The following is a 57,671-nucleotide window of genomic DNA, read 5'->3' on the forward strand; positions in this document are numbered from 1 at the left end:
AACGTCGGCCGAGGCCGCGGCCGCTGTTGTGGAAGTCTGCTGCATCGTCGTTTCGTTCATCGTGTTCGTTCCGGTGTTCATCGGTGCGTCGTCCGCCAGTTCCGTGTCGTCTCTCGGTTGTGTGTCGTCAGTCGGTTGCGTGTGATGGGTCGGTTCCGTTGTTGTTCGCACCGCGGCGTCATCCGTCGATGCGGTGTCGTCCGCGGGATTCAGGCATGCAGAGAGGTCACCTCGAGGTCTCGGTACGTGGCACGCAGGGGCGCCATGTGTCGGAACCCGATCCGCCCGCCGCCGAACACGTCTTCGCTCTCGTCGCGCCAGTCGAACAGGGTCAGATCGTCGATGCCGAATCGCACCGACGACCCGTCCTTCTCCACGCGCACGCGGTAGAACCCGTCAATGTCGGCGATCGCGGGCAGCGGATCAGCCCCCTGCGCAACGAGCTGGAAGCCAGGCGACTTGCGCAGGTTCGCGGTCGTGAAGCGTCGCTCGCTCGACCACTTCCGCCGGTAGTACGACGCGTGCAGCGTACGGATGTCGCCCGAGTGGTACTGCGGGTAGTAGCCGTTCCTTGGCGCGAGGTCTGCCGAGAACAGGTCGGCGCCGATCCCCTCCGCGGCGAAGAAGACCATCGCGAGGCCCTCGTCCGTGAGCGGACGGAACGACCACGAGACGCGGATCCCGTCGGGCAGCTCCTCCGGACACCACACCGTGAAGTGCGCGTGGTCGCCGAGCACCGCCTCATCCCCCGTGCTCTCCAGCTCGAGACCCTCATCCCCCGCGACGGCACGCATCGGACCCTCGCGGATCCAGTCCGCGATGTCGTCCGGTGAGCGCAGCGGGTTGGCATACAGCACCGCTCGCTCCGCCTGTTCCGTCGACCCAGCCGGTCCTGTGGCCTCGGAAGTTCCTGACGCACGACTCACGGCTGCACGCCCCAGCGCCCTGCGGGCTCGACCTGCTCGCCGACCCGGCGCACGGCGTCCAGCGAGTGGGCGACGAACGCGGCGAGCGCACGTGCGCCGTGGGTGTTGAAGTGCGTGTCGTCGTGCACGCCGTCCGGCCAGTACTGCGACTCGCCCGGACCGAAGTGCACGAACAGGCAGCGGGCGTCGTCGCGTCCGAGCCAGGTGTAGAGCCACCGGGTGAACGCGGTGAGGTCGATGACGGGCACGTCCTCGTCCCGGCCGAGGTCGCGCACGATCTGCGGATACGCGCCGTGCGACATCCGCAGTCCGTCGTCCGTGAAGAGCCGGCGTTCGGGCGAGGTCGCGAGCACGGGCGTCGCACCCTTCGCCCGGACCTCGGCAAGGAATGACGTGAGGCGGGCGCGGTAGGCGGCCATGGCATCCGGGAGCGGCCTGGCCTTCTGGTCGTTGTGGCCGAACTGGATGATCACGGTGTCGCCGGGCTGCAGGTCGTTCAGCAGGGCCGACCACCTGCCTTCGTCGATGAAGGACTCCGTGGTGGCGCCGCCGACGGCGTAGTTGGCGACCTCGTCGGCGACGTATTCGTGCAGATATCCGCCCCACCCGCTGAGCGGATGCTCGAGCGGCTTGGGCGGGGCGACGGTCGAGTCGCCCGCGAGTCGGATCGTCATCCCTTCACCGCCCCGATCAGCATGCCCTTGGCGAAGTGCTTCTGCAGGAACGGATAGAAGATCAGCACCGGAATGGTCGCGACCACGATCACCGCGTACTTGATGCCCTGCGACGGCGGAATGTAGCTCGGGTCGCTCTGCTGCGCCGTCGTCAGGTCGGTGGCCGCCGTCACCTGCTGCAGGAACATCTGCAGCGTCCACATCGAGCTGTCGTTGAGGTAGAGCAGTGGCGACATGAAGTCGTTCCAGATGCCCACCGCGTAGAACAGCGCGAACGTCGCGAGGATCGGTTTCGACAGCGGGAGCACGATGCGCATCAGCACCTGGACTTCCGTCGCGCCGTCGACCTTCGCGGACTCCTCGAGCTCCGCAGGCAGATTCTGGAAGAAGTTCTTGATGATGATCAGGCTGAACGGATTGATCGCCAGCGGCAGGATGAGCGCCCAGTACGTGTTGAGCAGTCCGAGCTGCTTCACGATGAGGAACGTCGGAATCATGCCGCCGCCGAACACGAGCGTCACGAGCACCGCGCTGAGGATGAAGTTGCGCCCGGGCAGGTCCTTCTTCGCGAGCGGGTACGCCATCGTCACCGTCATCAGCAACTGGATGACGGTGCCCACCGCCGTCACGAGCACCGTGGTGACCACGGCGCGGGTGAACGAGGGCGTCGTGAAGATCGCGGAGTAGGCGCCGAGGTCGAAGTGATCCGGCCAGAAGAAGAACGGACGCTTCTCCAGCTCGGTCTCCGACGCGAACGACCTGGCGAGCACGAAGAGGAACGGCGCAAGGGCGAGCACGCCCACCAGTGCGAGGAACACGACGTTGACCACGTCGAACGCCTTGCCGCCGCGCGTGTTGAAGCGCTGCGCCTGGCTGCGCGACTTGCGCGGCCCGGTGCCGCGCACAGCGGGGAGTGCGGACGTGCGGCTGTCGTCGAACTGGGGCTCCGGGCTGCTGGAGGTGAACAGCTGAGTCATCAGAAGATCCCGTCCTGGTTGAAGCGTTTGGCGAGCCAGTTCGCGCCGAGGATGAGCACCACGCCGACCACCGCCTTGAACAGGCCGACCGCGGTCGAGTAGCTGTATGCGCCCTGGGTGATGCCGACGAAGTAGACGTAGGTGTCGAACACGTCGGCCACCTGACGGTTCAGGGAGTTGGTCATCAGATAGATCTGCTCGAATCCGGTGTTCAGGATCGAGCCCATCTGCAGGATCAGCATGATGATGATGGTCGGGCGGATGGCCGGCAGCGTCACGTGCCACACCCGCTGGAAGCGTCCGGCGCCGTCGATGACCGCGGCCTCGTACTGTTCCTGGTCCACGGCCGCGAGGGCGGCCAGGAAGATGATCGTTCCCCATCCCGTGTTCTTCCAGATGTCCTGCAGCACGATCAACGGCCGGAACCAGTTCGGGTCCGTGAGGAAGTCGATGTGGGTTCCGAAGACCCCGTTGAAGAAGCTGAACAGTGGTCCGGCGCCCTGTGAGAAGAGCAGGTAGGTGAGGGATGCCACCACCGTCCACGCGAGGAAGTGCGGAATGTAGATGAGGGTCTGCACGGTGCGCTTGAGCACCATCATCCGCATCTCGTTCAGCATGAGAGCCATGAAGATCGTGACCGGGAAGGCGATCACGAGGCTCAGCAACGCCAGGATCAGCGTGTTGCCGAGGAGCCGGAAGAAGTCCGGGTTGTTGAAGAACTGCTCGAACTGCGCGAGTCCCACCCATTGGCTTCCGCCGATGCCGAGGAACGGAACGTAGTCCTTGAACGCGATGATCGCGCCATACATGGGCGCGTACTTGAACAGCGCGAAGTACACCACGCCCGGAACGAGCAACAGATAGAGCCAGCGGTAGCGCACCATGCGCGCCCACAGTCTGTTGTGGCGGGGTTTGCGCTTCCCGATCTTCGCGAACTCGGTCTCGGCGACCAGCTCCGCGATGGGGGCGTCTTGTGTGACGGTCGGCGTCGACATCACTACACCTGCTTACGAATCGAGTGCAGAGGGCGGCCGCATACGACCGCCCTCTGCAGCACTTACTTGTTCTTGTCCGCCTTGTAGAGCTTGTTGATCTCTGCGGTCACCTGGTTTCCGCCGCTGGTCGCCCACTGCTTGAGTGCGGCGTCCAGGCCGGCTTCGTCGATCTGCCCCGCGTCGTACTTGATGCGGGCGTCGGAGATGATGTTGTCGAGCGTCGCCCCGTTCAACACATACGTATTCGAGACGTATGCCGCGGCGGGGTTGAAGACCGCCGACTTGAGGTCGGAGGCCGCCTTCGCCACCTGGGCGTCGTACTGCGTCTGGTCGTACTCGTTCGCCTGGGCCGCGGCGTACGCCTTGTAACCGGACACGGCGATGCCGAGCTGGGCGTAGGACGGGACGACCGAGGTGCTGAGCAGAGTGGACTCAGCGGTCGGCGGATTGATCGCCTCTGAGCGTCCGTCGACGAGGTTGAAGCTCTTGCCCTCGATGCCGTTGTTGATCAGCACCTGCGCTTTCTTGCTGTTGAGCTTGTTCAGCACGGACAGCACCTGACGCAGCTGCGTCTCGGTCTTCACCGACGACTTCGGGATGGCGATGAATCCGGAGTAGCCAGACGTGGGCAGGGCGCGCAGCTTGCCGTCGGGTCCTTCGAGGTTTCCGGTCCACCCGAGCATGTCCTGATACGTGTCGGGGTCGGTCTTCTCGAGCAGGCCGTTGATCTGGCGGACACGGGAGTACGTGTCGATGATGATGCCGCCCTGGCCGTTGAGGAACGGCGTGTTCCAGTCGACCGAGTCCATCGTCGCGTAGTCCGGGTTGATATAGCCGTTCGAGACGATCTTCTTCTCGTACGCGAGCGCCTTCTTCCACTGCGGCGTGGTGAAGCTCTGCACGAGCTTGCCGTCCTTCTGCGTCCACACGTTGCCGGCGCCGAACCAGGACTCGATGGCATCCCACGGGCTGTTCGAGCCGACGGATCCCGGCCACTTCGGCACGATCAGGCCGTAGGTGTCCTTCTTGCCGTCGCCGTCGGGGTCATCCTCGGTGAATGCCTTGGCGATCTTGTAGAGGTCGTCGGTGGTCTTCGGCATCGAGAGGCCGAGCTTCTTCAGCCAGTCCTTGCGGATGATGACGGCGGTGCGCATGGTGTCACGCGGACGGTAGATGCCGTAGACCTTGCCGTTCACGCTGGAGGCCTTCTGCACCGCCGGCGTGTTCGACACCAGGTTCGGGTAGTCCTTCAGGTAGTTCGTCAGATCCCAGAAGGCGCCGGCGTTGGCGCTCTTCACGAACCCGGCGTCCTTGCCCTGGATGACCATGGCGTCGGGGATGTCGTTGCTCGCCAGCGTGATGTTGGTCTTGTCGCCGTACGACGAGTTCGGCACCCAGTTGATGTCGAGATCGGTGCCGAGGATCTTGTTCAGTTGCTGGCCGATCACGTTGTCGGCAGCGGGCGCGCTGGCCGAGAGGAACGGCGCCATCATGGTCATCTTGTCCAGCTTGGGGGCGGCGGTCGAGCTGCTCGCGGTCGTCGGGGACGACGAGCAGCCGACCAGGGCAAGGGCCGTGACGGTCAAGACCGCGGCTCCTGTCATGAATCGTTTCAACGTGACAGACACGAAAACTCCTTTGTGATTTCGGTGTTGGGGGATGTGTGGGCGGATGCCCGGTTATTCAGTGACTCCGAACGTCGGGCTCTGCTGGGGGCGCAAGACGTTCATCGTTGTAATGAAAGAAGGAAAGGCAAAGGGCGGTGCTGAACTGCACCCAGGCGCCGATCGAGACGAACACGACGAGCGCCGGCACGAACACGGAGACGACCGCCACCGCCGCGCAGGTGAGCGCCAGAAGCAGCATCGACACCGGATTCGAGAGCACGAAACGAGTGGCCGTCGGCACATACCGGGCGAGCGGGAGCTCGTAGTTCGCGTACAGCACGGGCAGCAGCACGGTGGCCAGAACGGCGACGAGCACGACGACGCCGACCACGATCGCCAGCAGAACGGATGCCTGCACCACCAGCGTGAACGCCGTCACGATCAGCGCATCGACGACCGCGACCGGCAGCAGAACCGCGTTGGCCCGCCAGAAGTCGCGGCGCCATGTGGCGAGGAACTCACCGAGTCGGGGATCGTGTCCGCTGCGCAGCCGCTCGCGGCACATCGCCACGGTGGCGAACGCCGCAGGAGCGAACCCCAGCACGATGCCGCCCATCAAGGTGAGCACGATCCAGGCGAGGTTGACCTTGGCGATCCAGGTGACGAACTCGGCCACGGTGACGACCCAGGTGTTGACCCCTCGGGAGACGGATGCTCGCGCTGCCGCACCCGAACGGCGTGGCCCCGATTGCGTGGCGTGCGAGGAGGCAGTGGGCGAATGCGGAACGGTCGCAGTGAGTCGCGACATCCGTCACCTCCTCTGTCATCGTCGACGGTAGAAAACGCTTGCTCTCGTTGGTAAACGCTTTCCGCGGGGAAAGTATCCATGAGGCCGGCGGCGCTTGTCAACTTTTCGGGGGTCGACAAGCATGGGTGGGCTCACGCTTGCACGGCGTGGCAGGCTTCGACCGCACAGATCGCTGTGGTCTTACGCTACGCAGGTGATCTGAACCGAGACGAACTGCTCCGATTCCCCGGGGCCCGCGTAGACCCCGCGGATCGGCGCCACATCGTCGTAATCCCTGCCGCGGCCGACCAGGACGTGCCGATCACCGATCTCGGTCAGGTTCGTCGGGTCGAAGCCCCGCCAGGTGCCGCTGAACCACTCGACCCACGCGTGCGACTCGGCGCTCACCGTCTCCCCGATCCTCGGTTCGAGATCGGGGTGAAGGTAGCCGGAGACGTAGCGTGCCGGAATGCCGACCGCCCGCAGGGCGCCGAGCACGACATGCACGATGTCCTGGCAGACTCCGCTGCGTTTCTCCCACGCCTCGGCCGCAGCCGAATGCACGCCGGTCGCTCCAGGCACGTACTGCATCGCCTCACCGACCCGCCGGCAGATGAGGATCGCGGCGGGGTCGGGGGCGTGCGTCTCTGCCTTGGCCTCGCGTGCCAGCCGGATCACGTCCTCCGGAGGCTCTGTGCGAGGAGTCTGCCGCACCTGTTCGACGTAGCCCACCGCGAGCGCGGCGGCCCGTGACACGGTCCGCCAGTCTGCGGGTGATGCGGGCGGGAGCCGCGGCGAGACCTCGACCAGGCTGCGTGCGGTGAGCGTGAGCTCGTGGTGCGGCGTGATCACCTCGAACGCTGTCACCTGCGTTCCCCAGTAGTCGAAGTATCCGAACTGCCGTCCGCCTGGCGAGACCTCCAGGTCTGAGGACAGCACGAGCTGTCCGTCACCGCGCGCAGGGAGCATCCTCGCCTCGTTGTACGAGGCCGTCACGTCCCCTGCATACCGGAAGCCCGTCTTGTGGACGACCTGCATGCGTCTCATGAGCGCTCACCGACCCATTCGGGCAGTGCGTTGATCGGGAAGTATCTGGCGCGTATCGCCTCGCTCGTCGCGCTCGTCGCGCGCTGCACCGTGGCCATGTTCGAGGGAAGGTCGTCCACGATCTCTCCTATCGATCGGTATTCGAGGCTGCTGATCACCTGGCCGAGGAGCGCCGCGGCCTTGTCGGGCACCCCGACCCGGGCTGTCGAGGGCTCGAGATCGCGCGCCGCGGAGAGCGCGTGGGAGACGGAGTACATGATCGAACGCGGGAACAGGCGATCCAGGAGCAGGAACTCGGCAGCGTTGCGAGCGGACGCCACACCCCTGTAGGTGCGCAGATACGCCTCGTACGCACTGCACGAGCGAAGGATCGTCGTCCAGCTGACGCCTGTCACCTGGGTCAGCGACCGCGTCGCCAGCAGGCGAGCTGTCATGTCGGCGCGCTCGAGATTTCGTCCCAGCCGGTAGAAGTGCCAGGCTTCGTCGCGGCCCATCAGCGACTCGTTGATGCCCACGGCCAGCGCTACCCGGTCCCTGACCCAGTGAAAGTAGGTGTGCACCTTGTCCGGCGTCACCCGCCGGGGTGCGCCGGCCGCCGTCGTGTTGAGGCACTCCCAGAGCTCGGCCGAGACGATCTCGCGTGCACGCCGCGCGTTCTCCCTTGCAGACCACAGGCTGAAGGCGATCGATGCGGACTGTTTCCGGTCGACGGCGAGAAGCTGCAGCACGTCGTTGCGACCGACGGATGCGAGATCCGTGTCGACCGAATCCGCTCCGACTCCCATCACGGCCAGCAACGAACGGCACGCGTCGTCTTCCTGCGCCCACGGGTCCTCGAGCAGCAGTTGGAGGTGGGCGTCCAGAATGCGCGCGGTCCCGTCCGCTCTCTCCAGGTAACGACCGATCCAGAACAGCGACTCCGCGATCCGACTGAGCATCATCGCTCCTGCACCGCGTCGTCCTGCTGTTGCTGTTCCTGCTGTTGCTGTTGCTGTTGCTGTTGCTGTTGCTGTTGCTGTTGCTGTTGCTGTTGCTGTTGCTGTTGCTGTTGCTGTTGCTGTTGCTGTTGCTGTTGCTGTTCGTTTTCGTACTGCGAGACCCCCATCGGGGTGCCCACGACGGAGGGAAGTGACGGGGTGGTGACGACGGGGGCGGATCCTCCGGGTGCCGATTGTGCTGCAACGAGGTCCCTGACGCGCTGAGACTCGTCCGCCGTCACGATCGGCAGTTCGCCGGTACGCAGCCTGTCAGGGTTCTCCAGTACCCAGGTGTCCTTCGATCCTCCGCCCTGCGACGAATTGACGACGAGTTGGCCGGCAGGAAGCGCCACTCTGGTGAGTCCACCTGGAAGCACCCACACGTCGTTGCCGTCGTTCACCGCGAACGGCCGCAGGTCGGAGTGCCGGGGTCGGATACCGTCATCCACGAGCGTGGGAATCGTCGAAAGCTGCACGACGGGCTGGGCGATCCAGCCTCGGGGGTCACGTTGCAGGCGGCGCCGGAGATCCTGCAGTTCGCGCGACGAGGCATCCGGGCCGATGATCAGGCCTTTTCCTCCCGAGCCGTCGACCGGCTTCACCACCAGTTCATTGAGCCGGTCCAGGACTTCCTCGAGAGAGCGGGGGTCTTCCAGACGCCAGGTGTCCACGTTGGGCAGCGAAGGCTCCTCACCGAGGTAGTACCTGATGAGGTCGGGCAGGTAGGTGTACACCAGTTTGTCGTCGGCGACACCGTTGCCCACCGCGTTCGCGATCGTCACGTGGCCCCTGCGGGCGGTGGCAAGAAGACCGGGAGCACCGAGCACGGAGTCGGCACGGAACTGCAGCGGGTCGAGGTAGTCGTCGTCGACGCGTCGGTAGATGACGTCCACCCTCGCCGGTCCGTTCGTGGTGCGCATCCACACGTAGCCGTCGGCACAGTACAGGTCACGTCCCTCCACGAGCTCGACGCCCATGAGCCGGGCGAGAAGCGTGTGCTCGAAGTACGCCGAGTTGAAGACGCCGGGAGTAAGCACGACGATCGTGGGATCCGCGACGTCCTCCGGCGCGGCCGCTCTGAGCGCGCCGAGCAGCCGATACGGGTAGTCGCCGACCGGCCGCACGCGCATGCTCATGAACAGCTCGGGAAGCGTCTGCGCCATGATGCGCCTGTTGGAGATCACGTAGCTGACGCCACTGGGCACGCGCACGTTGTCCTCGAGCACGCGCATCACACCGTTCTCGTCGCGGATCAGGTCGATGCCGGAGACCTGGATGCGCACCCCGTTCGGACTCTCGATGCCGTACGCCTGCCGGTGGAAGTGTGTCGACGAGCCGATGACGGATGCCGGCACCACCCCGTCCCGCACGCACAGTTGCGCGCCGTACACGTCGCCAAGCAGCGCCTCCAGCGCCCTCACCCGCTGCTGCACTCCGGTCTCGACCACCGCCCACTCGTCAGCGTCGATGACGCGCGGCACGGCATCCAGCGGGAACGGGCGTTCCTCGCCGGCGAAGTCGAACGTGACACCCTGCGCGAGATACGAGCTGGCCAGCGCCTCCGTTCGACCGCGGAGTTCGTCCTGCGACATCCGCGCGAGGGCCGCATGGACATCGGCGTAGGCGGATCGCGGCGCCCTGGGTGCATCGTCCGCATCGGCGAACATCTCATCCCACGCCGACGTCCCACGACGTCGTTTCGTCGTCGCGTAGCCGTGGAAGAGGTCGCCCATGCGCCGACGGTAAGCCCGCGACATTGCGCCGGTGTTGCCTGGTGGTTTCGGCGAGCGCATCCGGAGATGACGCTGTGCACGTGCGTGGTCGTCGACCGGAACGGTCGCCGCGCATCCGACGACATAGAGTCGATCCGTGAGTCTCGTCGTCAGTCTTCCCGGATCCGCCCTCCTCGACGCTTACCGCGCACTGCCAGGCGATGAGCCGGCATGTGTCGAATTCGTCACGTGGGATCTGAGGTCACCCGCGCCACGCGATCATTTCGACATCGTCGTGCCGCCCTACATGGGTGCCACTCCCCTGCTGGACGCGCTGGACGGCGTGCACGCCCGGCTGGTGCAAAGCCAGTCGATCGGGTTCGACGGCGTCGCGAAGGTGCTGCCGCTTGGCAACGTGTTCGCGAATGCGGCATCCGTGCATGAGACCTCGACGGCCGAGCTCGCGGTGGGGCTGATCCTTGCAGCACAGCGCGGCATCCCCGACTTCGTCAGGGCCGCCGAGCGTGGCGAGTGGGCGCCTGGGCGGTATCCGAGTCTCGCCGATCGTCGCGTGCTCATCCTGGGCTACGGCGGAGTCGGCAAGGCCGTTGACGTGCGGCTCGCGGGATTCGAGGTCGAGGTGACCCGCGTGGCATCCCGCGCCCGTGACGAAGACGGCGTGCACGTGCACGGCATCGACGAGTTGCCGCAGCTGCTGCCGCACGCCGACATCGTCGTGATCGGAACCCCGCTCTCGGATGCCACACGCGGCCTCGTCGACGACACCTTCCTCACCGCACTTCCCGAGGGCGCCCTCGTGGTGAACGTCGCGCGCGGACCCGTCGCCGACACGGATGCCGTGCTGAAGCACGCCACGTCCGGTCGCCTTCGCTTCGCGCTCGACGTGACGGATCCGGAGCCGCTGCCGGCGGGGCATCCGCTCTTCGCGCTCCCCAACGTGCTCATCTCGCCTCACGTCGGCGGTGCGACCAGCGCGATGATGCCCCGCATGGCGCGCCTGCTGCGCCGCCAGATCGAGCGGATGCTCGCCGGCGAGCCCCCGCTCAACGTGGTGCTGCGCACGTAGGCCGCCGCGGGCGGCATCCACGATCCGCGAGCCCGCATGATGTTGCCGAGCCACCCTCCGATTCACGCGAATTCAGGGGTGGCTCGGCACCACGGGGGTGGGTCGGCGGCAGAGGAGCGGGTCGGCGGCAGAGGAGCGGGTCGGCGGCAGAGGAGCGGGGCGCTGCCCTGACTGGTTACGCGGCCGCGTCCTCCTGCTGCGCCGACGCATCCCCGAGGGCGGCGACCTCATCCGGGGTCAGCTGCAGCGTGACGGACTCGAGCAGAGCCGGCAGCTGCTCAACGGTTCGCGCGCTGGCGAGCGGAGCCACCACCGTGGGCTGCTCGCGCAGCCAGGCGAGCGAGACGGCAGCGATGGATGCGTTGTGCGACTCCGCGATCTCGTCCAGCGTGTCGAGCACGCGGCGGCCACGTTCGTCGAGGTACTTCGACGCGCCGTGTGCTCGCGCGCTCTCGACGACCGCGCCGTCGCGGTATTTGCCGGTGAGGAATCCGGATGCCAGCGAGTAGTACGGAACGACCCCCAGCCCGTAGTGCTCCGCGCGCTCGGCGAGGCCGGCCTCGAAGTCGCGCTCGACCAGGTTGTAGTGCGGCTGCAGCGCGACGGCGCGGTGGAGTCCGTTCTTCTCCGTCGCCTCGAACCACTCGTCGATGCGCTCCGGCGTGTAGTTCGAGATGCCGATGGCGCGCACCTTGCCGGCATCCACAAGTTCGGAGAGCGCACCGACCGTGTCCGCGAGCGGGATGGCCGGGTCGTCGAAGTGCGCGTAGTAGAGGTCGAGGTGGTCGACCTGCAGGCGGCCCAGCGAGGCATCCGCTGCGGCCTTGATGTTCGCGGGACCGAGGCCCTTGAACTGCGGATGAGTGCTCACCTTGGTCGCGATGACGAAGGAATCGCGGTCCGTGCGGTGCGACAGCCAGCGTCCGATCAGCCGCTCCGACTCCCCGCCGTGGTTGCCGGGCACCCAGTGCGAATAGCCGTCGGCGGTGTCGATGAAATTGCCGCCGGCATCTGCATACGCATCCAGCACGGCGAAGGATGCGTCTTCGTCGGCGGTCCATCCGAAGACGTTGCCGCCGAGCGACAGGGGGAAGACCTCGAGCGTGGACTCGCCGAACGAGGCGGATCCCAGCCGGCTGCGTGGTGCGGACATGCATTCTCCTTCGTGTCGAACGGCGTCCGCTCGCGGGCCGCCGCATCGGCGACCGACTCGTGACCGGTCGCGGTGGACGTCGCCTGCGACGCGCCCTCTAACCTCCAACATTTCTCGCGCCGGCGCATTCCGCGTGCGTCGTACTTCGTCACGTCTGGCGCCCGCGGGCTCGCAGACCCGGAGACTCTGATCGCGCCATTTGCGCACAGTCGCGCCGTCCTCGCTGGCGCGATAGTGCGCACATGGCGCGGTAGCGCGTGCACGAACGTTTGGCGCGTGTGCACGCGCTGGCTCGCTGGTGGATGCGGTGGGTGCTGACGGCTGGGGGTGCTGATGGCTCGCGATGCGGATGGCTGAGCCGAAGGCGGCTTACGTGGCTGTGGTCCGACCACAGTGGTACGCTCATTTCCCGTGAGCAGCGTTGTGGTCGGACCACAGGGTGGGGCGCAGGCGGACGCGCCGGATCCGGCGCCGCTGCCCGCCTCCCGCGCGTGGCGCGTCGCCCTCGAGCACGTCGAGTCCCGGCTGCTGAGCGGCGAGCTCCAGCCGGGCGACCACCTTCCGCCGGAGCGTCAGCTTGCCGCGGATCTGGGCGTCGGACGCTCGTCGGTGCGCGAAGCGATCCGGGTGCTCGAGGTGCTCGGGCTCGTGCGAACCGCGACCGGAAGCGGTCCGAACGCCGGCGCGATCATCGTGGCATCGCCCGAGGGCGGCATGAGTGCCGTCATGCGACTGCAGGTGGCCGCGCACGGATTCCCGATCGCGGATGTCGTGCAGGCGCGACTCGTGGTGGAGCCGGCGATCGCGGCACACCTCGCCCGGACAGTCTCCGGCCGACCGGACGCCGAGCGCGAGGCTGAACTGTCGCGGGCATCCGCTCTGCTCGACGCGATGGACGTGCCTGGGCTCGAGCCGGCGGAGTTCCTCGCGCTGGACGCACGGTTCCACGTCGCGCTGGCCGAGGCATCCGGAAACACGGTGCTGAGCGCCACGATGGCGGGGCTTCGCGACTCGATCGAGAGCTACGTGCTGCAGGCCGTGCCGAATCTGCCGTCGTGGTGGGCGACATCCGCTCGGCTGCGCGCAGAGCATCGTGCGATCGTGCGTGCCGTCGAGCGGGGAGACGCGAACGGTGCAGCACAGCTGGTTCACGCGCATGTCGCCGGCTACTACGCCGAGTCGCGCATGACCGGCACGGTGCCGCCCACCGAACCCGAGCGGCCCGCGCAAAGACCGCCGAGCACGCCACCCACTCCAAGCACATCACCCACTCCGAGAAGTCAGTAGATGCGATCTCTCAACGCTGCAGACCGCGCTTGTCGACTTCTCGAGTGAGGAGAGAGGGTCGGGAGCTCGCGAATTCGCCGACCAACAAGACAACACGACGTAAGGAAGAAGGAGACCCGAGATGGTGCAGAGACAGTTCCCCAACGCGCGCGAGCTCGCCGCGCTGATGCAGTTCAAGAAGCCGCAGCTCGACGCGAAGAAGCGCCGCCTGGACGCCGCGTACACGATCGACGACCTGCGCACGATCGCGAAGCGCCGCACCCCGAAGGCTGCGTTCGACTACACGGACGGATCTGCGGAAGGTGAGATCAGCCTCGCCAGGGCGCGGCAGGCGTTCCAAGACGTGGAGTTCCATCCGGACATCCTGCGGCCGGCGGTCGACGTTGACACGTCGACGCAGATCCTGGGCGGCCCGTCGGCGCTGCCTTTCGGCATCGCACCGACGGGCTTCACCCGACTGATGCAGACGGAGGGCGAGGTCGCCGGAGCCGGTGCGGCCGGTGCTGCGGGCATCCCGTTCACGCTGTCCACGCTCGGCACGACGTCGATCGAGGGTGTGAAGGCAGCGAACCCGAACGGCCGCAACTGGTTCCAGCTGTACGTGATGCGTGAGCGCGAGGTCTCCTACGGCCTGGCAAGGCGTGCGGCCGAGGCTGGATTCGACACGCTGATGTTCACGGTGGACACCCCCATCGCCGGCGCGCGCCTGCGCGACAAGCGCAACGGATTCTCGATCCCGCCGCAGCTGACGCTCGGAACGATCGTCAACGCCATTCCGCGTCCGTGGTGGTGGATCGACTTCCTGACGACTCCCCCGCTCGAGTTCGCGTCGCTGTCCTCAACGGGAGGCACGGTCGGCGACCTGCTCGACGCCGCCATGGACCCGACGATCAGCTACGAGGACCTGGCCGTCATCCGCGAGATCTGGCCGGGCAAGATCGTCATCAAGGGCGTGCAGAACGTCAAGGACTCCAAGCGGCTCATCGACCTGGGGGTCGACGGCATCGTGTTGTCCAACCACGGCGGCCGCCAGCTCGACCGCGCTCCCGTGCCGTTCTGGCTGCTGCCGGATGTCGTGCGCGAGGTCGGCAAGGACGCCACCGTCATGATCGACACCGGCATCATGAACGGAGCCGACATCGTGGCATCCGTGGCGCTCGGCGCCAAGTTCACCCTCATCGGACGCGCCTATCTCTACGGCCTGATGGCCGGCGGACGGCAGGGCGTGGACAAGACCATCGAGATCCTGTCGACCCAGCTCGTGCGCACCATGCGACTGCTCGGAGTCTCGTCGCTCGAGGAGCTCAACCCGTCGCACGTCACCCAGCTGGCGCGGCTGCAGCCGGTGCATCGCGCGGCCGTCGAGGTCGCCGAAGCCGCACCCGCCCGCCCGCGGGCCGCGTCGTCGCGCTCCCGCTCGACGTCCGCGACGAAGGCGGCGGAGAGTACGAAGGCGACCGCCGGGGCGAAGACGGCCGGGGCGAAGAAGTAGGGCCGCGCGCACGCATCGACGCCGCTTGTCGAGCCCGCCGAAAGTAGTCCGGGTTTCGCTCCCCATCGCGCGGAGGCCGTCGCGCCGCTTCGCGACGTGCCGGCAACGGCGGGCGGGGCCCCGGCTCAACCGGCGACGGGAATGCTCAACCAGCGGTGGCAGCTGGGCGGAGGGCAGTGCGGCGCGGCGGACGTCCGTAGGGCGAGAGCGTGAGCACGGTGTCCGGCATGCCGAGTCCGCTCTCATTCGACACCTCGACCACCCGTGCCGCCGACGTCTCGGGATCCGTGTGCGGGAGCGTCGCCTCGGCGAGCGCCGCCGCGAGGTCGTCCAGAGCGGCAAAGTCGTCGGGCGACAGCTCGATCTTCTGGATCTGCGGATCCGTGAACTGCTCGAGGGGACCCCAGGCATCCCAGAGCAGCGGCTCACGCCCGTTCACAGCGGCCAGATCCATCACGAGGTTGTGCGCGAGGTAGGGCCAGGATCGCAGGAACACGATCGGAGTCGACGGATCGACGACGAACCGCTCCGGGTCGATGGCGCCAGTGCGGGCGGCGTGCCAGGCATCCGCTCCCACCAGGAAACGGTCGCGCGGAACGTCGAGCAGGTCGAGCGGCGTGCCCGTCTCCTGGTCGGGGAAGCCGTCGGGCATCTGCGGCTCGACGAGCATCCAGCGACGGGCAGCGGCGTCCCACACCTCGGCGATCACGTGGTCGAGCCACCAGCCGCGCATGAGGTAGCCGCCGAATCCGATGCGCATGCGCGTCGGGATGCCGGCCTCCCTCGCCAGCGCGACGAAGACCAGCGTGAAGTCGCGGCAGCATCCCAGAACGCGCGCCAGGTCGTCGCGCGGTGCCGTGATGGATCCGGGCTGCAGCTCGCGCGCCCGGCCGAGGATGGCATCCGCGTACCGTAGGTCGATCTCGTCGAGGCGTTCCTGCGCGAAACCCAGCGCCGTCGGATCGCCCGACGCACGGTAGTGGAAGACGAGCGTGCTCGCGACGCGACGGATGCCGGCCACGGTGCGCGGAGCATCCGCGAGCCAGTCGCGCTGCTCGCCCGGATCGCTGAACACGGTCTGCCGCGCGTAGTCGACGGCGGGACGGATGACGCTGTCTGGCGTGACGGAAAGGGTGCTGTGCTCGCTCATGACGACCTCTCTCTGGTACGGACGGGATACCGACGGACCAACCGACCGCCGGATCGCCGGATCGTCGGATCGACCGATGCAGTTCGTCTCCCTCATGTTCTGGCCCCTCACACCGTGTGAGGGTCAAGGGATCGAGCCGATATTCGCGAGATTCGCGGTGAAGGTCGCCACGATCGGACGGCATCGCGCGGTGCAGCCCGGCGATGAACGTTTCGGCGCTCGCACTCGTGTCACCACTGCGCGTCCCGGCCGCGATCGACGACGCAATGCCCGAGGCAATGTCCGACGCGCTGCTCGATGCAGCGGTCGAGACGGATTGCCGGACGCACCGACGGGACGGACGCGCAGACTGAATGAGACACGACGGCGGGAGGCGGCATGACGGCGGATGACGCGGCCCTGCTGCGCGCGCTGCACGACGAGCATGCGCCGGCGCTCTGGCGGTACGTCGTCTCGCTGACGGGCGACGCCGCCCAGGCGGATGACATCGTGCAGGAGACCCTGCTGCGCGCCTGGCGCAAGCCGAGCGTGCTCGACCAGAGCGAGGCATCCGCTCGGGCGTGGCTGTTCACGGTGGCACGCAACCTCGTGATCGACGGCACGCGCAGTGCACGGCATCACCACGAAGTGACCACGGACACGCTTCCGGATGCCCCGACCGGCGACGACACAGACGCCCGCCTCGACGCGTGGCTGATCGCCGACGCGCTCTCGACGCTGTCGATGGAACACCGTTCCGTCATCGTGCACGCGTACTACGGAGGACGCTCGACGGCGGAGATCTCGCGCGAACTGGGCATTCCGGAGGGGACGGTCAAGTCGCGCATGCACTACGGACTGCGAGCCCTGCGGCTCGCGCTCCAGGAGAAGGGGGTGACCCGATGAGCGATCACGACATCCGCACCGACGGGACCGCCGCCGATCACGAGCGCTTCGCCGAGTGGGATGCCGCCTACGTGCTCGGCGCCCTCTCGCCCGTCGACCGCCGCGTCTTCGAGGAGCACCTCGCCACCTGCCCGGCGTGTTCGGCCTCGGTAGGCGACTTCGCCGGCATGCCCGGCCTGCTGAGCGCCCTTCCGCGCGACGAGGCCACGGTGCTGCTCGACGACGAGCCCCCGCAGGTCCCCGACTTCATGCCATCCCTCCTCCATCGGGTGCGCCGCCGCCGCCGCGCACGCCGGTGGACGTTCGCAGGCGCCCTCGTCGCAGCGGCAGGCGTGGCCGCAGCGGTCGCGCTGATTGTCCCCGCCGTGGTGGCCGCACCGCCCGCTGCCACGGTGGCGACGAACCTCACGGATGTGCGTCCCTCCGAGTACGGAGCCCCGCCCATCACCGCACACGTGACGCTCACGACGAAATCGTGGGGTACCTCGGTCGGCATGGTCTGCGACTGGAAGGCCGACTCGAGCTGGTCGCCGGCTTCGAAGGGCACCACGCGGTGGGACTACGGGCTGTGGGCGATCTCCAGCGACGGCACCGAGGACCGCGTCTCGACGTGGACGGCCGGGCCGGGCGACGTGGTGCGCACGACTGGATCCACGTCGATTCCGGTCGACCACATCGCCCGCCTCGAACTGCGCGCACTCGACACGGGAGCGGTGCTGCTGGCCGCGCCGGTGCACGCGTCGAGCTGATTGTCAGATCAGGGCCTTGAGCGCCCGCAGCATCTGCTGCTCATCCTCGATCTGGCCGCCCTCGTGTCCGTTGTACGGCCAGATGTCGATCTCCTTCGACGCTCCGGCGTACGCGTTGAACGCGCCGAAGACCGTCGACGGCGGGCACACGTCATCCATCAGCGCGGTCGTGAACCATGCGGGCGCCGTGGCGCGCTTGGCGAAGTTGACGCCGTCGAAGTAGGCGAGCACGCCGTGAACGGCTTCGATCCGATCACGGTGCACGGCAAGGTACCGGCCGATCTCCTTGTACGGGTGTGAGTCCGTGATCACGGATGCCCGACGGAAGTCGCAGAGGAACGGCACGCGCGGGAAGGCGGCGAAGAGATCCGGAACGAGGCCGGCGACCGCGAGGGTGATGCCACCGCCCTGGCTGGCTCCGGCCACGATCGTCTTGGATGCGTCCACCTTCTCGAGCGAGCGGGCCGCGTCGACGGCGCGCACGGCATCCGTGAACAGCCGCCGGTAGTAGTAGGTGTCGGGGCTCTCGATGCCGCGGGTCATCACGCCGGGGTACGCGGGGCCGCTGCCGTCTGGATCGGCCGTGGCACCGATGCTCCATCCGGAGCCCTGACCGCGCGTGTCCATGTGGAAGTGCGCGAAGCCTGCGGATGCCCACAGCAGGTTCTCGAGAGCGTGCCCGCGACCGCCGCCGTATCCCTGATACTGCACGATCGTGGGCAGCGGACCGGATGCTCCGGCGGGCACGCGCAGCCACGCCTTGATCGGCTGGCCGCCGAACCCGTTGAACGTGACGTCGAACGTGTCGATGCTCGTCAGGCCGGTGTCGATGGGAACCAGCTCGACATCGAGCGGGAACGCCCTGGCCTCACCCAGAGTTCGCGCCCAGAAGGCGTCGAAGTCGTCGGGGTCGAGCTGGTCGCTGGTGCGGACGCGGAGCTGCGCTTCGGGGAGGTCGACAAACATCCGACCATTTTATGGTTGTTCAGCCCGCTCCCTTACCGCTGAACGTCTGTACCGCCGGAGTGCGTCAGCTGCGGCCCATGCCGCGATAGCGCCATCCTGCGGCCACCCAGGCGTCTCGATCCAGTGCATTGCGGCCGTCGATGATGGTCGCGCCGGCCACGAGGTCGCGGGCGGCGACGGGGTCCAGGCCGACGTATTCCGGCCATTCCGTGACGAGGATCACCAGGTCGGCGCCCCGGAGGGCATCCGTCACGTCGTCGGTGTACTCGAGCTGCGGATGCCGCACCCTCGCGTTCGCCACTCCCTTGGGGTCCACGGCGACCACGGCCGCGCCGAGTCCCTTGAGCGCGACCGCCACGTCGAGCGCCGGCGAGTCCCGCACATCGTCCGAGTGCGGCTTGAACGTGACGCCCAGCACCGCCACCTTGCGTCCCACGACGGATCCGCCCAGCTCCGACGTCGCGAGGTCGACCACGCGCTTGCGACGTCGCAGGTTGATGCCGTCCACTTCCTTGAGGAATGCGACCGCCTCGCCCCGGCCGAGCTCTTCGGCGCGCGCGGTGAACGCGCGGATGTCTTTGGGCAGGCATCCACCGCCGAAGCCGACGCCGGCGTTCAGGAAGCGGCGGCCGATGCGGGTGTCGTGGCCGATGGCATCCGCGAGCTGCGTCACGTCGGCGCCCGTCGCCTCCGCGATCTCGGCCATGGCGTTGATGAACGAGATCTTCGTGGCGAGGAAGGCGTTGGCCGCCACCTTGACCAGTTCCGAGGTGGCGAAGTCCGTGACCATGCGTGGCGTGCCGAGCTCGAGCGCGTGCGCGTAGACCTCGTCGAGCACGGCGACGGATCCGTCGTCTCCCGGCTCGACGCCGTACACCAGCCGGTCGGGCTCGACGGTGTCGCGTACGGCGTATCCCTCGCGCAGGAACTCCGGATTCCAGACCAGCCGAGCCCCCGTCTTGTGGATCCGCTCGGCGACCTTCGCGGCCGTGCCGACCGGCACCGTGCTCTTTCCGACGACCACGTGCCCGGGGCCGAGGTGCGGAAGGAGGGCGTCGATCGCGGCATCCACGTAGCGGAGGTCTGCGGCGTTGCCATCCGAGGTCTGCGGCGTCCCGACGGCGACGAAATGCACGGTGGCGTCCGCTGCGGCGGCGGGATCCGTCGTGAAGCGCAGCCGCCCCGACGCGATCGACGCGGTGAGCAGCTCCGGCAGCTCCGGCTCGAAGAACGGCGGCTCGCCGTGCGCCAGCCGTGCGATCTTGAGCGCGTCAACGTCGATGCCGACGACATCGTGTCCGAGCTTCGCCATCGCGGAGGCGTGCACCGCGCCAAGATAGCCGCAACCGGTCACCGAGATTCTCATGGTCTCCTCACGGGGTGTGCGCGGGGCGGGACCCGCGGGCGGAGGCGGCGCACGGCATCCGTGTCGGCATTCGATGCGCCCCGCACGAACGTACCCCGAGGAGGTGAACGGATGCCGACCCCCGCGCCGCGCGAGCCCCTCGCCTGAGGGCCGCCAGACGTTAGGATTCCTCGCATGGAAGCAGAGATTCCGGCGGGATGGTACCCGAATCCGTGGAACGACGCGGAGGAGCTGTACTGGTCCGGCACCGAGTGGACCGGAATCTCCCGTGCGGTGCATCGCACTGCCTCGGTCGGCCAGGGGGCGAGCGCGGAGTCCCAGGTCGAGGAGTCGACGATCATGCGTCCGGTCGCCGGTCACTACGCGGCGAACGGAGCGACCCCTGGCGGCATCGTTCCGCCGTCCTTCGGCGCGGATTCGGTCGCTCCCGTGGCACCGGTCGTCTCCCAGTACGCCGCCCCGCAGCCCATCGCGCCGCAGTACGCTGCGCCGCAGCCTGTTGCTCCGCAGTACATCGCCCCGGCTCCCGCTCCGTACGTGCCGCAGACACCCGTTGGTGCGCCCTCGGCCGCATCCCCCGATGCATCGGCCTTCGCCCCCATCTCTCAGCACGTCGAGCAGTCCTATCCGACCGTTCCGTACAGCGAGATGCAGCGACGCGATTCGGCCGCGGCATATTCGACGCCTGAGCAGGCGCAGCAGCACGCGTCGGCGCAGCAGACCTCAGCACAGCCGTACGCACCGCCATACGCACAGCAGTCGTACGCTCAGCAGACCTACGCGGCACCGCCGACCTACTCCGCTCCTCCCGCTCCGGACGCCTCCGGCCCGGCGCTGCTGGAGGCGAGCGGAGCGGATCCGATCGCCGAGACCCAGTACCGCCAGCTACCGGATGCCGGGCAGCAGCGTGCGGGGCTGCCGGCAGCAGCATCCGGATACCCGACGGATCCCGGGCAGCCCGACGACCTCGCGTATCCGGATCCCGCGGATGCCGCGACCATCCGCTGGGCACTGGGCGACAGCGCCCCGGCGCGACCTGCTCCGAACCCGAGGGCGCGTTTCGGCGTCATCGCGATGATCGCCGGCATCGTCGCCGCGGTCTTCTCGTTCCTGCCCATCCTCAGCTTCGCCGCGTGGATCCCGGCGTTCGCCGCCATCGCCTTCGGCATCATCAGCTACCTCGGCGGCAAGCCGCGCGCCTTCGCGCTCACGGGCATCATCGCCGGAGGCGCCGCACTCGCGGTGGGCACGGGAGTCTCGATCTGGTACCTCGTGACCTGGGGCACGCTCGCCCACTGAGGCGACGGGCTACCGCTTCGACCGACTACCGCACACCGCGCATCAACCGGCGGATCAGCGGCGCCATGAGCGCCAGCACCACACCGATCACGATCGCTATCGCGCCGAGGATACCGAAGTACCACCCTTCAGTCTCCGGCGAGTAGAGCTCCGCGAGCTGTCCGCTCAGCGCTGTGCCGAGCGCAACGGAGAGGAAGAACAGCGCCACCATCTGGGCGTGGAAGTGTCCCGGCGCCAGCTTCGTCGTGACCGAGAGCCCGACGGGAGACAGCAACAGTTCCGCGACGGTGAACACGAAGAGGATGCCGACCATCGCGATGAGCGGCGTGCTGTTCTTCCCGCCCCCGGCGAACGGCAGGAACAGCAGGAACGCGACACCCATGATCGCCGTGCCGAGCGCGAACTTGATCGGCGTCGACGGCTGTCGCTCGCCGAGCTTCGTCCAGATTGCGGCGAACACACCGCTCAGGATGATGATGAAGATCGGGTTGATGGACTGCACCCACGAGATCGGGAACTCCCATCCGAAGAGATCGCGGTTCAGACGGGTGTCCGAGTAGAACGTGACAACGGTGAACTGCTGCTGGTACAGCGACCAGAACGCGGTGCTCGCGATGAAGAGCGGAATGAACGCGTAGACGCGGCTGCGCTCGACATCCGTCAGCCTGCTGCTCAGGATGACCGCGAAGTACGCGATGGCCGCCACGATCGTGACGATGATGACGACCAGCGAGAGGTTCGTGGCGCGGATGACGCCCAGCAGCACCAGCAGTACGATGACGACGACGGCCCCGATCGCGATGCCGACCCACAGTCCGTAGCGCGAGCGCGGCAGCGGATTGGGCACGACGCTCGCCTCGGCCGGGAGGCGTTTGCGGCCGAACGAGTACTGCACGAGTCCGATCGCCATGCCCAGTGCGGCCAGGCCGAATCCGAAGTGGAACCCGATCGTGTCCTGCAGCAGCCCGGTCAGCAGCGGACCGAAGAACGCGCCAAGGTTGATGCCGAGGTAGAAGATCGAGAAGCCGGCATCCCGTCGCGGGTCGTGCTCGCCGTACAAGGTGCCAACGACCGCCGTGGCGTTGGCCTTGAGGCCCCCGGATCCGACCGCGATGAGCACCAGCCCGACACCGAGGCCGGGGATTCCGGGGATGAGCGCCAGGGACAGGTGGCCGCACATGATGACGATGGCGCTGTAGAACAGCACGCGCTCGGATCCGAGCAGCCGGTCAGCGACCCACGCCCCGATGATCGTGGACAGGTATACGGCGCCGCCGTACGCCCCGACGATGCCGGCGGCGACCGCCTTCGGCAACGCGAGACCGCCGTCCGCGACCGAGAAGTAGAGGTAGAGCAGCAGGATGCCCTGCATGCCGTAGAAGGAGAACCTCTCCCACATCTCCACCCCGAAGATGTTGGCCAGCGATCTCGGCTGACCCAGGAAGGTCTTCTCGTGTTCGTTCCGCGTCGTGTCGGTCGGCGCCCCCGCGTCCGCACTCATGATCCTCAGGCTATGGCCGGTCGGCGGCATGGACCAGCCCCGCGCCGGTCCCTCTCCGTTTCCGTCGGCACGTGCGATGCGGGCCCACACAGCGGGAGTCCGTTTCAAGTGCAGAAAATGTCAACGACAGCTCTCACCATGCGCATTTTCTGCAGTTGAAGGGCGGTCTCAGTGGAGCCATATCACCGGACGTTGCCGCGTGAGGAGTGCGAGAACGACGAGCGCTTGTGGAAACTGCGCCCGCGACATCCGTTCCGCCGCCACACTCTGAGGATGCCCGCCCGCAGGCCCTTGCCGCCGCACCTCCCGACAATGTCGTTCCGCGTGAGCGAACGCGAGTTCCATCAGCTGTCGCCTGGCAGGCTCCGTGCCCATGACCTCGATGCCCACTTCCATGGGATCCGTAGCGTCGGCCTCGACATCGGTTTCTCCTTCGAGCGGGCCAGGATCTACGCCCCACGATTGCGCAGCGGCCAACTCTTCTGCGGCGTCACTGCGGCGCAGCTCTGGGAGATCCCGCTGCCGCTGCACCTTCAGAGATCGACAACCGTACACGTAGGCGACCTGCGCGGCAGCGTCCCACGGACGAAGGGGGTGATCGGTCACGCGCTCCGATACGGGGACCGTCGCGACATCCAGGAGCTTCCGCTTGTCTCGCCGGCCCAGACCTGGTGTCAACTCGCAGCCGTGCTGTCGCGTGAAGATCTCGTCGCGGCCGGCGACTTCCTCATCACGGGAAAACGGCGTCCCCAAGGCGGACGCGAAGCTCCGCTCTGCTCTCTCGATGATCTGGACGATGCTGCTACCCGAATAGGCCGACAACCGGGAGCTGCGAACGTCCGCTGGGCACTCCCGCGGCTGCGCAGGGGTGCAGACTCGCGCCCCGAGTCGCTGTGGCGGCTGACGCTCGTCGCCCACCGCCTGCCGGAACCGGTGGTGCAGCATCCTGTCTCAGTCGCGGGAGGGCTGGTGCTGCATCCGGATCTGGCCTACCCGACCATACGACTCGGCATCGAGTACGAGGGAGAGGGCCATCGCACGGACAAGAAGCAATGGCGCGCCGATCTTCGGCGCGTCGCGCTGTTCGAGGATGCCGGGTGGCGGATCATCCACGTGACCCAGGCCGACCTCGACGATCCCACCGTGATCGTCGGAATCATCCGCCGCGCACTGCGCAACGCGACCAAGTGAGATTCCGTTTCAACCGCAGAAAATGCGCATGGACCAACTGCGCATCCGCATTTACTGCGGTTGAAACGACATCTCGATGGGCCCCGGGGCGCGCACCGCGGCGATGCGGCGCGGCCGCTACACCGCGGCGTTCGCCTGCGCGATCAGGCCGTCGACGACCTCGTCGCTGATGCCGACGCCGGGGAACCGCACGATGCGGCGCATCGGCATCGAGCCCATCATCGCCATGAGCTCCTGGTTCTGGAACATGCCGACGGCCTCCGGGTTCTGCGCAGCGGCCTGCTGCATCACGCCGGCGAGCACCTTCTGGCCGCCCGGATGCTTCATCCACTCCGCGAGGGACGACTGACGGTCGAGCGGCACCACCGGTTCGTCGGTCCGCAGCTCGACGCTGCCCTGCTCGCGGATGTCGCGCGAGCTCGCCCCGACCAGGATGTCGACGCCCCCGTTCTCCACGTACCACCGCTTCAGCACGGGGTGGAAGTAGGCGAAGTCGCGGTATCCGAGAGTGAAGCTCACCTCGCGGCTCTCGCCCGGCTCAAGGGCGACCACGCGAAACCCGCGCAGCTCGTTCTGCGGACGCCGCACCTCGGCGCTCGGCGCGCTCACGTACAGCTGCACGACTTCGCGGCCGGCAACCTTGCCCGTGTTGGTCACGGTGACGGACGCGTGCACGGCGAGGTCGGCATCCGCTCCCTCCGCGCTGAGCGAGAGGCCCGAGAACTCGAAGCTCGTGTAGGAGAGGCCGTGGCCGAACGGATAGCTGACCGGCAGCTCGCGCGCGTCGTACCAGCGGTAGCCGACGAAGACGCCGTCACCGTAGGAGAGGTGTCCGTCGCGTCCGGGGTAGTCGAGGAACGCGGAGTTGTCCTCGAGCTTCTCGGGGATGGTCTCGGTGAGACGTCCGGACGGGTTGGTGACGCCGAACAGGATGTCGGCGGTCGCGCCGCCGCCTGCCTGCCCGAGGAGCCATCCCTCGAGGATCGCGCGGGCTCCGGCCTCCCAGGTCGACACCCGAACCGCGGATCCGTTCGAGAGCACGACGACGAGGTTCGGATTCGCCTGAGCCACCTCGGCGAGCAACGCCAGCTGGTCGGCCGGCAGGTCGATGTGCTCGCGGTCGTATCCCTCGGACTCCGCAACCGACGGAAGCCCGAGGAACAGCACGACGAATTCGGCAGCGGATGCCACAGCCACCGCATCACGCGTCAGCTGGTCGGCATCCCCACTGCCGTCGAGCGTGAAGCCCGGTGCGAACGTGACATCGGATCCGGCGATCCTGCGCATCTCGGTGAGCGCGTCGTCCAGTCGCGTCGGCTCGATCTGCGAGCTGCCAGCGCCCTGGTACCGCGGGTTGCGGGCGAACTCGCCGATCACGGCGATAGACGCCTCGGGCGAGAGCGGCAGGATGCCGCCGTCGTTCTTGAGCAGCACCGCCGCCCGCGACGCGACCTCGCGTGCCAGCGCGTGATGCTCCTCGACCTGCTCGTTCGGGACGGCGAGCGCCGTCCCGTCGGCCGGCTTCAGGTCCGCATGGTCGAAGACGAGCTTGAGCACATTGCGCACGGCGGCGTCGAGGGATGCCTCGTCAAGGGATCCGGCCCGCACCGCCGCCACAATGGCAGCGGGGCCCGCCTCCGATTCGGGCATCTCGAGGTCGAGGCCGGCCGCGACGGCGGCGTCCCTGTCGTTCACCGCTCCCCAGTCGGAGACGAGAAGGCCCTCGAATCCCCATTCGTCACGCAGCACCTGGGTGAGCAGCCACGGATCCTCGGTGGCGTAGACGCCGTTCAGCTTGTTGTACGCCGCCATGACCGTGGCGGGAGCGGCATCCTTGACGGCGCGCTCGAATCCGGCGAGGTAGATCTCGCGGGCGGTGCGCTCGTCCATGTCGGCGCTCACACGGAAGCGATCCGTCTCCTGGCTGTTGGCCGCGAAGTGCTTGAGCGACGTTCCGACGCCCTTGGACTGGATGCCGCGGATCAGCGCCGCACCGAGTTCGCCGGCGATCAACGGATCCTCGGAGAAGTACTCGAAGTTGCGCCCGCACAACGGCGAGCGCTTGATGTTGATGCCCGGTCCGAGCAGCACCTGCACGTCGAGGGCGATGGACTCGTCGCCCAGTGCCGCTCCGACGCGCTCCACGAGTTCCGCGTCCCACGTGGATCCGAGCCCCACTGCGGGTGGGAAGCAGGTGGAGGGATAGCTGCCGCCGATCCCGTTCTCCTGGTCGGCCGGCTGACGGCGCACGCCGTGCGGACCGTCACTCAGGGTGATCGCCGGGATCCCGAGGCGTTCGATCGCCCGGGTATGCCAGAAGCCGTCGCCCGTGACGAGCGCCGCCTTCTCTTCGAGAGTGAGCTGGGAGATGAGGGCATCGACGTCGTTGGCCATGGCATCCATTGTGTCCGCCGTTGCATCGATCGTGCTGAAAACCCCGGATGCATCGATGGTGCTGAAAACCGGAGGGATCGCGCTCTCGACACGAGAACCGAAGCAGATCTCCGGTTCTCGCTGCGTCCTCCGGTCCTCGCAACGCGTCGGTGGCGTGCATTCGCAACGCGTCGATGGCGTGCATTCGCAACGTGTCGGAGGACGCGACTACCCTCGTGCACGTGACCCACCGGCTCACCCGCGACGAGGCGCGGCGCATCATCGTGCGCGCCCAGCTGCTCGACGCCGCGCGCCCGGGCGATGTGGTGGAGGTGGCCGAGCAGCTCGGCACAATCAGCATCGATCCGACCGCGACGATCGCGCCGGCAGAGCACACCATCCTCTGGTCGCGCATCGGCTGGTCATACGAGGCAGGCCAGCTGAAGAAGGCCGTCGAGATGGACCGCGCGCTGTTCGAGTTCGACGGCGCGTTCCGACCGATCGACCTGCTGCCGCTCATGCTGCCCTGGATGCGCACGCGGCCACTGCGCGACAGCACGAAAGAGTGGATCGCCGCGAACGAGAAGTTCCGCGACGACGTGGTCGCTCGGCTGCGCGCCGAGGGTCCGCTGCTCGCCTCTGAGATCCCCGACACCGCGGCAGTGGCGCGGGATTCCGAGGCGGGCTGGTACGGCCCCAACCAGGTGCCGCGCATGCTCGACTTTCTGGCGCGCACCGGTCAGATCGGCATCGTGCGCAGGGAGGGACGTCACCGCGTCTGGGACATCGCCGAGCGCGCCTTCCCAGCCGATCTGCCCGAGTACGAGCCGGAGGAGGCGAAACGGATGCTCGACGAACGCCGGTTGCAGGCCGCCGGCATCGCGAAGCAGAAGTCGCCGTGGACTCCGGTCGGTGAGGCAGGCGAGCCAGCGGTGATCGAGGGATCCAACCGCAAGTACCGCGTGGATCCGCGTGCCATCGCCGCCCTCGACGACGAGACGGACGGCCGGGTCGCGTTCCTCAGCCCGTACGACGGCATGCTGTTCGACCGGCCGCGGCTGCGCGAGATCTTCGACTTCGAGTATGTGCTGGAGCAGTTCAAGCCGAAGGCGCAGCGCAGATTCGGATACTTCGCACATCCCGTCCTCATCGGCGACGTCTTCATGGGCATGCTCGACGCCGCCGTCGACCGCGAGAACGAGGTCCTGCGGGTGGACGCGGTGCACGAGCTCGTCCCGTTCGAGCCGGAGGAAGACGAGATGGTGCGCGCCGAGATCGCGGATCTCGGCGAGTGGCTCGGCGTGCGCGTCGCGGAGTTCTGACCGCGGCGCCCCACCGCAGGTACCGCTGGTGTCAGCAGTGCCAGCGGTGCCAAGCGTGCTGCGCTATTCCGCGAGAGCCGCCGCGAACTCCTCGACCGCCCAGTCCAGGTCGGCCTCTTCGACGATGAGCGGCGGCGCAAAGCGGATCGTCGCCCCGTGCGTGTCCTTCACGAGGATGCCGCGACGCAGCATCCGCTCGGCGAGCTCGCGTCCCGATCCGATCGAGGGATCCACATCCACGCCGGCCCACAGGCCGGCCCCGCGAACCGCGGTCACGCCATGGCCGACGAGCTCCTCGAGCCGTCCGCGAAGGTGCTCGCCCAGCTCGCGGGCGCGACGTTGCGGATCGCCCGTGGCGAGCATCCGGATCACTTCGATGCCGACGGCACACGCCAGCGGATTGCCGCCGAACGTGGAGCCGTGCTCACCAGGGGCGATCACACCGAGCACGTCGCGGTCCGCGACGACCGCTGAGACCGGCATGATGCCGCCGCCGAGTGCCTTGCCGAGCAGGTACACGTCGGGGACGACGTCCCACAACGAGCACGCGAACGTCTCGCCGACACGTCCGAGTCCGGACTGCACCTCGTCGGCCACCAGCAGCACGCGATTCTCCGTGCAGAGGCGACGAAGCTCCGGAAGGAAGTCGTCCGGCGGCACGATGACGCCGGCCTCGCCCTGGATCGGCTCGACCAGAACGGCGACCGTGTTCTCGTCGATCGCCGACGCGACCGCCGCCGCGTCGCCGTACGGAACCGAGCGGAATCCGGGGGTGAAGGGACCGAAGCCGTCGCGGGCTTCCGGATCGTCGCTGAAGCCCACGATCGTGGTGGTGCGCCCGTGGAAGTTGCCGGTGAAGACCACGATGTTCGCGGCATCCGGCGCGACGCCCTTCACCCGGTAACCCCATGCGCGCGCCACCTTGATGCCGGTCTCGACGGCCTCGGCTCCCGTGTTCATCGGCAGCACCATGTCTTTGCCGGCGAGCGCGGCCAGCTCGGCCACGAACGGGCCGAGCAGGTCGTGGTGGAAGGCACGGCTGGTGAGGGTGATGCGGTCGAGCTGATCCTTGGCAGCTGCCACGAGCCGCGGATTCGAGTGCCCGAAGTTCACGGCCGAGTAGGCGGCCAGACAGTCCAGGTAGCGGTTGCCGTCCACGTCGGTGACCCACGCGCCCTCGCCGGAGGCGATCACCACGGGCAGCGGCGCGTAGTTGTGCGCGGCGTGCTCGTCCTCGAGCCGGAGCAGCCGCTTCGCTTCGTCGCCGGTCGAACCGCGGTCGTCGGCGGCTGAGCTTGGGCCGCCCTGAGCCTGTCGAAGGGTCGAAACCCGCGACGCTGATGAGCTGGTTCCGACCGCTTCATCCAACGGTGTCGTCTGTGCGGGATCGCGTCCGCTCAGCGGCGCAGTTCCAGAGTGCAGCATTTCACGCCTCCCCCGCCGAGCAGGAGCTCGGACAGATCGACTCCGATCGGGTTGTATCCGCGTTCGCGCAGCTGCTTCTCGAACCCGACAGCACGCTTCGCGATGACGATGTTGTAACCATCGGAGATGGAGTTGAGACCGAGGATGCCTGCGTCCTCTTCGCTCACGATGATGGCGTCCGGATACAGCGCCTCGAGCGTGCGGCGGCTCGCATCGTCGAACGCCGCTGGCACGTACGCGATGTTCGCGTTCTCGTCGTCCTCGAGCGGATCGAGCACGGAGATCGCCGTGTCCAGGTGATAGAAGCGCGGATCCACGAGCGTGAGGCTGACCACCTCGCGGCCGTAGATGCGGGCGAGCTCAGCGTGGCTCTCGACGGTGCTGCGGAATCCGGTGCCGGCCAGGATGCGCGGCCCGACGAGGAGGATGTCGCCCTCACCCTCGTTCACGCGCTCCGGCTCGACGACCTCGAACCCGTTGTCCGCGAACCAGTGCATGAACGCCGGGCCTTCAGGCGCCCGCTGCGGATACGCGAACAGGGCGCCGTACGCGACGCCTCCGATGACGAATCCGCCGTTGGCCGTGTAGACCATGTCGGGCAATCCCTCGAGCGGATCGATGAGGTACACGTCATGCCCGAGGCCGACGAACGTGTCATAGAGAGTCGTCCACTGCTCGACCGCCTTGGCCGTGTCCGTGGGATCCTGCGGATGCATCCACGGGTTGATCCGGTAGCTCACCGTGAAGTGCTCAGGTCGGCACATCAGATAGGTTCGGTGAGACGGTACGAGGTGCTGCACGGGTGCCTTCGAGGTCGCAGCGCCTGCGCCGGGCTCGGACGCGGAATCCGTCGCGGATGCCGTCGCGGCAGACGATCCGTTGCGGTGGCGCGTGTCGGTGGAGTCCAGTGCGGTCATGCTTCCCAGTGTCGCACCGGGATCTTGCGCGGTGTGTGGCATCTGCTGCACGAATCGTGCGCAGTTGATCATTCGGACGCAACGGATCGCCCTAGAATGACGCCGTGGACAACCTGGATCGGAACATCATCGACCTCCTGCGCGAGAACTCCCGCGCGTCGTACGGCGACATCGGCTCGCGTGTCGGTCTGTCCGCATCCGCCGTGAAGCGCCGCATCGATCGCCTGGTCGCCGATGGCGTGATCCGCGGGTTCACTATCAACGTCGATCCGACCATCGACGGCATGAGCACCGAGGCATACGTCGAGCTGTTCTGCCGCGGCACGGTCTCGCCGAGCGAGCTGCAGCGCATCCTCTCGGCCGTGCCCGAGGTGGCGGAGGCGTGCACGGTGTCGGGCAGCGCGGACGCGATTCTGCGCATCCGCTCCCGCGACATCCCGAGCCTCGAGGCCGCACTCGAACGGGTGCGCGTTGCGCCCAGTGTCGATCACACGCGCAGCGCGATCGTGCTCTCTCGTCTCGTGCACCGCGATCTCGACTGACGGCGATGGCCCGTAGAGCCTGAGTGAGTCCATAGCATTCGCTCTCGACGTGCCCAGCGCTCTCTGTGACGATTGGGGCGTGGACGATACGACTGCACGCCTCCTCGTGGTGGAGGACGACCCCGACATGGCCCGACTGCTGCGGCGCGGATTGGCGGCCGAAGGCTACGACGTGCTCTCGGTGGACAACGGCGTCGACGCTCTGATCACGCTGCGGGACAACACCGTCGACGCCCTTGCCGTCGACGTGATGCTTCCCGGCATGAGCGGATTCGAGTTGTGCCGACGCGTGCGCGAGTCGGGCCGGACCATGCCGATCCTGCTGCTGACCGCAAGGGATGCCGTCGAAGACCGCGTCTTCGGCCTCGACTCCGGCGCGGACGACTACCTCACCAAGCCCTTCGCCTTCGCGGAGCTCGCCGCACGGCTGCGTGCGCTGCTGCGGCGGGATGCCTCGGCCAAGCCGACCCTGAAGGTGGGCGGCCTCACAATCGATTCGCTCGAGCACAAGGCCACGGTCGACGGCAGGCAGGTCGCGTTCAGCCCGCGCGAGTTCTCCCTGGTGCGGCTTCTGGCACTGCACGCCGGCGAGATGGTGACGCGCGCCGACATCCTCGACGACATCTGGGGCGGCCACGAGCACATCGACCAGAACGTGCTCGACCAGTACGTGTCGTACGTGCGTCGCAAGCTCGACGCCTCATCGACCGGACTCCGGATCGCGACTGTGCGCGGACTGGGCTACCGACTGGAGACCGTCGATCCCGTGGAAGCCGCTCAGCGGTCTGCCGACAAGAGTTCGGGAGCGTCGGACACCGCAGCGTCTGACGCGTCCAGGCCCGCCGACACCTCGGCGTCGTCGGAAGCGTCCGGAACTGCGGATGTTTCGGGTGACGGCCCCCGGGATCCCGCGCCGGCCGAGCCGGACCGGTGAACTGGATCCGATCCCTTTCAGGCCGTCTCTCCATCACGGCCCGGATCGCGGTCGGCAGCCTGATCATCGCCGTCCTCGTCGGCGTGGTCGCCGTTGTCGGGATCCGGCTGGGCGTCAACGCCATCCTGAACAATGCGACGCTGACGGTGCTGCGGCACGACGCCGAGCCGTTCGAAGAGCAGCTGCAGCGCCACGCCACCGACATCGACGCCGCTCCTGGTGACGGTCAATACGTTGCTCTGATCTCGCCGGCCGGCGATGTGCGCATCTCCAGTCTTCCGAAGTCGCTGCGTCCATACGGCAAGGCGCCTCGCGAGGAGACCGAGACCATCACTCGTGTCAAGACCCCCAAGACCGAATACATCGTGCGCGTCGCACCCGTCGAGACGGCGGCGGGTGTCTGGTACGTCGTCACGGCCCGCAACGAGGACGCCAATCAGCTCGTGCTCGACAAGCTGAGTGCCGCGCTGATCGTGGGTGCCGTGATCCTGGTCGGATGCTTCACGCTCGCCTCGTACATCCTGGCCCGCACGGCATTGCGCCCGGTGAATGTGATGCGACGGCAGGCCGACGCGATCTCGCGCAGGCAGACCGACGGTTACCTGCGCGATGGAGGCGAACGCGCCTCCATGGCCGCCAGGCCGCCGGGGGGCCATCCGCGTCCGATGCGCTGGAGGAGGACGGGATCCGACGCTGCGGCGGGCGCGGATGTCGCCCGCGGAGCCGACGCGAGCGGAGAACTGTTGGAGGTGCCGCCGGTTCGCGATGAGCTCGCGGCCCTCGCCGTGACGCTGAACGGTCTGATCGAGGCGTTGCGGGCATCCGCCGACCGCGAGAAGCAACTCGTCTCTGACGCCAGCCACGAGCTGCGGACCCCCCTCGCCGTGCTGCGCGGAGAGCTGGAACTGGCCGAACTGGACTCCGGAGACGCGGATGCGCTGCTCGACGATATACGCCAGGCGCAGCAGACCGTGCTCCGGCTCTCCACTCTCGCGACGAACCTGCTCGAGCTCTCCAGGATCGACGCGCACGGCACGCGCGGATCGTCGAGCTGGAGCGAACTCGAGGACGAGCTCGCCGCCGCGATTGACCGCATGCGTCAGGCGTCGGTGGTGCAGGGCGTCGACTGTGTCATCGACTTCGAGGTGTCGGCCGAGAGCACGGATCACGGAACGATCGCGATGTCGACGCAGGATTTCGGCCGCATCGTGGACAACCTCATCGCGAACGCCATCAAGGCCGTCGGCAGCGACAGGGGCGCCGGAACCATCACGGCACGCCTCTCACGGGATGACGCCGCCGTACGTCTCACCATCGTCGACGACGGTCCGGGCATGCCGCCGGACTTCGTCCCGATCGCGCTCGATCGCTTCACCCGGGTGGACGAGGCTCGCAACACGACGACGGGCAGCGGGCTCGGACTCGCGATCGTCGCGGGGCTCGTGCACACGGCCGCGGGAGACATCCGACTGTTCCCGTCGGCGGGCGGCGGACTCACCGTCGAGCTCACGCTGCCGGTCACCGTCGCACCGGGAGACGATCCCGAAGCTTCCGACGCACTCGGAGTGCCGGATGAAGCCGCAGCATCGGATGAAGCCGCATCGCCGGGAGAGCTCCCAACGACAGAAGCGCCGCCAGCGGCCGGAGGGCTCACGGCGCACGATGCGTCAGCGGCAGGAGAGGCCCTCGCACCGCCGAACGACACCGTCGAGTGAGCCGACGCGTCGAACGCGCGGAGTGAGCTCGCGACGTGAGCTCCCGGTGAGCGCCGGGTGAGCGCCGGGTGAGCTCGCGGTGAGCGCCTCGTGAGCTCGTGATGTGAGTTCGCGACGTCAGCTAATGGTGAGCGCAGGGTGAGCTCGCTGGGTGATCCGGGCCATGGCTCCAGGCAGCGCCCCGGCGCGAAGCTACATTTGCCGTCATGGGGTTCGACGCGACGGTCTACGTCCTTGCCGCGCTGCTCGGTGCGTCCCTCGGCGGCATCATCACGTTCGCCGTGTCTGCCAGGGGTGCACGGCGCGAGAGACGCGCGCGCTACGGGGAGTCCCTGCTGACAGCGCTGACGGCGGCGGAGCGCCGACTCGCTTCGGCGACCCATGCCGACGATGAGGGCGAGCACCTGAACGGGTCGATCCTGCTGCGCGAGGAGGCCGTTGCCGCGTGGTCATTCGTCGAGCTCGCCTCGACGCTGGAGACGCCGGCCGGGCGCAAGGCGATGCGTGCCTGGGGCGAGCAGCTGTACGACTGCCTCTCCCGAGGCGCAGCGGATGACGCGCAATTGGGCTGGCTCGTCCATCGTCTCGACCTCGCGGTGTATCTGACGATCGCCTGGACCGCCGGATACGCGACCGGTCACGACTTCGCCCTCCCGGGCGCCGAGGTCGCGAAGAGGTTCGCACCCGCGCTGCGCGCGCACGACCTGCCCGACTACGGCGAGCGTCCGGCCTGACTCCCGCCGTTCCGCCCGGGGCCGCGCGATTCGTCCGATCCGAGTGCCGGATCCGGACGGGCCGGCCGGTCGATCAGTTCGGCAGGATGCGCCCGAAGTGGTACCCGATGCCCGACCAGGTGGAGAGGGAGACGATCCGCACCGGGATGCCGTAATCCGGGGCCTCGATGATCATGCCGCCGCCGAGGTAGATGGCGACGTGCTCCTCGTCGTTGAAGAAGACGAGGTCTCCTGGCTGGGCGTCGGTCTCAGCGATCGTGGTGGCCACGGCATCCTGCGACGGCACGTAGTGCGCAAGGGAGATGCCCGCCGCCGCGTACGAGACCATGGTGAGGCCCGAGCAGTCGATGCCGTCGTGAGACGAGCCGCCGAGTTCGTAGGGGTCGCCGAGGTAGGTGAGTGCGGTCTCGACGATCGCCTCGCGCGCGCCGCCGTGCTGGAGCGCCTCGGCGAGCGCGATGGCCACCTCGGCGCCGTTCGGGCCGGATTCGGCGGCCACGATGCCGGCGATGGCTCCCGCGACGTAGTTCTCTGTCTGCAGCGAGCTGCCGTTGACCGAGGCGGAGACCTGCAGCTTCTGGGCGATCAGCTTCGAGTTGCTGGCGATCGTCGCCTGCAACTGGTCGGGCGTGAGGGTCTCGGCGGCGTTCGCCGGCGCGGCGAACATCAGCCCTGGGATCAGCGCGAGCACGGCGCCTCCGGCGATCGCCGCCGATCTGCGGGATGACCGCGCGCGGTGAGCAGGAGCCCCCGGCATGCGTCCACCCGGCTGGTCGCCGACGGCGTTGTTCCGAGGACGGAACCCGTGCACGCCCGCCGCGGATGCGCCACCACCCGAGCCCTCGACGCGGTCGACCTGCTCGGCGAGCCCGGCGGCCGGTTGCTCGTCGTCGACGGGGTGCGCCGCGCGAGCGCTCCGATCACGCTTCCACTGGTCGGTGCGGGCGGGCCGGGCAACGTCGCCGGAACCACGCTGCGCCAACTGCTCGCGGGCGTCGCTGAAGCCCTGGGATGCGGCGAAAGCCGTGGGTCGCGCGCTGGGACGAGGGTCCGTCAGGTGATCGGCAGGGCTACCGCCGGCCCCGACCTCCGCACCGAGTCCGAGAACCTGATCGAAGTCGACGGGCCGCTCGGAGATCGGCTGTCCAACGGGAGGGAGGTTTGCGTCGCCGTCGCGAGCCGAAGTGCCATCCCCCTCGGTACGCGACGCCGCTGCCGACCCGGCGAGCGGTGCTGCCGACCCGGCGAGCGGCGTTGCCGGGGCGGAGGACTCCGCAGACTCCGCTGCGGCTCGGGCCGCCTCCCGCAGCGCGCGACGAGAAGGCAGCACCGCGGGGGCGGGTGCCGGCGCCAGCGCCGGCGTCCGGATCTGAGCTGCAGTCGGCGCCGGTGTCGGCTGTACCGTCGGCGCCGGTGTCGGTGTCGGTGTCGGCAGTGCAGTCGGCACCGAAGTCAACGGTTGAGCCGACGCCGCAGGCGCCGCCGGCTGCGGGTCCTGGATCGGCTGCGGCGACGCGGAATCCTGAGATGCCGTCTGCGCGGCACGCTCCCGTTCGCGAGCCTCGCGGCGCGACAGTCCGGCGGTGGCAACGGCGCTCAGCCGACGCGGCTCACCGGCGGGCCCGGGGGCCGCGGTCGGAGCGGCCGGCGCCGCTGCGCCCGCAGACGCGAAGGGAGCCGAAGGACGCACGGACACCGGCTGAGCGGCTGACGCGGGGTGAACCGCCGGCCCGTGCCGAACGGCCTCTGTGGGCTGGCCGGCAGCCGCCGACCGAGAGGCGGATGTCGGCTGAGCGGTGGACGCGTTGTGGTCAGGGGACGCCCGAGGACGGAACGCAGCATCCTGCGGCGCCGATGTCGGGTGCGGCGCCGATGGCTGAGCCGGGGTCGTCGGCCACATCGAGGCAGGCGGGAACATCGCGACAGGCCGCTGAGGCGGGGTGTGTTCGGGGGTACCGGGTTCCTCTGCGGTGGGCACAAGCGGGTTCGCGGAGCGCGGAGCCGGCATGGGCGGGGCCGGTGCCGGGTCGGGCTCGGCGGCATCCGCTTCGAAGAGGCCCGCAAAGAGATTCAGGCCCGACGCGTCATCGGACGAGTCGCCGGAACGGTCGTCATCTGCCGACGAGCGGCCGGATCCGGCCGCCGCTGCTCTCCGACCCATGCGCTCCCAGCCTGCTCCTCTTTCCGCACGCGGGGTACGGACGACATGACTTCCGTGTCCCCCAAAATGCGGACGGCTGAGCCGACCACGTTCCACACTAACGGATCGTCTTCGAGGCGCAACTGCAGACATCCGCGGGTCAGGCGACGCTGCGACCGGAGACGCACCGTCGCGGGCTGCCGTAGAGGCGGATGCGTGGGAAAAGGTCCAGGAAACGCCGATGGCGGGACCACGTGGGTCCCGCCATCGCTCCTGTCCGAGTTCTCAGACCCGTGATCTCAGATCAGGCGCGTGAAGTGGTACGGGATGCTCGCCCAATCGGTGAGCGGGTCGAGCTCGACGTTGCGTCCCTCGGTCGGCGCGTGCAGGACCATGCCGTTGCCCATGTACATGCCGACGTGGTCCTCGTCGTCCCAGACCACGAGGTCGCCTGGCCGCGCGTCGGCGGCGGAGATCCGGGAGCCGACGGAATCCTGCGTCGGAACATAGTGCGCGAGACCGACGCCGGCGGCCGCATACGCCACCATCGTGAGGCCCGAGCAGTCGATGCCGCTGTGCGATGCCCCACCCAGCACGTAGGGCGTGCCGAGGTAGCTCATCGCAGTCGAGACGATCGCGGCACGTGCACTCGGGTTGCCCGTGGTGATGAGCTGCTGCGCCATCGCCTGGTCGATGCCGTACTGGCTCTGCAGGTTGGCGACCACGTCGACCGTGGCGAACGTGTCCTGCACCACGGCGGGCGTCGTCACATCGGCTGCGACGTCGAGGTGCTGAACATCGCCGTGCGAAGCGGCGTTGAGGATGGCGGTGCGCAGGGCCACCTGCTGCACCTGCGCAGTTGTGACGTGCTTCGTGGAGGCGGTCATGGTCTGCTGAACCGTCTCGGCGTGGGCCGCATACGACGGCAGCGCCGTCGTCAGGCTGGCGATCAGGCCGAAGGAGATGCCGGCTACCGCGAGGGTCACGAGGCGGCGACGCGGCATCCGGCCGGGAAGTGCGACGGCAACGGCGAGGTGGGCGGCTTCGCGCCGGCGGATGCCGAACGCATTGCGGATGCCCGCGACCGCCGGGCGCAGTCCGGTCGCCATGGCGGAGCGTCCGCGGGCGACGACGGTGTTCAGGTTTTCGTACGTAAAGGAGGGGAGGCGCATAAGTCGGGTACCTAGAGGACGGCCCGCACGTACTGCGGCCGCCGTTTTCGTTCGGGAGCAAAACAAAAGGCCGGTTTCGCCCGGCCGGGTTCCAACGTAGGCGTGGGCGTGCGAGGACCGCCCAGCGGGCACCCAGGTTCTCAAGTAGCCGATCAGGGGCCATTTCTGCGGATCACCGACGCGTCGATCGCCGTCCGCAACAGCGCTTGCCGCGCGGTACGACGCCGCGTGTTCCGCATGCTGACGCGGATCCGCCGACACTCACTACGACACGCGTATGCACCAAAAGCTGGTCGATCGACCAACTTCCCCGCGCCGATCCGGACCGATAGCGGCCCCGCGACTACTGACTCTCTGTCAGGAAATCGTCAGCCCCTCTTGCGGGCCGTGCCAGGTTCGGCGACCGACTTCCCGTCGTCCGAACTGCAGAATTGGCTCTTCTCGCGCCTGGGAACAGCCATTTGTGCAGTTCGATCAGGGTGACGGACCACAGCTCGCCATGCCGGGTTCGTCCGTTGCGGTGTCCTCGGAATTCCTCCAACGATCGCGAGATCTCGTCTGACGGGCGGAAAATGCCCCTCCTCGCCGCAGACCCTGCCGCCGCGCCCCTTTGGCGGCCGCCCAACGCCCGCGAGATCCCGTTTGGAGGGCAGAAAGTGCTCTTCGCTGCTCAACGGAGCGCGTCTTTCGCCCTTCACACGAGCGGGCGCGCGGCCGCTGCAGGCCGGGACGCCGACCGTTCAGAGGATGTCTGCCGTCAGAGCCGTCGGGCTCCCGAAGCGGTGGTTCGTGATGGAGATGGCCTGTTCGCGCAGGAACGGCAGCAGTTCGACGCGCCCGGATGCTGTCACCGGCCCCGAGAACACGGCCACGTCGATCCGGTCCCCGAGCGCCTGCGCGAGCGCCGAGGCGTCGCCGCCGATGAGCCGAATCCGCTCCGTCGGCCGTGACTCCGGGTCGACGGCAGCACCCGAGGTGTACACGCGCTGCAGCCACGCGGCATCGGATTCCACGACATCCGCGGTTCCGATCTCGTGCAGCGCCTCGCGCATGGGACGCGGCAGCCGTGTCGGCGTGCTCAGGTCGAAGCGTCCACGCACGAGAGCCGCCGCCGCGAGCACGCGTAGCAGCGCCGGGATGCCGACGCCCTCGCTCAGCCGGATGCTCACCGATGCCGACCGGTAGCGGAACAGGTTGCGCTCGACGCCGAGGTCCGCGGCATCCCGCGTCACGCCGAACTCGTTCGCCCATGCGATCGCGTCACTGAGCGCCGAGCGGCGCACCAGGTCGAACTCCTCGTAGCTCATCGACGGCTGGCCGGCCTCGATGATCCGGGTGACCCGTGAGTCGAGACCGCGCAGGTGCAGGCTGGAGCTGGATGCGCCGGCATCCCCGACCCAGCTGCCGAGCCCGAACAGATAGTTGGGTCCGCCCGCCTTGTGTCCGGCCCCCACCGATGAGCGCTTCCAGCCGCCGAACGGCTGACGTTGCACGATCGCACCGGTGATGCCGCGGTTCACGTACAGGTTGCCGGCCTCGACGGCGGAGGTCCAGTACTCGATCTCGTCGGGATCCAACGAGTGCAGGCCGGCGGTGAGTCCGTAGTCGACGGCGTTCTGCCATTCGACCGCCTGCTCGAGGGTGCGGGCGTGCATGACGCCGAGCACCGGTCCGAAGAACTCGGTCTGGTGGAAACGGGATCCGGGCTGCACGCCCGTGCGGATCCCCGGCGACCACAGGCGTCCGGTGTCGTCCAGGCTGCGAGGCGTGACGAGCCACTCCTCGCCCTCCTCGAGCTGCGTGAGCGCCCAGGCGAGCTTGCCGCGTGCCGGCTCGATGAGCGGACCCATCCAGCTCACCGGCTGCTCCGGCCAGCCGACGTAGACGCTCTCCGCGGCGTCGGCGAGCTGGTCGAGGAAGCGGTGGGAGGATCCCATCGACCCGACCAGGATGACCAGGCTCGCCGCCGAGCACTTCTGGCCGGCGTTCGAGAAGGCACTCTTCACGACATCAGCGACGGCCAGGTCCACGTCGGCACTCGGCGTGACGATGATCGCGTTCTTGCCACTCGTCTCGGCGAGGAGCGGCAGGTCGGGACGCCAACTCTTGAACAGCTTCGCCGTGTCGTAGGCGCCGGTCAGGATGACGCGATCCACACGCGGATTCGCGATCAATGCCTGGCCGAGCGCGCCCTCCTCGACGTCGGCGAGCACGAGGAGGTCGCGTGAGATGCCCGCCTCCCAGAAGCACTCGGCGAGCACAGCGGCACACCGTCTGGCCTGCGGCGCCGGCTTGAGCACGACACCGCTGCCCGCGGCGAGCGGACCGAGCACGCTGCCCGCAGGGATGGACACCGGGAAGTTCCACGGCGGCGTCACGACGGTGAGCTGCGACGGCACGAACCGGGCGCCCTGCACCGTGTCGAGCTCCCGGGCGAGCGCCGCGTAGTAGTGCGCGAAGTCGACGGCCTCGCTGACCTCGGGATCCGCCTCCGCGATCGTCTTGCCCGTCTCCGAGGCCATGACCTCGATCAGGCGGTCGCGATTCGCGGAGAGTGCCAGGCCGACCCGGTCGAGGGCCGCCGCGCGGGCGCTTCCGGAGATGGAGCCCCACTGCGCACCGGTCGCCTGCACGCCGGCGAGCAGGTGGTCGAGCATCCGCTCGTCGTCGACGCGCGAACGCGCCAGCGTCTGCTCGCCGGCCGTCGACGCGGGAACGGATGCCAGGATGCGGCGTCCCCACGCCCGGTTCGGCGGCAGCGCGGGGTCGGTGTCGGATTCATTGCGGAAGCCGTGGTCCAGCGTGGCCGCGGCGGTGTCAGAGCCCGCTGAGGAGCCGGATGTCCCACCCGAGCTCCCTGAGCCGGCAGCAGGTGAGTCGAAGGTCACACCCTCCGCCGCCCCCTGCGTCGGTGTGGGCGCGGTCTCGGCACGCAGAGCCTCGCGCCGGGTCAAGGGTGCCGCAGCCAGCCCTTCGACTCCCCCAGACGGATCGGGATCGGAGAGCGGAACCACACCTGTGGTCGGGAAGAACCCGCTGCCTCGATGGATCCGGTCCAGCCCCAGCACGACGCCCGTGAGGCCCTCCTCGAGCGCCTCTGCTGCCGGATCGACGGGTGCCGGACGCGGGTGGAACAGCGTCGTCGGATCCGACTCCACCCATTCGCGCGCACGGTCCTGCCGCCGGTTCGGCAGCGGCGCGAGTCCGCGCGGACCCTCCTCCGCCTCGAGTTCGGCCAGCGATGCGAGGAATCGTGCCTTCTCGCGTTCGAACAGATCCGGCTGTTCCGTGAGCTCGAAGGCCGCGGAGAGGAAGTCCTCGTCGGCCGCGTTCTCCTGCAGCCGCCGCATCAGATACGAGATGGCGACGTCGAAGTGTCGCGGGTGCACGACGGGCGCGTAGAGCAACAGGCCGCCGACCGTGCCCGCCACGGCATCCGCCTGCCTCGTCGCCATGCCGAGCAGCATCTCGAAGTCGATGCGGTCGTCGACACCGCGGCTGCGGGCGAGCAGCCAGGCGTGCGCGACGTCGAACAGGTTGTGTCCGGCCACACCGATCTTCACCGCGTGCGTGTGCTCGGGCGTGAGCGCCCAGTCGAGCACGCGCTTGTAGTTGGCGTCGGTGTGCACCTTGCCGTCGTAGGTGGCCAGCGGCCAGCCGTGCACGGCGGCATCCACCCGTTCCATGGGGAGGTTGGCGCCCTTCACGATGCGCACCTTGATGGCTGCCCCGCCCGCCGCCCTGCGGTGCAGCGCCCACTCGGTCAGGTCTTGGAGGGCGTCCAGAGCATCGGGCAGGTAGGCCTGCAGCACGATGCCGGCCTCGAGCCCGAGCAGCCGCTGATCGCCGAGCAACCGCTTGAACACCGCGATCGTCAGATCGAGGTCGTGGTACTCCTCCATGTCGAGGTTGATGAACTTACGTCTAGGGGATGCTGCGGCGAACAGATAGAGCGGCGCGAGACGCTGCACCACGCGCGCCACCGACTCGTCGAAGGCCCACATCGACAGCTGGCTCGCCACGCTCGACACCTTGATGGACACGTAGTCCACGTCGTCGCGCTCGAGCAGCTCGCGCGTGCCGGCCCGCCGCGCGTCCGCCTCGTTCTCGCCCAGCACCGCTTCGCCCAGCAGGTTGAGGTTGAGGCGCACACCTCCCCCGGATGCTCCACCCGCCACCCCGCTCCCGTCGCGGAGCCGCGCGATCGCGGTGCCCAGCCGCGCCGGCGTCGCATCCACGATGAGGTGCCCCACCATCGACCGCAGCACGCGACGTGCGATCGGGATGACGATCCACGGGATCGCCGGCGCGATGGCACCACCCACCGCGATCGCGGCGCGCTGGATCCACGGCAGGAAGCGCGGGATCCGGCGTGCAAGCGCGTGCAGGTTCTTCGCCGCAACGTAGACATCCTGTGGACGTGCGACGCCGTCGACGAATCCGACAGCGAAGTCGAGGCCGCGCGGATCGCGCAGCAGCCCGGCCAGCCGTTCCGCCGCCGGATCCCGTCTCGATGCCTCCGGGATCGCGTCCCGTGCGTCCGAGGCCTGCAGCCACGCGCGCACGAGTTCGATCGATCGGATCCCGAGGTCGTCGTCGGGGGTTCCTGGGCCGCCATCGCCAAGGGGACCGCCGGGGGTGCGGATTCCGTTGTCCTGCGCCATGGATCCCAAGACTATTCCGGCACCCTGAACGGGGGCCATCGTCGATGCGGCGTGCGGCGCAACGGATGTGCGCGACGCGTGCCGTGCACGCAACGGTCAGGGCGTCAGCGCCGACTGCTGTGACGACGGCGCGCGATCAGGCGTCCGCGGCGGCCGACGTGGCAGACGCTGCATCAGGGGCGCCTGCCGCGCCCGCCCGCACCGATCGCCGCACGGCAGCGACCCCGATCCCGACCACGACGGACAGGATGATCAGAGCGACCCCGAGCATCCGCCAGCCGGGAACCGTGGCGAGCACGCCGGCGCTCAGCGAACCGATGACCTGGAAACCGTTCGTGATCACCTCCGCGATGGGCTGCACGCGGCCACGTTCGGATGGCCGGTAGGCATCCGTGATCAGGGCGCTTCCGCCGCTGAACGCGAAGTTCCAGCCGACACCGACCGCGAACATGGCCGTGAGGAACGCCCACTCCGCAGTGCTGCACGCCGCGGCGGCACCGGCGACGATCACGAGGATCGCGCCCGCCACCGTGATGGACCGTTCGCCGAACCGGCCGATCACCCGCGCGATCACGAAGCCGGGCGCGAACATGCCGATCATGTGCAGCTGAACCGCGAGCGCGGCATCCGCTTCACTGTGCCCCATGGCCATGCCGGCGATGGGCCCCGCCGTCATCATGGAGGTCATCGACATGGCTGCGAACGACGTGGCCGCCACGCCTGCGATGAGCACCGGCTGGCGCCAGAGCACCCGTCGTGTCCGCGCCGGGACCTCGGCTCCGGATGCCGCTTCCGCGCTTCGTGCGTCGCCCTGCGCTCCGCGGCCGAGCTGGGCCAGCTCCCGAGGCAGCGTCAGATTCCACACCGCAGCGAGCGCCCCGAACAACGCCACGAGCAGATAGCTGGCGACGAACGCCACGGGCAGCAGCCCGCCCACCCAGGTGGCGAGGAACGGGCCGAGGAGCGCCGCGACGAGTCCGCCGGCGAGCACGGTCGTGACGGCGCGAGCGCGCTGGGATCCGGACGCGTCGGCCGCTGCGTACCGGTAGTAGCCGGCGCCCGCCGAATAGGCGCCGATCAGTCCGGTGCCGACGCAGAACAGCCAGAACAGGTCGAGCTGCACGGCAAGGGCCGAGATCAGGCCGGCGAGAACCGCGATGCACGCCACAGACACGAACACCCTGCGGTATCCGAGGCGCCCGATGAAGCGCGAGATGACGAACGTCGTCGCAACGGCGACGATCGGGATGACGCTGTAGGGCACTGTGGCGAGCGCCGTGGTGGGCGCGAGCCGCGATCCGACGATGCCGGTCAGCGTCAGATCGACCGAGCTGCCGAAGACGTACAGGGCCTGGGCGGGGGCGAGGCGGCGGGCGATACGCAGGTGGGGCGCGGCATCCGATCGGGTCGTCGTGGTCGTCATGTGATCACAGTGGCGTGCGACGGCCCTGGTCAGCGAGTGGCAAGAATGCCTATCTCCGCTGGATTCCTGCCATCTCGCCGCGAGGTTCGCGAACGACCGGACGCTCCGCCGCTACCCGACGACCTCGTCCGTTGCGTGCTCGCCGTAGTACGCGGACTGATGCCGCATGAGCTCCGATCGAGGGTCGAACCGCAGAGAATCGAACCGCAGAGAGTCGAACTGCAGAGGCTAGAGCGCTGCCTTCTCCGCCACGAGCGCCGTGACCTGGCTGCACGCACGGAGAACGCCCGAGACTTCGCCGAACGTGTCACGGAGGCAGTCGGCGAAACTGTCTCTGCCCTCCTCGTCGCCGCCGGCGATCCAGCGCTGGAAGGAACGGTGGAACGCCGCGACGCCAAGGTCACCGGCGAGCTCGGCATCCCGGTCCGCGACGCCGCGGCGGCGAAGCGCGGCCGTGATCGCACCGCTCATGGTCGACAGCTTGAGCAGCTCGCGCTCCAGCAGGCTGCCGTCCGCCGCGATCACCGCCGCCCGTTTCGTCGACCACTCGCGCCGCTCGTCGAAGAACGGTGCAGCTGCGGCGAAGCCGTCCGCGACCATCTCGAGCGGGACGGATGCCGTCGACTCTTCGAGTCCACGCACGACCACCTGCTCGAGTTCCTGCGATCCGTCGAAGAGCACCTCGCGCTTGTCGGCGAAGTGCCGGAAGAAGGTGCGCTCCGTCACCCCCGCCCGCGCCGCGATGTCCTGCACCGTCGTCTCGTCGAAACCACGTTCCGCGTACAGGTCGAGAGCGGCGCGCTGCATCCTGCCGCGCGCATCCGGCTCCCACCTGGTCATGGCCTCGATTCTACCGATGTCACAACGTGATGACAGAAACTGACATCAGTGCTAGCGTGATCGATGTCAGCTACTGACATCACACCATCGATGACGCTCGTGTGCCACGGCGCGCGCTCCGGCGCCGCACGGCGGCACGAGCGAGAAGGAGCAGGTCTCATGCGCATCTTCATGACGGGAGCATCCGGCTGGATCGGATCCGGCGTCGTCCCCCATCTGCTGGCGGCGGGCCACGAGGTGACCGGCCTGGCGAGATCGGATGCCTCGGCATCCGCCCTCGAGACCGCCGGCGTGACGCCCGTGCGCGGCGGACTCGACGACCTCGACGTGCTGAGGGCGGGGGCCGCGGCATCCGACGCCGTCATCCACCTCGCCTTCAAACACGATTTCTCGGACTACGCCGCGTCAGGACGCACGGAGCGCGCCGCCCTGGAGACGTTCGCCGACGCCCTGGCCGGCAGCGGGCGAAAGCTCCTCTTCGCCTCGGGCATGGCGGGCGCGGAGAACGGGCGCGCGTTGACCGAGGCCGACCAGTCTCCGTATGTCGGCGCGGAGAGCCTCCGTGGCGGGGCCGAGCGCTTCGCGCTCGATCTCACGGCGCGGGACATCGCGCCCGTCGCCGTGCGTTTCTCGCCGACCGTGCACGGCACGGGCGACCACGGATTCAGCGCCACGTTCGTGCGGATCGCACGCGAGAAAGGCGTGTCCGGCTACATCGGCGACGGATCGCAGCGCTGGGCCGCCGTGCATCGGGACGACGCCGGCCGACTCGTGAGCCTCGCACTGGAGAAGGCGCCGGGTGGGAGCATCCTGCACGCGGCGGCCGAGGAGGGCGTCCCGACGAAGGAGATGGCGGAGGCGATCGGACGGGCGCTCGGCGTCCCCGTCGACTCCGTCGCGCCGGATGACGCACCCGACCGCTTTGGATTCCTGGCCGGGTTCTTCGGTCGTGACATCGCGGCATCCAGCACGGCGACCAGGGAACTCCTCGGCTGGGAGCCGCGTGAGATCGGGCTTCTCCGCGATCTGGAGGAGAACTACGCGGACCGCGCCGTGCAGACGCTGGTGTAGGTGCGACGCACTGAGCGAGCGTTGGCAGTCCAACGGCTGACGCGATGGCTCAGAGAGATCGGGTTCGGGCGTAGCGTCGGATCATGGCCACACGAGAGCACGTTCGTCACGAGATGGCGATCCGTCGACTGACCGTTTCGCACACCCAGCAGCTCACGCCCGCGATGGTGCGCGTCACGCTCATCGGCGATGCGCTGAACGACTTCGCGTCGTCCGGTCCCACGGATCACGTCAAGGTGTTCTTCCCCGACCCGGCGACCGGAGTTCTGACGATTCCCGAAGTGCGGGGTAACGGCATTCATCGGCCGACGGACGGCGTCATCATCTCGCGCGACTACACGCCCCGGCAGTTCCGACCGGCACCGTTCGGCGCCGCCGAGCTCGACCTCGACTTCGTGCTGCACTCTCCGGATGCCGCCCACGGCAACCCGAAGGATCCCGCGGGCGGCGGTCCGGCGTCGGCTTGGGCGGCATCCGCCAAGGCCGGCGACGAGATCGCCGTCGCCGGCCCGCGCGGGTCACGCGAGGCTCCGCGGGATGTCTCCGAGGCCGTTCTCATCGCGGATGAGACCGCACTCCCCTCCCTGACCCGCTGGCTGGACCTGCTGCCGGAGTCCACCCGGATCACGGCACTCCTCGACGTCGCCGACGAAGAGGTGGAGCCGTATCTGTCCGCGGATCAGCTGGCGCGGGGATCCGTCGAATGGCTGTACCGGGAGGACGGACCGGGACAGCTGGAGGAGGCCGTGCGGTCGCTGGAGCTGGGACCGGACGTGTACGTGTGGGCGGCGGGAGAGGCATCCGCTCTGATCCCGGTGCGGCGCTACCTCAGGCACGAGGCCGGGCTGCGGCCCGACCAGCTGGACGTGCAGGGGTACTGGAAGCGCGGGATCGTGAACCGCGACCACCACGAGCCGATCGACCCGTCGGATCCGGACTGAGCGGAACGGTCCTGGCCGGACGGATGGCCGCTAGGGCGAGTCTCTGCGGAACCACCGCCGGCGTCGGGCCCTCTGCGCCTCCTCGGCCGCGCGCTTCTCGTACGCGGCCGCCTCTCGCGCCGCGGCCTCGCGTTCGGCGCGGCGCTGGCGCCAGGCATCCACCTCCGCGTCCACGTCCCGAGTCGGAGTCACGACGGGCGGCCCGCCGAGCAGCTGCCTGCGCGCCTCGATCACGCGCCGGTTGAAGTCCTCGAGCGTCTCGCGCACCTCGGCCTCGCGCCACAGGGCATCGAGACGATCGTCGAGTTCGGCATTCTCGACGCGCAGCGTGAGCGCCGGCGGCCCGAGGCCGCGCAGCTGTTCGGTCTCGATCTTGCGGCGGATCCACCAGTCCTCGTCGAGCGCGCGCCCCAGCCCGGGGAGCGGCTTGCCCGCGCCTGGCAGGTCGTCGAACTCGCCGCGACGGATCGCCTGCTGGATCGCGACCTCGACCATCGCGGCACGCTGCAGGTCGGCCGGCCCGCCGGCACCTGGCCCGAGCTCGGCCGCGTCCTCCGGATCACCGCGGGACGCGCCGGCCGCCTTCTCGAGACGACGGCGCGCTGCCGCCAGTCGTGGATCTTCGGTCATCGATATCCATCAGAACGTGAACAGCTGCCCCAGCACAATCAGGATGATGACGAGAATCGCGACGATCACCCCGAAGACCGCCAGCCACTGCGCCGACAGCTTCGAGATCCCGAAGCCGACGAGGAACGGCAGAGACACGAGCAGCACGGCGAGAATCCACCAGAACGCCGAGTATCCTGCGGCGGACTGTGTGGAGAGGTGCTCGCCGAAGAGCTTGCGCGTCGCCGGATGAGTCGCGTATGCGATCGCGGCCGAGAGCGGGAAGGCGATGATCACGGCAGTGATCACGCCGGCGAGCCATCCCAGCACTCCGCGGCTGACGTGCGTGGTCTCGCGCGACTCGTCGTGGGAACCCTGCTTGCTCTTCGAACTCATGCGCGCAGGCTAGAACGGGCGAATGCGGGCCGCGCGCCCTCCGCCGCAGCTTCACCCGAGCCGTGCGAGGAGTCAGCACGTAGCATCCGATGGTGTCTTCCGAGTCGTCATCAGCCTTCGAACATCCTGCAGCCGCCGGACCTACCGCGTATTTCGAGCGGACCGGGTCATCGACGTTCCGCGCCACGATCGGCGTGCAGGGTGCCTGGAACACGAACGAACAGCACGTCGCCCCAGCGCTGGGGCTCATCGCGCACGTGATCGAACGGGAGCACGCCGCGCGTCGGCCCGACAGGATGCTGCTGGCCCGTGTCTCGTACGACATCCTCGGCGTGCTGCCGATCGAAGAGGTCGAGATCGAGGTGCGGATGCTGCGCCCCGGTCGCACCATCGAGCTCGTCGAGGCCGTGCTGAGCCACGATTCCCGTCCCGCGATCATCGCCCGTGCGTGGTGGATGCGGCGCTCCGACACCGCGTCGATCGCCGGCTCCCCGATCCCCGCGCTCGACCCACACGAGACGTTCGAGCCGTGGAGCGCATCGGCGGACTGGCCCGGAGAGTTCGTCAACACCGTGGAGACGCTGCGACGGCAGGTGGAGCCGGGGCGGGCATCCTTCTGGCTGCGGCCGCGCATCCCGCTGCTCGAGGGCGAGCCGATCTCACCCGTCGCGCGCCTGCTCGGCGTCATCGACATCGCCAACGGGATGACCGTGCGGATGTCGCCCACCCGGGTCGCGTTCCCCAACCTCGACCTCACCGCGCACCTCTTCCGCGAGCCGGTCGGCGAGTGGATCGGCGGGGACACGAGCGTGAGCTTCGGACCGGACGGTGCAGGGCTCACCCACACCATGCTGTTCGACGAGTCCGGACCGCTCGGCGCGTCGAGTCAGTCGTTGACCGTGCGCCCCTGAGTTCCGACCCGCTGCTGGTTGCGGCCCACCGCCGGGTGGGTCGACCGTGTCAGCGCCAGCGGTGGTCCGTGATGGTGGCACGCGGGCCGCGTCGCGCCGGCATGCGACCGGATGCAACGATGAGACGCACCACGCGCTGCCGCTGCCCGGCCCACGGCTCGAGGAGCTCCAGCATCCCGTCGTCGTCGGTCTCGGATCCGGTGAGCGCGAAGCCCACCACCTTGCACAGTCCGTAGTCCCCGATGCTGATCCGGTCGGGGTCGCCGTGCGACCGCTGCAGCGTCTCGGCGGCCGTCCACACGCCGATGCCGGGGATCGTGCGGAGCTTGGCCGCGGCATCCGCTCCCCCGTCGTCGACGATGCGTTCCAGCGACTCCGCGGACCGGCTCGCCAACACGAGCGTGCGCGACCGGCTCGGATCGACACCCAGCCGGTGCCATTCCCACGACGGAATATGTCTCAGCGTGTGCGCCGACGGACAGACGCGCAGGTCGCGCGGCGCGATCCCTTCGTCCACCCCGGGCGCGACCTCGCCGTACCAGCGCACGATGCGCGCCCACTCTCGGTACGCCTCGAGGCTCGTCACCTTCTGCTCGACGATGGCCGGCGCGAGCGCCTCCAGAACGCGCCGCGTGCGCGGCAGTCGCATGCCTTGGCGCCCGCGCAGCACCTCGACGAGGAACGGATGCCGCGACACGTCGAGCGCGCTCCAGTCGTCCCCCGCACCCAGCAGTTCGGGCACGCCCTCGATCGCCCACTCTGCGCCGCGTCCCCACGCTGCGGCGTCGACGCCGTCCGGACGCTGCACGAGTCGCAGCGTCGCGGGACCCGCAGGGGTCCGGAACGTGCGCCACACACCCTTGGCATCCCAGATCGTGGTCTGGTCGTAGGCGCCGCGGCCCAGGATCCCGAGCGTCTGCCGCAGGTCGATCGGCGTCCGCGGCCGGTATTCGCACGTGAGGGGTTCCGACAGCGAGTCTCGCAGTCCGTCCCGCGGGTCGTCGGGCGCAGTGTCGTCGACGACGGACGCGGCGATCGAGGACATGCATCCAGGCTACGGCGCCACCCTGACATCCCGTATGGCGCTGCGGGTCTCCGCACGCCGCTGGCGACAGGCGCTGAGGCGCCCCACCGCCCGCGCCACGTGCGAATCGGCGCGACGCCACCCATCCCACCGTGCGGCGTTCAGGAAAGCTGGCATGTCACCTGCATATGCGCCTCGAGATGGCCCATGTCCTGAACACGGAGCCGGATGAGCGGAGGTCAGCGGTGAGCCGGGGTTCGTGTCGAGCGGAGGTCAGCGGTGAGCCGGGGTTCGTGTCGAGCGGCTATCAGAGGTGAACCCGCACGCGTCAGCGGGCTTCGCCCGCGACCTTCGGGATCCGACGGTCGAGCGCGGTCATCAGGATGAGCGCCACGCCGAGTCCGCCGACCACCCACGCCATGGTGTGGAAGCCGGAGTCGGTCGCCTTCGCACCGAAGGCGAGGCCGATGAGGCTCGACGAGAAGATCGCGCCGATATAGGCGAACGTGCGGTAGAGACCGGATGCCACGGCGATCTCGTCCGCGCGCGTCTGCGTGTAAAGGGAGGCCTGGTTGGCGAATCCGGTGAAGCCGTTCGCGACGCCGACGAGCAGGCTCATGCCTACAGCGATCAGCCAGCTCGACTCGCTCGTGAGCAGCAATCCGACGGCGCCGGCGCCGACCAGCGCGATCCCACCGGTGACCAGCGGCCAGCGCACCCATCCGCGGTTCGAGACGACCCGCGCGAGCACGATGCTCGCCGCCGACATCGGGAGCATGATCAGGCCGGCGGTCGCCGCATCCACGTGCATACCGTCTTCGAGGAATTGCGGGGCGCCGTACATCATCGTGTACATGCCGAGCGCGGCGAGCGTCTGACGCAGGTAGGTGCGCTGCAGCGGTGAGTTGCGGGCGAGCATCCGCACGTCGATCATCGGGCTCTTCGCTCGCCGCTCCCACAGGATGAGCGCGACCAGCAGCACCGCGAACGCCGCGAGCAGCCACCAGATCGGCGCCGTCAGGTCCCCGAGAAAGACGAGCAGCGACACGATCGTCGCGGCGAACAGTGCGATGCCGGGCAGATCGAGAGCGGCGAGGATGCCGCGCCCGCCTCGTCTCTCGCGCGGAGCATCCTTCGGCACGCCGAGCACAGTGAACAAGTACGTGATGATCGCCACCGGCAGGTTGATGGCGAAGAGCGCCCGCCATCCCCACAGGCCGACGAGGATGCCGCCCAGCGGCAGCCCGATCACCGCACTCACCTGCGCGGCGATGGAGAAGTTGCCCAGCACACGGCTCGGAACACCGGATCCCGTTGCATCGGCCCTGCGGCGCACGAGCGCCATCGCCGTCGGGTATGCGGCGGAGGTGCCGACCCCGATCAGGGCGCGAGAGAGGAGCAGGAAGCCGAAGCTCGGCGCGAAGGCGCCGACCGCGCCGCCCACGAACAGGATCACGATGCCGGTGAGGAACGTGCGCCGGGCGCCGAGCAGCGTGGAGATCTTGCCCATCGTGGGCTGCATGATGGCGCTGCACAGGTAGAGCACCGAGATCAGCGTCGCCGCCGGCCCGGGGCCGAGGTGCATGTCGACGCCGATGCTGACCAGTCCGGTGGCCAGCGTGGCGCTGTTGATCGGGTTGAGCGTCGAGCCGAGCAGCAGCGGCGCGGTGAAACGCCAGCCGAACGGCTTCTTCGGAGCAGCGGATCCGGGCCCCGAGGTCTCTCGGCCTGGAGCGGATGCCACGGATGCCGGCTCGAGCGAGTCCGGCTGCGGCGGCGTCGGTTCTTCCGATGCCGGTTCGAGTCCGGTCGGTTCAAGCGACGCCGACTCGAGCGGTGTCGGTTCGATGGCGGGCACCGACGACGTGACGTCGCCGGGCCCGGAAGCGATGGGCTTCGGGTTCGTGGTGTGACTTCCTGTCATGGAGTTCTCGCGTGCGATCGTGGATCGCCGCTGCGGGTGGGATCCCGCTCGCTGTCCGTCAGTCCGACGGACCCCTGTGGTGGGCGATCAGCCTGTTCGTCCGTCGACGACGGCCGTGAGCAACTCGATGCCGCGACGGAGTTCCGCCTCTTCTGCGGTATCGAGCGAGTCGCGGATCGAGCGCGCGAGCCAGTCGGTGCGCGCGGCGCGACCGGAGAGCAGAGCCTCCCTGGCCTGGTCCGTGAGCGTCCAGAGGTGCTGACGCTTGTCGTTCGGATCCTGCTGGCTGCTCACCATGGACGCGTCGGCGAGCGCGGTGAGGATCGCAGCCATGGACTGGGGCTTCATGCCCTCAGCTCGCGCGAGGGCGGACAGCGTGGCGGATCCCTCGCGGTCGAGCCGCACGATCACGTTCTTCTGTGACGGCGTGTAGTCGCCGACGGTGCTCTGCTCGCGCAGGCGACGGGCCAGCCTGCCCGACAGCGCACGGATGCTCTCCGCGAGCTCGACCGTGCCGGTGAACGTGTCAACGGCGTCTTTGGCGGCCGGCCCGGCCGCGGCATCCGCCGTCTCGGACCCCCCACCCCGCACACGCTCATCGGTGCCGGTCGGGTTCGGGCCGAGACCGGTACCTGAGGCGTGTGCGGACGGGGTGGCCATGTCTCTATGATACCAGACTCTTCAGTTTAACTGAGCAGTTGACCTGAAGGGTCTAAGCAAACCCGCAACCCGCAACCCGCAACCCGCAACCCGCAACCCGCAACCCGCAACCCGCAACGGCAGGGTCCGCGCTCTCAGCACGAGAACAGGAGCAAAGCTGCTGTTCTCGGCGACAGCTGCTGTTCTCGGCGACAGCTGCTGTTCTCGACGCCTGCCGCCCCGACCTGCGTGGCTCCCGGCATCTGCCATTTCGGCGCACCTGGGCTGTCACGACCGATCCGAGCCGACTCGAGGTGTCACTCCCAGGTGCTGGGCGCCTCCGCGCGCGTGGACGGCAGCTTCACGTCGTCACCCCAGCGGACCAGCCACTCCGGGAGCTCGAGGTCCGGCGGCACCTGGCCGACGGCATCCAGCAGGTCGGCGACCGACACGGTGCCGCCCGTTCGCTTGAGGAACCGTGCCTTGATGAAGGCCTCGGCGTAGATCTCGCCGTTCACGACGGCGCGGTGCTGCATGTAAGCGGCCTTGTCGTCGAATCCGATGATGCGCGACTCCACGGTGAACGCCTGCCAGAGCTGCAGGGACTTGCGGAACGTGATGGTCTCGGATGCCACCACCGGGTACCACCCGTGCTCGGTGAAGATCTTCCAGATGCCGCTGCGACGGATCAGGTCGAACCGGCCGATGTCGAACAGCGAGAAGTACACGCCGTTGTTCATGTGCCTGAGGATGTCGAGGTCCGTCGGAAGCACGCGCAGCTTCGTGGAGACGACGTCGTAGTGACCGACCTGCTTGCCGAAGCGGGAGATCCAGGCGTGCAGGATCGTGCGGAAGAGCATGTGCATGACGCAAGGCTAGGCACGAGGTCCGGCCGACACCCACTCACGTGTGGAATGGCGACAAGCCGGCCGCGGACGCGCGCGGCATCCGTGGTCCCGCTGCGCAAACGCCGGCCGTCGTGTCACTGCCCAGCACGATTGCGCCATTTGGCGCAAACACGGGCACCTCAGCGCGCGGACACGGGACCCCAGCGCGCAGACACGAGACCCCGTGCGCAGAGCGCCCCAGGAGCTCCCGCCTAGAGGTGGCGCTCCGCCGGCCCGTCGTACTTCGACAGTGGACGGATCAGCGCGTTCGACGAGAGCTGCTCGATCACGTGGGCGGTCCATCCGGTGACGCGGGCGGCAGCGAACAGCGGCGTGAACGTCGCCGTGTCGAATCCCATCAGGTTGTAGGCAGGACCGCTCGGGTAGTCGAGGTTCGGCTTGATGCCCTTGCGCGTCTCCATCGCCTGCTCGAGCGCGGTGTAGAGCGCCAGCACGTCCGGACGGTCGTAGTGCTCGACGAGCCGCTCGAGGGATGCCTTCATCGTCGGCACACGCGAGTCGCCGTTCTTGTACACGCGGTGCCCGAAGCCCATGATCTTGCGCTTGCCGGCGAGCGCGTCGTCGAGCCACGCCTCCGCCTTGTCCGCGGATCCGATCTCCTCGAACGCCACCATGACGGCCTCGTTCGCCCCGCCGTGCAGCGGTCCCTTGAGCGCCCCGATGGCGCCGGTGACCGCGCTGTAGACATCCGAGAGCGTGGACGCGATGACCCGCGCCGTGAACGTCGACGCGTTGAACGAGTGCTCCGCGTAGAGCACGAGCGAGACGCGGAAAGCGTCGACCACGTCCGCATCCGGCACCTCGCCGAACGTCATGTGCAGGAAGTTGCTGGAGTAGTCGAGGTCGTCGCGCGGCTCGACCAGAGGCAGACCGTGACGGCGGCGCTGGTCGTAGGCGACGATCGCGGGGAGCTGTGCGAGCATCCGCAGCGCCTTCGGATAGACGACGGCGAAGGGGTCGGCGAGCGCGCCGAACTCGTTGTCGGGGTCGTCGCCGCCGATGACGCTGACGGCGGTGCGCAGCACGTCCATCGGATGAGCGGATGTCGGCAGATCCTCGATCGCGCGCCTCACGTTCGGCGCGAGCGAGCGCTGCCCGCGCTCGAGCGCCTCGAAGGCCTCGAGTTCGTCGTCGTTCGGCAGTTCGCCGTGCCAGAGCAGGTACGCGACCTCCTCGAACGAGCACGTCGCCGCAAGCTCCTGCACCGGATACCCCCGGTACAGCAGCGAGTTCGTCTCGGGGTTGACGCTGGAGATCGCGGTCGTGTCGACGACCACTCCGGCCAATCCCCTGCGGATCTCGGGGTCTTGCTCGCTCATGGTGCTCCTTCGCTCCGGTCAGGCCAGTCTGTCATTTGGTCGCCGCGGCCGGTCAGCGAGCCGACTCCACGACCGCGCTCAGAACAGCCCGCGCGGCGACTCCACCGACGCGAGCACGCCGTGCCGCGCCGTGAAGCTCAGGCCGGGGAGCTCCTCGGCGGTGAGCTCGGGGAGCCGCTGCGCGACATCCAGGAACCGCTCGATCTCGGATGCCTCCAGCACCTCGCCCGCCAGCGTGCGGAACTTGTTCACGTAGTCGTCCCGGCCGAAGGGTCGTGCACCCTGCGGATGCGCGTCAGCCACGGCGATCTCCTCGATGACCTTGGATCCGTCGACCATCGTGATCTCGATCCGCCCACCGAACGCCTGCTCCTTCGGATCCAGCGAGTGGTAGCGGCGCGTCCACTCCTCGTCTTCCTGCGTGGTCACCTTGCGCCACAGTGCGACGGTGTCGGGACGAGCGGCCCGCTCCGGCGCGTAGGACTTGACGTGATCCCACTCGCCGTCCTGCAGCGCGACCGTGAAGATGTACGGGATCGAGTGGTCGAGCGTCTCGCGCGACGCGTTCGGATCGTATTTCTGCGGGTCGTTGGCACCGGATCCGATCACGAAGTGCGTGTGGTGCGAGGTGTGCAGCACGACGGATTCGATGCGATCGGGGTCGTCGAAGATGATCGGGTACTCGTTGTGCAGCTTGCGCGCCAGGTCGATCCACGCCTGCGCCTGGTACTCGGCGGAGTGCTCCTTGGTGAAGGAGTCGAGGATGGCGCGCTTGGACTCGCCGAGGTCGGGGAGGGAGACGTCGTAGACGGCGTCCGGCCCGTCGAGCAGCCACGCGATGACACCGTCCTCACCCTCGTAGATCGGGGTGGGGCTGGTCTCGCCGCGCATGGCGCGATCGACGGATTCGATGGCCATCTTCCCGGCGAACGCCGGCGCGAAGGCCTTCCAGCTGGAGATCTCGCCCTTGCGCGACTGGCGCGTGGCGGTCGTGGTGTGCAGGGCCTGTCCGATCGCCTGGAAGATCACCTCGGCGTCGAGCCCGAGCAGCGTTCCGATCCCCGCGGCAGCTGACGGTCCGAGGTGCGCGACATGGTCGATCTTGTGGGCGTGCAGGCTGATGGCGCGGGCGAGGTCGATCTGGATCTCGTACCCCGTGGCGATGCCGCGCACGACGTCGCGCCCCGTGATCCCGCGCTCGGTGGCCAGGTGCTGAGCAACCGCGACGACGGGCGGGATGTTGTCTCCCGGATGCGAGTACTCGGCCGCGAGGAACGTGTCGTGGTAGTCCAGCTCGCGAACGGCCACGCCGTTCGCCCAGGCCGCCCATTCCACGCTGACGCGGCGCGCGGCATCCGTTCCGAACACGCTCGACCCGTTGCCGCCGATCGACACCGGATGCGCCAGCGCCTGCGCCCGTGCCGCCGCGACCGGATGCCGAAGCAACGATGCCGCGGCGACCGCCGCATTGTCGATGACACGGTTCACGACCATGTCGGAGACCTCGGGCGAGACCTCCACCGGATCTGCCGCCACCCGGGCGATCTTGAAGGCCAGCTGCTCGTCACGGGGCAGGTTCTCGTCGCTGCGGTGGGTGCGTACGTGCGTGATGTTCACCCGATCGAACCTACCGGGACCCGATGACGACGGCAGCACCGCGGCACCCATCCGGGTGGATCTTCAGGCTCGCAAGGCCACTCTTTGCCGGGCCACTTTTCTCCCTGATGAGCCCTCACTATTCTGTAGGGATGCCTACCATCGCCACGCTCGGAGCGTTCGCTCTCACCGCGTTCGTGATCATCGTCATTCCCGGGCCAAGCGTGCTGTTCGCGATCGGACGGTCGCTCGCGCTCGGGCGCCGCGCGGGCATGCTGAGCGTCCTCGGCAACTCGCTGGGGATCATCCCGCTGGTCGCCGCCGTCGCGTTGGGGCTCGGCTTCATCGTCGCCCAGTCGATCGTGCTCTTCACCGTCATCAAGCTCGCCGGCGCGCTCTACATCGTCTACCTGGGCATCCAGGCCATCCGGCACCGCAAGGACGGAACGCTGACAGCTGTCGCCAAGGGACCGAAGAAGTCGGCAGCGCAGATGCTCGGCCAAGGGTTCCTGGTGGGCATCAGCAACCCCAAGCTGCTCGTCTTCTTCGTCGCCGTGCTGCCGCAGTTCGTGGACTTCCATGCCGGCGCCGTGCCGCTGCAGATGATGATCCTCGGAGTCGTCTTCTTCGTCATCGCGGTGCTCTCGGACAGCACGTGGGTCTTCCTGGCGGCGCTCGCGCGCGGCTGGTTCGCGAAGTCGCCCAAGAACTCCGAACGGCTCGCGGCGACCGGCGGTGTGATGCTGATCGGGCTCGGCGGCTTCCTGGCGCTCTCCGGCAACAAGAGCTGAGCGACGCGCACCGCGACGACGGATCCCCGAGACCAGGGATTCAAGCGAGCAAAGAACCTCGAGACTGGGGATTCGCGCCGAGACTTCTGCCCACACGCGTAGTCTCGGCGCGAATCACTAGTCTCGGCGGGGCCTATCTGGCGGCACGGAGGCCGGCGGCGCCTCGGCGAATCTCAGGCACCGGGGATCGTGCCCAGGCCGTCCGCGATCGGGATGGCCGCGAGCAGGCGGCGCGTGTAGGCATCCTTGGGGTGCGCCCAGACGTCGTCGGCCGTGCCGGACTCGACGATGCGGCCGGCGCTCATCACGGCGATCCGGTCGGCGATCATCCGCACAACCGAGAGGTCGTGACTGATGAAGAGCAGTGACGCTCCTCGCTTGCTCGCCGCGTCGCGCATGAGCGTCGCGATGCGCGCCTGGAGCGACGCATCCAGTGACGCGATCGGCTCGTCGCCGATCAGCACGTCCGGCTTCGCGGCCAGCGCCCGCGCGATGGCGACGCGCTGCCGCTGACCGCCGGAGAACTCGTGCGGATAGCGTCGCGCGGCATCCGCGTCGAGCCCCACGTCGGCGAGCAGCTCGGCGACCGACGGCGCGCCCTTGCCTGCCGCCCGTCGGCCGTCCTCGATCTGCCCGCCGATGCGGCGTCGCGGATTCAGCGAGGCGTATGGGTTCTGGAACACCATCTGGATGCGTCGCAGCCGCTCGGGCCGCGCCCGCATCCCCAGCTTCGGCACGGGTTCGCCGTCGAATCGGACGCTCCCGCCGGAGAGAGCCTCCAGCCCGCACACGGCGCGCGCGAGCGTGGATTTGCCGCATCCGGATTCGCCGACGAGGCCAAGGACCTCACCCGGCGCCAGGCTGAGACTGACGCCGTCGACGGCGCGAAGCTCTCCGCGACCGCTCTGCCGGTACGTGACGGCGACATCCTCCAGCACGAGGTCAGCGGGCATCGGGCACCTCCTCGTCGAAGCCGGCTCCAGGGGGCGGAGTGTGCGGAAGCGACTCGATGAGCGAGCGCGTGTAGTCGCTGCGGGGTTCCCGGATCACCTGATAGCGGTCGCCGTGCTCGACGATCTCGCCCTGGTGCATCACGGCGATGGTGTCGGCGACGGCCGACATGACGCCCAGGTCGTGCGTCACGAGCAGCACCGCGAGCCCCAGATCGTCGCACAGCTCGCGGATGAGGCGCAGCACGCCGGCCTGCACCGTCACGTCGAGCGCTGTGGTCGGCTCATCGGCGATGAGCACGCCCGGGTCGCAGGCGATCGCCGAGGCGATCGCGATCCGCTGCAACTGGCCGCCGGAGAACTGGTGCGGATACTTGTCGAGCGCCTCGCGCGGACTCGGCACGTGCACCCGCTCGAGGAGCTCGGCCGCGCGGGACCTGGCATCCTTCTTCGACAGTCCGAGGTGGTGGCGCATGTGGTCCGTCAGCTGACCGCCGATGGAGATCATCGGATGCAGGCTCGCCGTCGGATCCTGGAACACCATGGCAACCTCCCGCCCGCGC

At 68.5% G+C, this 57,671-nt stretch carries 48 protein-coding genes (1 of these 48 cut by a window edge); 16 read left to right on the forward strand and 32 right to left on the reverse strand.

What is annotated here, in order from left to right; genetic code table 11:
- Nucleotides 1–209: 209 nt before the first annotated feature.
- The 9 genes from ACX9R5_RS01965 to ACX9R5_RS02005 all read right to left on the reverse strand — a co-directional run bounded on the left by ACX9R5_RS01965 (nt 210) and on the right by ACX9R5_RS02005 (nt 9,723).
- Complete coding sequence (locus ACX9R5_RS01965) at nt 210–857, reverse strand: DUF1961 family protein (RefSeq protein ID WP_459407331.1); 648 nt, start codon at nt 855–857, stop codon at nt 210–212.
- Nucleotides 858–922: 65 nt separating this feature from the next.
- Complete coding sequence (locus tag ACX9R5_RS01970) at nt 923–1,600, reverse strand: rhamnogalacturonan acetylesterase (protein WP_459407332.1); 678 nt, start codon at nt 1,598–1,600, stop codon at nt 923–925.
- Nucleotides 1,597–2,577, reverse strand: a complete 981-nt coding sequence (locus ACX9R5_RS01975; RefSeq protein WP_459407333.1) for a carbohydrate ABC transporter permease — start codon at nt 2,575–2,577, stop codon at nt 1,597–1,599. Before ACX9R5_RS01975 ends, ACX9R5_RS01970 begins: the two co-directional genes overlap by 4 nt.
- Complete coding sequence (locus tag ACX9R5_RS01980; protein ID WP_459407334.1) at nt 2,577–3,572, reverse strand: ABC transporter permease; 996 nt, start codon at nt 3,570–3,572, stop codon at nt 2,577–2,579. The genes ACX9R5_RS01975 and ACX9R5_RS01980 overlap by 1 nt, the downstream gene beginning before the upstream one ends.
- Before the next feature lie 62 nt (nt 3,573–3,634).
- The gene (locus ACX9R5_RS01985; RefSeq protein ID WP_459407335.1) at nt 3,635–5,200 is read right to left on the reverse strand and encodes an extracellular solute-binding protein; all 1,566 of its coding nucleotides are present in this window, start codon (nt 5,198–5,200) and stop codon (nt 3,635–3,637) included.
- A gap of 55 nt (nt 5,201–5,255) precedes the next feature.
- Nucleotides 5,256–5,987 carry a YesL family protein gene (locus tag ACX9R5_RS01990; RefSeq protein ID WP_459407336.1) on the reverse strand — a complete coding sequence of 244 codons (732 nt, stop codon included), beginning with the start codon at nt 5,985–5,987 and terminating at the stop codon, nt 5,256–5,258.
- A gap of 180 nt (nt 5,988–6,167) precedes the next feature.
- Nucleotides 6,168–7,013 carry a transglutaminase family protein gene (locus ACX9R5_RS01995; RefSeq protein ID WP_459407337.1) on the reverse strand — a complete coding sequence of 282 codons (846 nt, stop codon included), beginning with the start codon at nt 7,011–7,013 and terminating at the stop codon, nt 6,168–6,170.
- Nucleotides 7,010–7,951 carry an alpha-E domain-containing protein gene (locus ACX9R5_RS02000; RefSeq protein ID WP_459409010.1) on the reverse strand — a complete coding sequence of 314 codons (942 nt, stop codon included), beginning with the start codon at nt 7,949–7,951 and terminating at the stop codon, nt 7,010–7,012. The genes ACX9R5_RS01995 and ACX9R5_RS02000 overlap by 4 nt, the downstream gene beginning before the upstream one ends.
- Nucleotides 7,951–9,723, reverse strand: a complete 1,773-nt coding sequence (locus ACX9R5_RS02005; protein ID WP_459407338.1) for a circularly permuted type 2 ATP-grasp protein — start codon at nt 9,721–9,723, stop codon at nt 7,951–7,953. The genes ACX9R5_RS02000 and ACX9R5_RS02005 overlap by 1 nt, the downstream gene beginning before the upstream one ends.
- Nucleotides 9,724–9,859: 136 nt before the next feature.
- Between ACX9R5_RS02005 and ACX9R5_RS02010 the strand changes: the two genes are divergently transcribed.
- Complete coding sequence (locus ACX9R5_RS02010) at nt 9,860–10,789, forward strand: 2-hydroxyacid dehydrogenase (protein ID WP_459407339.1); 930 nt, start codon at nt 9,860–9,862, stop codon at nt 10,787–10,789.
- Nucleotides 10,790–10,964: 175 nt separating this feature from the next.
- On the opposite strand, the gene ACX9R5_RS02015 is transcribed toward ACX9R5_RS02010, so the two are convergent.
- On the reverse strand, nt 10,965–11,942 hold the full coding sequence (locus ACX9R5_RS02015) for an aldo/keto reductase (protein ID WP_459407340.1): 978 nt from the start codon (nt 11,940–11,942) through the stop codon (nt 10,965–10,967).
- Between the two features lie 411 nt (nt 11,943–12,353).
- Between ACX9R5_RS02015 and ACX9R5_RS02020 the strand changes: the two genes are divergently transcribed.
- Nucleotides 12,354–13,229, forward strand: a complete 876-nt coding sequence (locus ACX9R5_RS02020; RefSeq protein ID WP_459407341.1) for a FadR/GntR family transcriptional regulator — start codon at nt 12,354–12,356, stop codon at nt 13,227–13,229.
- A 121-nt stretch (nt 13,230–13,350) separates the two neighbouring features.
- Nucleotides 13,351–14,721: an alpha-hydroxy acid oxidase gene (locus ACX9R5_RS02025; protein ID WP_459407342.1), complete on the forward strand. Its 1,371-nt coding sequence runs from the start codon at nt 13,351–13,353 to the stop codon at nt 14,719–14,721.
- 145 nt (nt 14,722–14,866) lie between these two features.
- Here ACX9R5_RS02025 and ACX9R5_RS02030 read toward each other — a convergent pair whose 3' ends face one another.
- On the reverse strand, nt 14,867–15,871 hold the full coding sequence (locus ACX9R5_RS02030) for a transglutaminase domain-containing protein (RefSeq protein ID WP_459407343.1): 1,005 nt from the start codon (nt 15,869–15,871) through the stop codon (nt 14,867–14,869).
- Nucleotides 15,872–16,249: 378 nt separating this feature from the next.
- Between ACX9R5_RS02030 and ACX9R5_RS02035 the strand changes: the two genes are divergently transcribed.
- Nucleotides 16,250–16,756, forward strand: a complete 507-nt coding sequence (locus ACX9R5_RS02035) for a sigma-70 family RNA polymerase sigma factor (protein WP_459407344.1) — start codon at nt 16,250–16,252, stop codon at nt 16,754–16,756.
- Nucleotides 16,753–17,505, forward strand: coding sequence for an anti-sigma factor family protein (locus tag ACX9R5_RS02040; protein WP_459407345.1), 753 nt, complete (start codon nt 16,753–16,755; stop codon nt 17,503–17,505). The genes ACX9R5_RS02035 and ACX9R5_RS02040 overlap by 4 nt, the downstream gene beginning before the upstream one ends.
- Before the next feature lie 3 nt (nt 17,506–17,508).
- Here the strand turns inward: ACX9R5_RS02040 and ACX9R5_RS02045 are convergent, their stop codons facing one another.
- Entirely contained in the window at nt 17,509–18,471 is a 963-nt protein-coding gene (locus ACX9R5_RS02045; RefSeq protein ID WP_459407346.1) for an acetylxylan esterase, read from the reverse strand.
- Nucleotides 18,472–18,535: 64 nt separating this feature from the next.
- The gene (locus ACX9R5_RS02050) at nt 18,536–19,837 is read right to left on the reverse strand and encodes a UDP-glucose dehydrogenase family protein (protein ID WP_459407347.1); all 1,302 of its coding nucleotides are present in this window, start codon (nt 19,835–19,837) and stop codon (nt 18,536–18,538) included.
- A gap of 174 nt (nt 19,838–20,011) precedes the next feature.
- Here ACX9R5_RS02050 and ACX9R5_RS02055 point away from each other — a divergent pair, with 174 nt between their 5' ends.
- Nucleotides 20,012–21,136, forward strand: a complete 1,125-nt coding sequence (locus ACX9R5_RS02055) for an MntP/YtaF family protein (RefSeq protein ID WP_459407348.1) — start codon at nt 20,012–20,014, stop codon at nt 21,134–21,136.
- Nucleotides 21,137–21,161: 25 nt separating this feature from the next.
- Here the strand turns inward: ACX9R5_RS02055 and ACX9R5_RS02060 are convergent, their stop codons facing one another.
- Nucleotides 21,162–22,637, reverse strand: a complete 1,476-nt coding sequence (locus ACX9R5_RS02060) for a peptide MFS transporter (RefSeq protein ID WP_459407349.1) — start codon at nt 22,635–22,637, stop codon at nt 21,162–21,164.
- Between the two features lie 324 nt (nt 22,638–22,961).
- Here ACX9R5_RS02060 and ACX9R5_RS02065 point away from each other — a divergent pair, with 324 nt between their 5' ends.
- Nucleotides 22,962–23,828, forward strand: a complete 867-nt coding sequence (locus ACX9R5_RS02065; RefSeq protein ID WP_459407350.1) for a hypothetical protein — start codon at nt 22,962–22,964, stop codon at nt 23,826–23,828.
- 117 nt (nt 23,829–23,945) lie between these two features.
- Here the strand turns inward: ACX9R5_RS02065 and ACX9R5_RS02070 are convergent, their stop codons facing one another.
- Nucleotides 23,946–26,222: a glycoside hydrolase family 3 C-terminal domain-containing protein gene (locus ACX9R5_RS02070; RefSeq protein WP_459407351.1), complete on the reverse strand. Its 2,277-nt coding sequence runs from the start codon at nt 26,220–26,222 to the stop codon at nt 23,946–23,948.
- Between the two features lie 221 nt (nt 26,223–26,443).
- Between ACX9R5_RS02070 and ACX9R5_RS02075 the strand changes: the two genes are divergently transcribed.
- On the forward strand, nt 26,444–27,523 hold the full coding sequence (locus ACX9R5_RS02075) for a DNA glycosylase AlkZ-like family protein (RefSeq protein ID WP_459407352.1): 1,080 nt from the start codon (nt 26,444–26,446) through the stop codon (nt 27,521–27,523).
- A gap of 63 nt (nt 27,524–27,586) precedes the next feature.
- Here the strand turns inward: ACX9R5_RS02075 and rocD are convergent, their stop codons facing one another.
- Together rocD and ddaH are read right to left on the reverse strand one after the other, a co-directional pair.
- Nucleotides 27,587–28,948, reverse strand: coding sequence for an ornithine--oxo-acid transaminase (rocD, locus tag ACX9R5_RS02080; RefSeq protein WP_459407353.1), 1,362 nt, complete (start codon nt 28,946–28,948; stop codon nt 27,587–27,589).
- Complete coding sequence (gene ddaH, locus ACX9R5_RS02085) at nt 28,921–29,712, reverse strand: dimethylargininase (RefSeq protein WP_459409011.1); 792 nt, start codon at nt 29,710–29,712, stop codon at nt 28,921–28,923. The genes rocD and ddaH overlap by 28 nt, the downstream gene beginning before the upstream one ends.
- Before the next feature lie 257 nt (nt 29,713–29,969).
- Here ddaH and ACX9R5_RS02090 point away from each other — a divergent pair, with 257 nt between their 5' ends.
- The 4 genes from ACX9R5_RS02090 to ACX9R5_RS02105 all read left to right on the forward strand — a co-directional run bounded on the left by ACX9R5_RS02090 (nt 29,970) and on the right by ACX9R5_RS02105 (nt 33,790).
- A complete protein-coding gene (locus ACX9R5_RS02090; RefSeq protein ID WP_459407354.1) occupies nt 29,970–30,407 on the forward strand; it encodes an Lrp/AsnC family transcriptional regulator in 438 nt (145 codons plus the stop codon).
- Between the two features lie 79 nt (nt 30,408–30,486).
- Nucleotides 30,487–31,341 (forward strand): response regulator transcription factor, encoded by an 855-nt coding sequence (locus ACX9R5_RS02095; RefSeq protein ID WP_459407355.1) that lies wholly within the window; start codon nt 30,487–30,489, stop codon nt 31,339–31,341.
- Nucleotides 31,338–33,056, forward strand: a complete 1,719-nt coding sequence (locus ACX9R5_RS02100; RefSeq protein ID WP_459407356.1) for a sensor histidine kinase — start codon at nt 31,338–31,340, stop codon at nt 33,054–33,056. The genes ACX9R5_RS02095 and ACX9R5_RS02100 overlap by 4 nt, the downstream gene beginning before the upstream one ends.
- A 206-nt stretch (nt 33,057–33,262) precedes the next feature.
- Nucleotides 33,263–33,790: a hypothetical protein gene (locus ACX9R5_RS02105; protein WP_459407357.1), complete on the forward strand. Its 528-nt coding sequence runs from the start codon at nt 33,263–33,265 to the stop codon at nt 33,788–33,790.
- 73 nt (nt 33,791–33,863) lie between these two features.
- Here the strand turns inward: ACX9R5_RS02105 and ACX9R5_RS02110 are convergent, their stop codons facing one another.
- The 5 genes from ACX9R5_RS02110 to ACX9R5_RS02130 all read right to left on the reverse strand — a co-directional run bounded on the left by ACX9R5_RS02110 (nt 33,864) and on the right by ACX9R5_RS02130 (nt 44,029).
- Nucleotides 33,864–35,237, reverse strand: coding sequence for a C40 family peptidase (locus ACX9R5_RS02110; RefSeq protein ID WP_459407358.1), 1,374 nt, complete (start codon nt 35,235–35,237; stop codon nt 33,864–33,866).
- Nucleotides 35,238–36,229: 992 nt separating this feature from the next.
- Nucleotides 36,230–37,102 (reverse strand): C40 family peptidase, encoded by an 873-nt coding sequence (locus ACX9R5_RS02115; RefSeq protein WP_459407359.1) that lies wholly within the window; start codon nt 37,100–37,102, stop codon nt 36,230–36,232.
- Nucleotides 37,103–37,842: 740 nt separating this feature from the next.
- Nucleotides 37,843–41,766, reverse strand: a complete 3,924-nt coding sequence (locus ACX9R5_RS02120; RefSeq protein ID WP_459407360.1) for a proline dehydrogenase family protein — start codon at nt 41,764–41,766, stop codon at nt 37,843–37,845.
- Nucleotides 41,767–41,902: 136 nt separating this feature from the next.
- Entirely contained in the window at nt 41,903–43,189 is a 1,287-nt protein-coding gene (locus ACX9R5_RS02125) for an MFS transporter (RefSeq protein ID WP_459407361.1), read from the reverse strand.
- Between the two features lie 228 nt (nt 43,190–43,417).
- A complete protein-coding gene (locus tag ACX9R5_RS02130; RefSeq protein ID WP_459407362.1) occupies nt 43,418–44,029 on the reverse strand; it encodes a TetR/AcrR family transcriptional regulator in 612 nt (203 codons plus the stop codon).
- A 159-nt stretch (nt 44,030–44,188) separates the two neighbouring features.
- On the opposite strand from ACX9R5_RS02130, the gene ACX9R5_RS02135 reads away from it, so the two are divergent.
- A complete protein-coding gene (locus tag ACX9R5_RS02135; protein WP_459407363.1) occupies nt 44,189–45,100 on the forward strand; it encodes an SDR family oxidoreductase in 912 nt (303 codons plus the stop codon).
- Between the two features lie 83 nt (nt 45,101–45,183).
- On the forward strand, nt 45,184–46,041 hold the full coding sequence (locus tag ACX9R5_RS02140; protein WP_459407364.1) for a siderophore-interacting protein: 858 nt from the start codon (nt 45,184–45,186) through the stop codon (nt 46,039–46,041).
- A gap of 30 nt (nt 46,042–46,071) precedes the next feature.
- On the opposite strand, the gene ACX9R5_RS02145 is transcribed toward ACX9R5_RS02140, so the two are convergent.
- Together ACX9R5_RS02145 and ACX9R5_RS02150 are read right to left on the reverse strand one after the other, a co-directional pair.
- Nucleotides 46,072–46,671 (reverse strand): DnaJ family domain-containing protein, encoded by a 600-nt coding sequence (locus ACX9R5_RS02145; RefSeq protein WP_459407365.1) that lies wholly within the window; start codon nt 46,669–46,671, stop codon nt 46,072–46,074.
- Between the two features lie 9 nt (nt 46,672–46,680).
- On the reverse strand, nt 46,681–47,046 hold the full coding sequence (locus ACX9R5_RS02150) for a hypothetical protein (RefSeq protein ID WP_459407366.1): 366 nt from the start codon (nt 47,044–47,046) through the stop codon (nt 46,681–46,683).
- A gap of 92 nt (nt 47,047–47,138) precedes the next feature.
- On the opposite strand from ACX9R5_RS02150, the gene ACX9R5_RS02155 reads away from it, so the two are divergent.
- A complete protein-coding gene (locus ACX9R5_RS02155) occupies nt 47,139–47,957 on the forward strand; it encodes a thioesterase family protein (RefSeq protein ID WP_459407367.1) in 819 nt (272 codons plus the stop codon).
- A 49-nt stretch (nt 47,958–48,006) separates the two neighbouring features.
- On the opposite strand, the gene ACX9R5_RS02160 is transcribed toward ACX9R5_RS02155, so the two are convergent.
- From ACX9R5_RS02160 to ACX9R5_RS02185, 6 genes are all read right to left on the reverse strand, one after another.
- Complete coding sequence (locus tag ACX9R5_RS02160; RefSeq protein ID WP_459407368.1) at nt 48,007–49,002, reverse strand: DNA-3-methyladenine glycosylase family protein; 996 nt, start codon at nt 49,000–49,002, stop codon at nt 48,007–48,009.
- Between the two features lie 307 nt (nt 49,003–49,309).
- The gene (locus tag ACX9R5_RS02165) at nt 49,310–50,905 is read right to left on the reverse strand and encodes an MFS transporter (protein WP_459407369.1); all 1,596 of its coding nucleotides are present in this window, start codon (nt 50,903–50,905) and stop codon (nt 49,310–49,312) included.
- An 87-nt stretch (nt 50,906–50,992) separates the two neighbouring features.
- Nucleotides 50,993–51,565 carry a MarR family winged helix-turn-helix transcriptional regulator gene (locus tag ACX9R5_RS02170; protein ID WP_459407370.1) on the reverse strand — a complete coding sequence of 191 codons (573 nt, stop codon included), beginning with the start codon at nt 51,563–51,565 and terminating at the stop codon, nt 50,993–50,995.
- Nucleotides 51,566–51,861: 296 nt separating this feature from the next.
- On the reverse strand, nt 51,862–52,410 hold the full coding sequence (locus ACX9R5_RS02175) for an acyl-CoA thioesterase (RefSeq protein ID WP_459407371.1): 549 nt from the start codon (nt 52,408–52,410) through the stop codon (nt 51,862–51,864).
- Between the two features lie 233 nt (nt 52,411–52,643).
- On the reverse strand, nt 52,644–53,771 hold the full coding sequence (locus ACX9R5_RS02180) for a bifunctional 2-methylcitrate synthase/citrate synthase (protein WP_459407372.1): 1,128 nt from the start codon (nt 53,769–53,771) through the stop codon (nt 52,644–52,646).
- A gap of 78 nt (nt 53,772–53,849) precedes the next feature.
- Nucleotides 53,850–55,388: an MmgE/PrpD family protein gene (locus ACX9R5_RS02185; RefSeq protein ID WP_459407373.1), complete on the reverse strand. Its 1,539-nt coding sequence runs from the start codon at nt 55,386–55,388 to the stop codon at nt 53,850–53,852.
- 131 nt (nt 55,389–55,519) lie between these two features.
- Here ACX9R5_RS02185 and ACX9R5_RS02190 point away from each other — a divergent pair, with 131 nt between their 5' ends.
- Nucleotides 55,520–56,158 carry a LysE family translocator gene (locus ACX9R5_RS02190; RefSeq protein WP_459407374.1) on the forward strand — a complete coding sequence of 213 codons (639 nt, stop codon included), beginning with the start codon at nt 55,520–55,522 and terminating at the stop codon, nt 56,156–56,158.
- A gap of 173 nt (nt 56,159–56,331) precedes the next feature.
- Here the strand turns inward: ACX9R5_RS02190 and ACX9R5_RS02195 are convergent, their stop codons facing one another.
- Nucleotides 56,332–57,111 carry an ABC transporter ATP-binding protein gene (locus ACX9R5_RS02195; RefSeq protein WP_459407375.1) on the reverse strand — a complete coding sequence of 260 codons (780 nt, stop codon included), beginning with the start codon at nt 57,109–57,111 and terminating at the stop codon, nt 56,332–56,334.
- Nucleotides 57,101–57,671: the 3' portion of an ABC transporter ATP-binding protein gene (locus ACX9R5_RS02200; protein WP_459407376.1), read on the reverse strand. Its footprint extends 317 nt past the window's final position; 571 of the gene's 888 nt are visible here — the last part of the coding sequence; its start codon lies beyond the right edge, outside the window; it ends in the stop codon at nt 57,101–57,103. The genes ACX9R5_RS02195 and ACX9R5_RS02200 overlap by 11 nt, the downstream gene beginning before the upstream one ends.

The organism is Rathayibacter sp. CAU 1779, assembly GCF_054551755.1.

Excerpts from the sequence above, each read along its gene's own strand:
- ACX9R5_RS01970 (WP_459407332.1), bottom strand. The coding sequence starts at position 1,600 with ATGACGATCCGACTCGCGGGCGACTCGACCGTCGCCCCGCCCAAGCCG.
- ACX9R5_RS01975 (WP_459407333.1), bottom strand. The coding sequence starts at position 2,577 with ATGACTCAGCTGTTCACCTCCAGCAGCCCGGAGCCCCAGTTCGACGAC.
- ACX9R5_RS01980 (WP_459407334.1), bottom strand. The coding sequence starts at position 3,572 with ATGTCGACGCCGACCGTCACACAAGACGCCCCCATCGCGGAGCTGGTC.
- ACX9R5_RS01990 (WP_459407336.1), bottom strand. The coding sequence starts at position 5,987 with ATGTCGCGACTCACTGCGACCGTTCCGCATTCGCCCACTGCCTCCTCG.
- ACX9R5_RS01995 (WP_459407337.1), bottom strand. The coding sequence starts at position 7,013 with ATGAGACGCATGCAGGTCGTCCACAAGACGGGCTTCCGGTATGCAGGG.
- ACX9R5_RS02000 (WP_459409010.1), bottom strand. The coding sequence starts at position 7,951 with ATGCTCAGTCGGATCGCGGAGTCGCTGTTCTGGATCGGTCGTTACCTG.
- ACX9R5_RS02005 (WP_459407338.1), bottom strand. The coding sequence starts at position 9,723 with ATGGGCGACCTCTTCCACGGCTACGCGACGACGAAACGACGTCGTGGG.
- ACX9R5_RS02015 (WP_459407340.1), bottom strand. The coding sequence starts at position 11,942 with ATGTCCGCACCACGCAGCCGGCTGGGATCCGCCTCGTTCGGCGAGTCC.
- ACX9R5_RS02025 (WP_459407342.1), top strand. The coding sequence starts at position 13,351 with ATGGTGCAGAGACAGTTCCCCAACGCGCGCGAGCTCGCCGCGCTGATG.
- ACX9R5_RS02030 (WP_459407343.1), bottom strand. The coding sequence starts at position 15,871 with ATGAGCGAGCACAGCACCCTTTCCGTCACGCCAGACAGCGTCATCCGT.
- ACX9R5_RS02035 (WP_459407344.1), top strand. The coding sequence starts at position 16,250 with ATGACGGCGGATGACGCGGCCCTGCTGCGCGCGCTGCACGACGAGCAT.
- ACX9R5_RS02040 (WP_459407345.1), top strand. The coding sequence starts at position 16,753 with ATGAGCGATCACGACATCCGCACCGACGGGACCGCCGCCGATCACGAG.
- ACX9R5_RS02045 (WP_459407346.1), bottom strand. The coding sequence starts at position 18,471 with ATGTTTGTCGACCTCCCCGAAGCGCAGCTCCGCGTCCGCACCAGCGAC.
- ACX9R5_RS02050 (WP_459407347.1), bottom strand. The coding sequence starts at position 19,837 with ATGAGAATCTCGGTGACCGGTTGCGGCTATCTTGGCGCGGTGCACGCC.
- ACX9R5_RS02055 (WP_459407348.1), top strand. The coding sequence starts at position 20,012 with ATGGAAGCAGAGATTCCGGCGGGATGGTACCCGAATCCGTGGAACGAC.
- ACX9R5_RS02060 (WP_459407349.1), bottom strand. The coding sequence starts at position 22,637 with ATGAGTGCGGACGCGGGGGCGCCGACCGACACGACGCGGAACGAACAC.
- ACX9R5_RS02070 (WP_459407351.1), bottom strand. The coding sequence starts at position 26,222 with ATGGCCAACGACGTCGATGCCCTCATCTCCCAGCTCACTCTCGAAGAG.
- rocD (WP_459407353.1), bottom strand. The coding sequence starts at position 28,948 with ATGCTGCACTCTGGAACTGCGCCGCTGAGCGGACGCGATCCCGCACAG.
- ddaH (WP_459409011.1), bottom strand. The coding sequence starts at position 29,712 with ATGTGCCGACCTGAGCACTTCACGGTGAGCTACCGGATCAACCCGTGG.
- ACX9R5_RS02105 (WP_459407357.1), top strand. The coding sequence starts at position 33,263 with ATGGGGTTCGACGCGACGGTCTACGTCCTTGCCGCGCTGCTCGGTGCG.
- ACX9R5_RS02115 (WP_459407359.1), bottom strand. The coding sequence starts at position 37,102 with ATGCGCCTCCCCTCCTTTACGTACGAAAACCTGAACACCGTCGTCGCC.
- ACX9R5_RS02120 (WP_459407360.1), bottom strand. The coding sequence starts at position 41,766 with ATGGCGCAGGACAACGGAATCCGCACCCCCGGCGGTCCCCTTGGCGAT.
- ACX9R5_RS02125 (WP_459407361.1), bottom strand. The coding sequence starts at position 43,189 with ATGACGACCACGACGACCCGATCGGATGCCGCGCCCCACCTGCGTATC.
- ACX9R5_RS02130 (WP_459407362.1), bottom strand. The coding sequence starts at position 44,029 with ATGACCAGGTGGGAGCCGGATGCGCGCGGCAGGATGCAGCGCGCCGCT.
- ACX9R5_RS02135 (WP_459407363.1), top strand. The coding sequence starts at position 44,189 with ATGCGCATCTTCATGACGGGAGCATCCGGCTGGATCGGATCCGGCGTC.
- ACX9R5_RS02140 (WP_459407364.1), top strand. The coding sequence starts at position 45,184 with ATGGCCACACGAGAGCACGTTCGTCACGAGATGGCGATCCGTCGACTG.
- ACX9R5_RS02145 (WP_459407365.1), bottom strand. The coding sequence starts at position 46,671 with ATGACCGAAGATCCACGACTGGCGGCAGCGCGCCGTCGTCTCGAGAAG.
- ACX9R5_RS02150 (WP_459407366.1), bottom strand. The coding sequence starts at position 47,046 with ATGAGTTCGAAGAGCAAGCAGGGTTCCCACGACGAGTCGCGCGAGACC.
- ACX9R5_RS02160 (WP_459407368.1), bottom strand. The coding sequence starts at position 49,002 with ATGTCCTCGATCGCCGCGTCCGTCGTCGACGACACTGCGCCCGACGAC.
- ACX9R5_RS02165 (WP_459407369.1), bottom strand. The coding sequence starts at position 50,905 with ATGACAGGAAGTCACACCACGAACCCGAAGCCCATCGCTTCCGGGCCC.
- ACX9R5_RS02170 (WP_459407370.1), bottom strand. The coding sequence starts at position 51,565 with ATGGCCACCCCGTCCGCACACGCCTCAGGTACCGGTCTCGGCCCGAAC.
- ACX9R5_RS02175 (WP_459407371.1), bottom strand. The coding sequence starts at position 52,410 with ATGCACATGCTCTTCCGCACGATCCTGCACGCCTGGATCTCCCGCTTC.
- ACX9R5_RS02180 (WP_459407372.1), bottom strand. The coding sequence starts at position 53,771 with ATGAGCGAGCAAGACCCCGAGATCCGCAGGGGATTGGCCGGAGTGGTC.
- ACX9R5_RS02190 (WP_459407374.1), top strand. The coding sequence starts at position 55,520 with ATGCCTACCATCGCCACGCTCGGAGCGTTCGCTCTCACCGCGTTCGTG.
- ACX9R5_RS02195 (WP_459407375.1), bottom strand. The coding sequence starts at position 57,111 with ATGCCCGCTGACCTCGTGCTGGAGGATGTCGCCGTCACGTACCGGCAG.